Annotated in this window: 57 protein-coding genes (1 of these 57 only partly in view); 27 read left to right on the forward strand and 30 right to left on the reverse strand. The window is 64.9% G+C overall.

The genetic code is table 11. The features are described 5' to 3' along the window. A partial coding sequence (locus DL237_RS17030) for an adenylyl-sulfate kinase (RefSeq protein WP_119400300.1) occupies window positions 1-209 on the forward strand: 209 nt, incomplete at its 5' end. Window positions 210-498: 289 nt separating this feature from the next. Here DL237_RS17030 and DL237_RS17035 read toward each other — a convergent pair. Further along, window positions 499-735: a DUF1150 family protein gene (locus DL237_RS17035; RefSeq protein WP_119400301.1), complete on the reverse strand. Its 237-nt coding sequence runs from the start codon at window positions 733-735 to the stop codon at window positions 499-501. Between the two features lie 4 nt (window positions 736-739). Further along, a complete protein-coding gene (locus DL237_RS17040; RefSeq protein ID WP_119400302.1) occupies window positions 740-1,153 on the reverse strand; it encodes an Hsp20 family protein in 414 nt (137 codons plus the stop codon). Window positions 1,154-1,335: 182 nt separating this feature from the next. Here DL237_RS17040 and DL237_RS17045 point away from each other — a divergent pair, with 182 nt between their 5' ends. The 3 genes from DL237_RS17045 to DL237_RS17055 all read left to right on the forward strand — a co-directional run bounded on the left by DL237_RS17045 (window position 1,336) and on the right by DL237_RS17055 (window position 3,301). Continuing rightward, the gene (locus tag DL237_RS17045) at window positions 1,336-1,560 is read left to right on the forward strand and encodes a YdcH family protein (RefSeq protein WP_119400390.1); all 225 of its coding nucleotides are present in this window, start codon (window positions 1,336-1,338) and stop codon (window positions 1,558-1,560) included. Between the two features lie 186 nt (window positions 1,561-1,746). Continuing rightward, window positions 1,747-2,235 carry a 5-(carboxyamino)imidazole ribonucleotide mutase gene (gene purE / locus DL237_RS17050; protein ID WP_119400303.1) on the forward strand — a complete coding sequence of 163 codons (489 nt, stop codon included), beginning with the start codon at window positions 1,747-1,749 and terminating at the stop codon, window positions 2,233-2,235. Continuing rightward, window positions 2,228-3,301: a 5-(carboxyamino)imidazole ribonucleotide synthase gene (locus DL237_RS17055; RefSeq protein WP_119400304.1), complete on the forward strand. Its 1,074-nt coding sequence runs from the start codon at window positions 2,228-2,230 to the stop codon at window positions 3,299-3,301. Before purE ends, DL237_RS17055 begins: the two co-directional genes overlap by 8 nt. A gap of 185 nt (window positions 3,302-3,486) precedes the next feature. On the opposite strand, the gene DL237_RS17060 is transcribed toward DL237_RS17055, so the two are convergent. The 4 genes from DL237_RS17060 to DL237_RS17075 all read right to left on the reverse strand — a co-directional run bounded on the left by DL237_RS17060 (window position 3,487) and on the right by DL237_RS17075 (window position 7,507). Next, the gene (locus DL237_RS17060) at window positions 3,487-4,617 is read right to left on the reverse strand and encodes an alpha-D-ribose 1-methylphosphonate 5-triphosphate diphosphatase (protein ID WP_119400391.1); all 1,131 of its coding nucleotides are present in this window, start codon (window positions 4,615-4,617) and stop codon (window positions 3,487-3,489) included. Between the two features lie 140 nt (window positions 4,618-4,757). Continuing rightward, window positions 4,758-5,261 carry a GNAT family N-acetyltransferase gene (locus DL237_RS17065; protein WP_119400305.1) on the reverse strand — a complete coding sequence of 168 codons (504 nt, stop codon included), beginning with the start codon at window positions 5,259-5,261 and terminating at the stop codon, window positions 4,758-4,760. 253 nt (window positions 5,262-5,514) lie between these two features. Further along, complete coding sequence (gene groL, locus DL237_RS17070; protein WP_119400306.1) at window positions 5,515-7,164, reverse strand: chaperonin GroEL; 1,650 nt, start codon at window positions 7,162-7,164, stop codon at window positions 5,515-5,517. Window positions 7,165-7,219: 55 nt separating this feature from the next. After that, entirely contained in the window at window positions 7,220-7,507 is a 288-nt protein-coding gene (locus DL237_RS17075; protein ID WP_119400307.1) for a co-chaperone GroES, read from the reverse strand. Window positions 7,508-7,863: 356 nt separating this feature from the next. Between DL237_RS17075 and DL237_RS17080 the strand changes: the two genes are divergently transcribed. Then, window positions 7,864-8,316 carry a hypothetical protein gene (locus DL237_RS17080; protein WP_119400308.1) on the forward strand — a complete coding sequence of 151 codons (453 nt, stop codon included), beginning with the start codon at window positions 7,864-7,866 and terminating at the stop codon, window positions 8,314-8,316. Here DL237_RS17080 and DL237_RS17085 read toward each other — a convergent pair. Next, complete coding sequence (locus tag DL237_RS17085) at window positions 8,271-8,924, reverse strand: DUF2161 domain-containing phosphodiesterase (protein WP_119400309.1); 654 nt, start codon at window positions 8,922-8,924, stop codon at window positions 8,271-8,273. The two genes, DL237_RS17080 and DL237_RS17085, sit on opposite strands and share 46 nt — an antisense overlap. A 148-nt stretch (window positions 8,925-9,072) precedes the next feature. Between DL237_RS17085 and DL237_RS17090 the strand changes: the two genes are divergently transcribed. The 4 genes from DL237_RS17090 to DL237_RS17110 all read left to right on the forward strand — a co-directional run bounded on the left by DL237_RS17090 (window position 9,073) and on the right by DL237_RS17110 (window position 12,784). After that, window positions 9,073-9,993 carry a manganese-dependent inorganic pyrophosphatase gene (locus tag DL237_RS17090; protein WP_119400392.1) on the forward strand — a complete coding sequence of 307 codons (921 nt, stop codon included), beginning with the start codon at window positions 9,073-9,075 and terminating at the stop codon, window positions 9,991-9,993. Window positions 9,994-10,356: 363 nt separating this feature from the next. Then, window positions 10,357-11,229 carry a TIGR01459 family HAD-type hydrolase gene (locus DL237_RS17100; protein WP_119400311.1) on the forward strand — a complete coding sequence of 291 codons (873 nt, stop codon included), beginning with the start codon at window positions 10,357-10,359 and terminating at the stop codon, window positions 11,227-11,229. A gap of 99 nt (window positions 11,230-11,328) precedes the next feature. Next, window positions 11,329-11,772: a MaoC family dehydratase gene (locus DL237_RS17105; protein WP_119400312.1), complete on the forward strand. Its 444-nt coding sequence runs from the start codon at window positions 11,329-11,331 to the stop codon at window positions 11,770-11,772. Window positions 11,773-11,833: 61 nt separating this feature from the next. Next, a complete protein-coding gene (locus DL237_RS17110; protein WP_321186072.1) occupies window positions 11,834-12,784 on the forward strand; it encodes a DUF817 domain-containing protein in 951 nt (316 codons plus the stop codon). Here the strand turns inward: DL237_RS17110 and DL237_RS17115 are convergent. Next, window positions 12,723-13,097 (reverse strand): hypothetical protein, encoded by a 375-nt coding sequence (locus tag DL237_RS17115; RefSeq protein WP_147405373.1) that lies wholly within the window; start codon window positions 13,095-13,097, stop codon window positions 12,723-12,725. The two genes, DL237_RS17110 and DL237_RS17115, sit on opposite strands and share 62 nt — an antisense overlap. 128 nt (window positions 13,098-13,225) lie before the next feature. Between DL237_RS17115 and DL237_RS17120 the strand changes: the two genes are divergently transcribed. Then, window positions 13,226-13,987: an alpha/beta fold hydrolase gene (locus DL237_RS17120; RefSeq protein WP_119400394.1), complete on the forward strand. Its 762-nt coding sequence runs from the start codon at window positions 13,226-13,228 to the stop codon at window positions 13,985-13,987. Window positions 13,988-14,082: 95 nt separating this feature from the next. Here the strand turns inward: DL237_RS17120 and DL237_RS17125 are convergent, their stop codons facing one another. Beyond that, the gene (locus DL237_RS17125) at window positions 14,083-14,580 is read right to left on the reverse strand and encodes a cytochrome b (protein ID WP_119400314.1); all 498 of its coding nucleotides are present in this window, start codon (window positions 14,578-14,580) and stop codon (window positions 14,083-14,085) included. Between the two features lie 168 nt (window positions 14,581-14,748). Here DL237_RS17125 and DL237_RS17130 point away from each other — a divergent pair, with 168 nt between their 5' ends. Continuing rightward, complete coding sequence (locus tag DL237_RS17130) at window positions 14,749-14,886, forward strand: entericidin A/B family lipoprotein (protein WP_119400315.1); 138 nt, start codon at window positions 14,749-14,751, stop codon at window positions 14,884-14,886. 348 nt (window positions 14,887-15,234) lie between these two features. Here DL237_RS17130 and DL237_RS17135 read toward each other — a convergent pair whose 3' ends face one another. Then, on the reverse strand, window positions 15,235-15,915 hold the full coding sequence (locus tag DL237_RS17135; protein WP_119400316.1) for a hypothetical protein: 681 nt from the start codon (window positions 15,913-15,915) through the stop codon (window positions 15,235-15,237). A gap of 141 nt (window positions 15,916-16,056) precedes the next feature. Beyond that, window positions 16,057-17,856, reverse strand: coding sequence for a translation elongation factor 4 (gene lepA / locus DL237_RS17140; RefSeq protein WP_119400317.1), 1,800 nt, complete (start codon window positions 17,854-17,856; stop codon window positions 16,057-16,059). A 356-nt stretch (window positions 17,857-18,212) separates the two neighbouring features. Here lepA and DL237_RS17145 point away from each other — a divergent pair, with 356 nt between their 5' ends. Beyond that, window positions 18,213-18,995, forward strand: coding sequence for an MBL fold metallo-hydrolase (locus DL237_RS17145; RefSeq protein WP_119400318.1), 783 nt, complete (start codon window positions 18,213-18,215; stop codon window positions 18,993-18,995). A gap of 336 nt (window positions 18,996-19,331) precedes the next feature. Further along, window positions 19,332-19,637, forward strand: coding sequence for a hypothetical protein (locus DL237_RS17150; RefSeq protein WP_233545038.1), 306 nt, complete (start codon window positions 19,332-19,334; stop codon window positions 19,635-19,637). A 93-nt stretch (window positions 19,638-19,730) separates the two neighbouring features. Here DL237_RS17150 and DL237_RS17155 read toward each other — a convergent pair whose 3' ends face one another. Continuing rightward, entirely contained in the window at window positions 19,731-20,198 is a 468-nt protein-coding gene (locus DL237_RS17155) for a low molecular weight protein-tyrosine-phosphatase (RefSeq protein ID WP_119400396.1), read from the reverse strand. A 183-nt stretch (window positions 20,199-20,381) separates the two neighbouring features. Between DL237_RS17155 and DL237_RS17160 the strand changes: the two genes are divergently transcribed. After that, a complete protein-coding gene (locus DL237_RS17160) occupies window positions 20,382-21,083 on the forward strand; it encodes an NAD-dependent deacylase (RefSeq protein WP_119400319.1) in 702 nt (233 codons plus the stop codon). A gap of 55 nt (window positions 21,084-21,138) precedes the next feature. Here the strand turns inward: DL237_RS17160 and DL237_RS17165 are convergent, their stop codons facing one another. The 3 genes from DL237_RS17165 to hrpB all read right to left on the reverse strand — a co-directional run bounded on the left by DL237_RS17165 (window position 21,139) and on the right by hrpB (window position 25,171). Continuing rightward, on the reverse strand, window positions 21,139-21,780 hold the full coding sequence (locus DL237_RS17165; protein WP_119400320.1) for a copper chaperone PCu(A)C: 642 nt from the start codon (window positions 21,778-21,780) through the stop codon (window positions 21,139-21,141). Between the two features lie 397 nt (window positions 21,781-22,177). Next, the gene (gene rpmB, locus DL237_RS17170; protein ID WP_119400321.1) at window positions 22,178-22,468 is read right to left on the reverse strand and encodes a 50S ribosomal protein L28; all 291 of its coding nucleotides are present in this window, start codon (window positions 22,466-22,468) and stop codon (window positions 22,178-22,180) included. A 264-nt stretch (window positions 22,469-22,732) separates the two neighbouring features. After that, entirely contained in the window at window positions 22,733-25,171 is a 2,439-nt protein-coding gene (gene hrpB, locus DL237_RS17175; protein ID WP_119400397.1) for an ATP-dependent helicase HrpB, read from the reverse strand. A gap of 186 nt (window positions 25,172-25,357) precedes the next feature. On the opposite strand from hrpB, the gene meaB reads away from it, so the two are divergent. From meaB to DL237_RS17195, 4 genes are all read left to right on the forward strand, one after another. After that, on the forward strand, window positions 25,358-26,335 hold the full coding sequence (meaB, locus tag DL237_RS17180) for a methylmalonyl Co-A mutase-associated GTPase MeaB (protein WP_119400322.1): 978 nt from the start codon (window positions 25,358-25,360) through the stop codon (window positions 26,333-26,335). 376 nt (window positions 26,336-26,711) lie between these two features. Further along, the gene (locus DL237_RS17185; RefSeq protein ID WP_119400323.1) at window positions 26,712-27,896 is read left to right on the forward strand and encodes an aspartate aminotransferase family protein; all 1,185 of its coding nucleotides are present in this window, start codon (window positions 26,712-26,714) and stop codon (window positions 27,894-27,896) included. 78 nt (window positions 27,897-27,974) lie between these two features. After that, on the forward strand, window positions 27,975-28,901 hold the full coding sequence (gene argF / locus DL237_RS17190) for an ornithine carbamoyltransferase (RefSeq protein ID WP_119400324.1): 927 nt from the start codon (window positions 27,975-27,977) through the stop codon (window positions 28,899-28,901). A 244-nt stretch (window positions 28,902-29,145) separates the two neighbouring features. Next, window positions 29,146-29,745 carry a GcrA family cell cycle regulator gene (locus tag DL237_RS17195; protein WP_119400325.1) on the forward strand — a complete coding sequence of 200 codons (600 nt, stop codon included), beginning with the start codon at window positions 29,146-29,148 and terminating at the stop codon, window positions 29,743-29,745. Between the two features lie 205 nt (window positions 29,746-29,950). Here the strand turns inward: DL237_RS17195 and DL237_RS17200 are convergent, their stop codons facing one another. After that, entirely contained in the window at window positions 29,951-31,942 is a 1,992-nt protein-coding gene (locus tag DL237_RS17200) for an AsmA family protein (RefSeq protein WP_158585673.1), read from the reverse strand. Between the two features lie 160 nt (window positions 31,943-32,102). Here DL237_RS17200 and rimO point away from each other — a divergent pair, with 160 nt between their 5' ends. Further along, window positions 32,103-33,485 carry a 30S ribosomal protein S12 methylthiotransferase RimO gene (gene rimO / locus DL237_RS17205; protein WP_119400327.1) on the forward strand — a complete coding sequence of 461 codons (1,383 nt, stop codon included), beginning with the start codon at window positions 32,103-32,105 and terminating at the stop codon, window positions 33,483-33,485. Between the two features lie 98 nt (window positions 33,486-33,583). On the opposite strand, the gene DL237_RS17210 is transcribed toward rimO, so the two are convergent. Both DL237_RS17210 and DL237_RS17215 read right to left on the reverse strand, forming a co-directional pair. Beyond that, complete coding sequence (locus tag DL237_RS17210) at window positions 33,584-33,838, reverse strand: DUF6455 family protein (protein WP_147405374.1); 255 nt, start codon at window positions 33,836-33,838, stop codon at window positions 33,584-33,586. Window positions 33,839-33,930: 92 nt separating this feature from the next. Continuing rightward, on the reverse strand, window positions 33,931-35,703 hold the full coding sequence (locus tag DL237_RS17215) for an SLC13 family permease (protein WP_119400329.1): 1,773 nt from the start codon (window positions 35,701-35,703) through the stop codon (window positions 33,931-33,933). Between the two features lie 246 nt (window positions 35,704-35,949). Here DL237_RS17215 and DL237_RS17220 point away from each other — a divergent pair, with 246 nt between their 5' ends. Further along, window positions 35,950-36,690 carry a YebC/PmpR family DNA-binding transcriptional regulator gene (locus DL237_RS17220; RefSeq protein WP_119400330.1) on the forward strand — a complete coding sequence of 247 codons (741 nt, stop codon included), beginning with the start codon at window positions 35,950-35,952 and terminating at the stop codon, window positions 36,688-36,690. A gap of 76 nt (window positions 36,691-36,766) precedes the next feature. On the opposite strand, the gene DL237_RS17225 is transcribed toward DL237_RS17220, so the two are convergent. Then, a complete protein-coding gene (locus DL237_RS17225) occupies window positions 36,767-37,486 on the reverse strand; it encodes a dienelactone hydrolase family protein (protein WP_119400331.1) in 720 nt (239 codons plus the stop codon). A gap of 121 nt (window positions 37,487-37,607) precedes the next feature. Next, window positions 37,608-39,167: an MORN repeat-containing protein gene (locus DL237_RS17230; protein WP_119400332.1), complete on the reverse strand. Its 1,560-nt coding sequence runs from the start codon at window positions 39,165-39,167 to the stop codon at window positions 37,608-37,610. Window positions 39,168-39,412: 245 nt separating this feature from the next. Here DL237_RS17230 and DL237_RS17235 point away from each other — a divergent pair, with 245 nt between their 5' ends. From DL237_RS17235 to wrbA, 3 genes are all read left to right on the forward strand, one after another. Beyond that, window positions 39,413-41,071 (forward strand): NAD+ synthase, encoded by a 1,659-nt coding sequence (locus DL237_RS17235; RefSeq protein ID WP_119400333.1) that lies wholly within the window; start codon window positions 39,413-39,415, stop codon window positions 41,069-41,071. Window positions 41,072-41,183: 112 nt separating this feature from the next. Continuing rightward, the gene (locus DL237_RS17240; protein WP_119400334.1) at window positions 41,184-41,735 is read left to right on the forward strand and encodes a 2OG-Fe(II) oxygenase; all 552 of its coding nucleotides are present in this window, start codon (window positions 41,184-41,186) and stop codon (window positions 41,733-41,735) included. Between the two features lie 104 nt (window positions 41,736-41,839). Then, entirely contained in the window at window positions 41,840-42,451 is a 612-nt protein-coding gene (wrbA, locus tag DL237_RS17245) for an NAD(P)H:quinone oxidoreductase type IV (RefSeq protein ID WP_119400335.1), read from the forward strand. A gap of 648 nt (window positions 42,452-43,099) precedes the next feature. Here the strand turns inward: wrbA and DL237_RS17250 are convergent. Continuing rightward, entirely contained in the window at window positions 43,100-43,807 is a 708-nt protein-coding gene (locus tag DL237_RS17250; protein WP_119400336.1) for a response regulator, read from the reverse strand. A 257-nt stretch (window positions 43,808-44,064) separates the two neighbouring features. Between DL237_RS17250 and mce the strand changes: the two genes are divergently transcribed. After that, a complete protein-coding gene (mce, locus tag DL237_RS17255) occupies window positions 44,065-44,469 on the forward strand; it encodes a methylmalonyl-CoA epimerase (RefSeq protein ID WP_119400337.1) in 405 nt (134 codons plus the stop codon). Then, a complete protein-coding gene (locus DL237_RS17260; RefSeq protein ID WP_119400338.1) occupies window positions 44,469-44,750 on the forward strand; it encodes a DUF1467 family protein in 282 nt (93 codons plus the stop codon). Before mce ends, DL237_RS17260 begins: the two co-directional genes overlap by 1 nt. Before the next feature lie 47 nt (window positions 44,751-44,797). Here the strand turns inward: DL237_RS17260 and DL237_RS17265 are convergent, their stop codons facing one another. The 3 genes from DL237_RS17265 to DL237_RS17275 all read right to left on the reverse strand — a co-directional run bounded on the left by DL237_RS17265 (window position 44,798) and on the right by DL237_RS17275 (window position 47,265). Beyond that, window positions 44,798-45,502, reverse strand: a complete 705-nt coding sequence (locus DL237_RS17265; protein WP_119400339.1) for an EI24 domain-containing protein — start codon at window positions 45,500-45,502, stop codon at window positions 44,798-44,800. Next, window positions 45,487-46,065: a nitroreductase family protein gene (locus DL237_RS17270; protein ID WP_119400340.1), complete on the reverse strand. Its 579-nt coding sequence runs from the start codon at window positions 46,063-46,065 to the stop codon at window positions 45,487-45,489. Before DL237_RS17270 ends, DL237_RS17265 begins: the two co-directional genes overlap by 16 nt. Before the next feature lie 75 nt (window positions 46,066-46,140). Then, window positions 46,141-47,265: a class II histone deacetylase gene (locus DL237_RS17275; protein ID WP_119400341.1), complete on the reverse strand. Its 1,125-nt coding sequence runs from the start codon at window positions 47,263-47,265 to the stop codon at window positions 46,141-46,143. A gap of 124 nt (window positions 47,266-47,389) precedes the next feature. On the opposite strand from DL237_RS17275, the gene DL237_RS17280 reads away from it, so the two are divergent. Next, the gene (locus DL237_RS17280) at window positions 47,390-47,695 is read left to right on the forward strand and encodes a DUF167 domain-containing protein (RefSeq protein ID WP_119400342.1); all 306 of its coding nucleotides are present in this window, start codon (window positions 47,390-47,392) and stop codon (window positions 47,693-47,695) included. Here the strand turns inward: DL237_RS17280 and DL237_RS17285 are convergent. Beyond that, entirely contained in the window at window positions 47,665-47,907 is a 243-nt protein-coding gene (locus DL237_RS17285) for a hypothetical protein (protein WP_119400343.1), read from the reverse strand. The genes DL237_RS17280 and DL237_RS17285 overlap by 31 nt on opposite strands. Before the next feature lie 135 nt (window positions 47,908-48,042). On the opposite strand from DL237_RS17285, the gene DL237_RS17290 reads away from it, so the two are divergent. Continuing rightward, a complete protein-coding gene (locus tag DL237_RS17290; RefSeq protein ID WP_119400344.1) occupies window positions 48,043-48,756 on the forward strand; it encodes a M48 family metallopeptidase in 714 nt (237 codons plus the stop codon). A 59-nt stretch (window positions 48,757-48,815) separates the two neighbouring features. Here DL237_RS17290 and DL237_RS17295 read toward each other — a convergent pair whose 3' ends face one another. The 5 genes from DL237_RS17295 to gatA all read right to left on the reverse strand — a co-directional run. Then, the gene (locus DL237_RS17295; protein WP_119400345.1) at window positions 48,816-50,594 is read right to left on the reverse strand and encodes an SLC13 family permease; all 1,779 of its coding nucleotides are present in this window, start codon (window positions 50,592-50,594) and stop codon (window positions 48,816-48,818) included. 450 nt (window positions 50,595-51,044) lie between these two features. Continuing rightward, window positions 51,045-51,866: a TIGR00282 family metallophosphoesterase gene (locus DL237_RS17300; RefSeq protein WP_119400346.1), complete on the reverse strand. Its 822-nt coding sequence runs from the start codon at window positions 51,864-51,866 to the stop codon at window positions 51,045-51,047. Between the two features lie 83 nt (window positions 51,867-51,949). Then, window positions 51,950-52,660, reverse strand: a complete 711-nt coding sequence (locus DL237_RS17305) for an N-acetylmuramoyl-L-alanine amidase (protein WP_233545039.1) — start codon at window positions 52,658-52,660, stop codon at window positions 51,950-51,952. Window positions 52,661-52,662: 2 nt separating this feature from the next. Next, on the reverse strand, window positions 52,663-53,454 hold the full coding sequence (locus tag DL237_RS17310) for a hypothetical protein (protein ID WP_233545040.1): 792 nt from the start codon (window positions 53,452-53,454) through the stop codon (window positions 52,663-52,665). A gap of 90 nt (window positions 53,455-53,544) precedes the next feature. Next, window positions 53,545-54,453, reverse strand: partial view of an Asp-tRNA(Asn)/Glu-tRNA(Gln) amidotransferase subunit GatA gene (gatA, locus tag DL237_RS17315; RefSeq protein WP_119400348.1) — the 3' portion only. Its footprint extends 579 nt past the window's final position; 909 of the gene's 1,488 nt are visible here — the last part of the coding sequence; its start codon lies off the right edge, out of view — the gene reads right to left on this strand; it ends in the stop codon at window positions 53,545-53,547.

Genomic DNA, 54,453 nt, shown 5'->3' on the forward strand with positions numbered 1-54,453 from the left:
CGATCGAGGAATGCGAACGCCGCGACCGCAAGGGCCTCTACAAGCTGGCGCGCGAAGGCAAGATCAAGGAGTTCACCGGGATCTCGGACCCCTACGACGTCCCCGAAACCCCCGAACTGCGCCTGGAAACCGAGAGCGTCGACGTCGACAACTGCGCCCACCAGGTCCTGCTCAAGCTCGAAAGCATGGGCCTCATCAACGGCAACTGACCCCCTCAACGGGACCAGGCCGGGGCACCAGGCCGGTCACCACACCGGCCGCACATGCGCAATCGCCAGAACCAGAACCGCCCCGGAGACATCCTCCGGGGCGGTTTGTTGTCCAGCCCAAGCCCGACTGCCAGTGCTGCGGACATGGAACATACCCCCCTTCCGCAAACACGACACGGCCCGCCATCCAGCGAGCCGTGCATCCTTCAAGGCGATTTCATCCGCGTCCCGAACGGCCCATTTGCCGCAGGATAAGTCCCGACGCGGCCCGGGGCGTTTCGCACGAAATTCAGTGTACGGTGACCGGGGCCAGATCGTTCTCGCGCGCCAGGATAAAGGCCGTGGCGCGGTCGCGAACCAGCGCCAGACGCTCTCCATCCGAATTGTGAACGGCAAACAGCCGCGTCAGACCGGGGGCCTGCTCGCTCAGCTCTTCCTGCACATCCTCGGGCAGATCAGCCGCTTCGACGGGCCGGATATAGACGACCTTTTCGCCGACATCTTCGATATTATCTTTCGGTTCCATTAGCTTAGCCTTTCTTGATCGAAATGCGCTGAACGACACGTTCGGGCTCGGCCCGGGTCAGGTCAACGTGCAACAAACCGTTTTCCATCACGGCCTCTCCTACCTCAACGCCTTCAGCCAGCACAAAGCTCCGTTGAAATTGTCGAGCGGCGATTCCGCGGTGCAGGAAAACCCGGCCTTCTCCATCGTCGGATTGCCGCCCCCGGATCACCAGCTGGCGATCCTCCAGCGTCACCGCGAGTTCGGATTCCCCGAACCCCGCGACCGCCAGGGTGATGCGATAGGAATTGTCCGAGGTTTGTTCGATATTGAAGGGTGGATACCCCTCATTGCCGGATTTGGCGCTGCGCTCCAGCAACCTTTCCAGCTGTTCGAAGCCAAGCAGATAGGGATGCGACCCCAGGCTCATCTTAGTCATTTCGCGCGTCCTTGCATAAAAAGCGACGTCTCGTGACGGGCTCCCTCAGGCGGCGAACCCGGCTGATGTCAATATGGGTGGCCGCCAGTGTCGGTGCAAGGCCTTTGAACGATTGCAGGGCTTTGCGCGAACCTGCCTTTGCGCCTATCCTGATGGTCCGCGAAACAAAGGTCGAATCACCCATGAATGCCCGGACAGACATCTCGATGAAAACCGATGACGTGCTGCGGGTCGAGCTTGAGGTGTTTCGCCGCGAACACCGCGACCTGGACGAAGCGATCTCGGCGCTACAAGATCGCGGCACGGCGGATCAACTGACGATGCAGCGGCTGAAAAAGAAAAAGCTGAACCTCAAGGACAAGATTGCGCAGATCGAAGACCGCCTGACCCCCGACATCATCGCCTGAGCACCATCGTCTGGTGCCATCGCCTCAGCGTCACCCTCTGGGCATTCGTGGCTCTCTCATCTGGCAAAAAATACCCTGCAGGGGGCCGGGGGATGCAAAATCCCCCGGCTGCGACAGCCGCCCGATTGCCCCCACGTCCAGATCCACTATAAACCGGTTTCCCGACCCTATCAGAGGCAAGTGGCGATGAGTGAGATCAAGGTAGGCATCATCATGGGCAGCCAGTCCGACTGGCCCACGATGCGAGAGGCGGCAACAGTCCTCGACGACCTCGGCGTGCCCTACGAAACGCGTATCGTCTCGGCCCACCGCACCCCCGACCGGCTCTGGGATTACGGCAAGACCGCTGTCGCGCGCGGTCTGCAGGTCATCATCGCCGGCGCAGGAGGCGCCGCGCACCTCCCCGGCATGATGGCCTCGAAGACGCGCGTGCCGGTGATCGGCGTGCCGGTCCAGACCCGCGCATTGTCGGGCGTCGACAGCCTCTATTCCATTGTCCAGATGCCAAAGGGCTATCCCGTTGCCACCATGGCCATAGGCAGCGCAGGTGCGGCCAATGCCGGGCTCATGGCCGCCGGCATCCTTGCCATCTCCGACGCGGCACTTGCCACCCGACTTGATGCCTGGCGCAGCGCCCTCTCGGCCTCCATCCCCGAGGTGCCCACGGATGACTGAGCCCCTGTCCACCGGCGCCACCATCGGCATTCTCGGCGGCGGCCAGCTGGGCCGTATGCTCTGCGTCGCGGCCTCGCGCCTTGGACTGCGCTGTCACGTGTTCGAGCCCGGCGCCAATCCCCCCGCCGCCGATGTCGCTCATACCGTCACCCGCGCCAGCTACGAGGATGCCGAGGCCCTGCGCGCCTTCGCCGCCGCAGTCGATGTCGTCACATACGAATTCGAGAACATCCCCACCTCCGCCCTCGACGTGATCGAGGAAATCGTGACGATCCGTCCGGGCCGCACCGCCCTCTCGACCAGCCAGGACCGGCTGACCGAAAAAGACTTCCTCACCGGCCTTGGCCTGAAAACCGCGCCCTACGCGGCCATCAGCGACCTCGCCTCCCTGCGATCGGCCCTGGCCGATCTCGCCTCTCCCGGCATCCTCAAGACGCGTCGCTTCGGCTATGACGGCAAGGGCCAGGCGCGCATCCTGACCCCGGATCAGGCCGATGCCGCCCATGCCGACATGGCCGGTGCTCCGGCACTGCTGGAAGGGTTCATCGAATTCAGCGCCGAAATCTCCGTCATCGCCGCGCGCGGTCCCGACGGGTCGGTCGCCTGCTTCGACCCCGGCGAAAACGTTCATGAAGACGGCATCCTGCGCCGCACCACGGTCCCCACCAGCCTGCCCGCCGCCCTGCGCACCGACGCCGTCCTGATCGCGGCCCGAATCCTCAACGCCCTTGACTATGTCGGCGTGCTCGGCGTCGAACTTTTCGTCACCACCGGCGGCTTGGTGGTCAACGAAATCGCCCCCCGGGTTCACAATTCCGGGCACTGGACACAGAACGGCTGCACCATCGATCAGTTCGAGCAACACATCCGCGCGGTCGCAGGTTGGCCTCTGGGCGATGGCCAACGCCACGCTGACGTCACCATGGAAAACCTCATTGGCGACGACATGGCACGCCTGCCCGCCCTCGCCGCCACGCCGGGCGCCGCCCTGCATCTCTACGGCAAGGCCGAAACCCGCCCCGGGCGCAAGATGGGCCACGTCAACCACGTGACCCCACTGTCCTGATCCACTCCTGCCCTGTGTCGCCTCCGGCCTGATTCCGGCCCACCTGATCCCTGCTCACCTGAGTCTGGCTCACCTGTGTCTGGCCCTCCTGTGTCTGACCGGTGCGCCCCAATGCGTTTCCCTGTGGAAAATATCCCGGGGGAGTCGCGCGAAACGCGCGGCGGGGGCAGCGCCCCCCGCCCAGGTCAGCGAATGAACCGCCCTGCCACCCCGGCACCCAGCCAGGCGACCTGACCACCTGCAATGGTCGCGCCGACACGACCGTTCGCAGGATCGAGCACCACCAGGTCCGCACGCAGCCCGGCCTCGATCCGCCCACGATCCGCCAACCCCAGCAGCCGCGCAGGCCTGTCCGAAACGAGGCTCCACGCCGCAGCGATACCCATGTCCGCCGCCAGCTTCAGCGCGGCCTGTCGCGGCGCGGGATAGTGGTAATCCGATGCCAGCGCATCGCACTGACCCTGTTTCACCAATACCTCGGCAGACACCTTGCCCGCGTGCGACGCCCCGCGCACGACGTTCGGCGCGCCCAGAACCACCCCACCCGACGCCACCTGCGCCGACTCTGCGGTCTCGGGGAATTCCGACACACCGACACCCCGCGCCTGCCACAGGCGCCGCGTCTCGGCGTCCGGGTCGTCATGACTGCCCAGGATCACGCCACGTACTGCCAGCCGGGCGATCAATGCCTCCAGCGCGGCGGGCACCTGGGGCGACCGGGCGTGCAGATCCTGCAACATCGCCAGATGTGCCTCTGGGCTGCGGCCGCTCTTCAGGGCCTGCCCGGTCAGACGCGGCGGGCGCTTGCCTGCCGCCAGCGCCGCATGGGGCACGTGATCGTTGAACACCGCATAGCCGATACCATAGCGTTCGATCAGTGCTGCGGCCTCATCGTGACGCTCTGTCAGGTGGGTCTCGATGCGCAGTTGCACACGCATGTCGATCGCCTCCCGCGGGGCGACCTCGGCGTGGGCTGCCAGCATTTGGGCGGCAAACTCGGGACTGCGCATACCGCCTTCCCAGCTGAAGAACTGCGCCAGCATCGCCGTCGTGATGCCATTGACCGCAAGCTCTGCCGCCGTCATCGCCAGACCGTCGCGCAGATCGCGCAGCGCGCCGCGCCGCGGTGCCAGATGTCGTTCAAAGCCGTCGCCATGGGCATCGACGATCCCCGGCAGAACCCACCAGCCCGACAGATCCACCGCCGGCCCGCAGGGCGCATCGCTCAGACGGCCATCCTCGATACCGACCACGGCGTCGCTCCAGCCGTCAGGGCGCAGAACCTGTGCGCCTGTCAGGTGCAGCGACCTCAGCATGCTGCGCCGCATCGGCATGACGCGTCCCCACTTCGGTGTCTTGAAATCTGGCTCATGGCGCCCGCCTAGCACGCCCGCCACGGCATCGGAAGACGGCAACTCACGCACGATACATCGGGCGTCCACCCAGGCGCCCCTGCTCAGTCGACGGTGGCAAACGCCTCGGGGTATACCAGCGTCGCGTCGGAAAACGCGCTGCCCGGCGCGATCGGGTACAGCAGCGTCCGCTCGATGCTGTAAGGCGTCGTCAGGTTCTGCGCCGCGCGATATGTAAACCCAAACCGCTGGTAATAGCGCCCATCACCCACCACGGTCACCGCATCCGCGCCCGCGCGTCGGACATAATCCAGACCATAGCGGATCAAATCCGCACCAACGCCGATATTGCGCCGATAGGGCAGAACGGCCAACGGCATCAGCGAGAACCAGTTGCGCGGTGCCTCATGACGGGAAAAGCCGATATATCCCACGGTCTTTTCGTCATCATAGGCCAGCAACTCCACCTCCATCGCGCCGCAGTCGCGCAACGACTGCACCAGCCGGGCCTCGGCCGGGGTGTCATAGGCCTGTGTCAGCACGTTACCCACGGCGATCTCGTCACCGGGCTGGAAAAGGCGTAGCGTGATTTCCGACTTGCGTGCCATCTGTGTCCCGTTTCATGTCCCGCGCGCGCCGCGCCGGAATACCTGGTCAGCTTACGACCAGTTGCCTCAATTGCATCCACTTCACGCCGCACGGCAGCAAAAAAGCGAACCTCTGGCGAGGATTCGATGAAATTCCGATCAAGTTCAAGGGCATGCGGGCAAAAAAGCCGCCCCTCTGTCCCGGCACGAAAAAGGGGGCCAAGAAGGCCCCCTTTCCCACCCCGGCGGATGCCGGGAAAGCAGTTCGGATGATTTACATCATGCCGCCCATGCCGCCCATGCCACCCATGTCGGGCATGCCGCCGCCGTTGCCGCCGTCTTTCGACGGTTTGTCGGCAACCATGGCTTCGGTGGTGATCAGCAGGCCTGCGATCGAGGCTGCGTCTTCCAGTGCGGTACGGGTCACTTTGGCGGGGTCGATGACGCCGAACTTGAACATGTCGCCATATTCTTCGGTCTGTGCGTTGAAGCCAAAGGTCAGGTCGTCCGATTCACGGATCTTGCCGGCCACGACAGCGCCGTCGACGCCAGCGTTTTCAGCGATCTGACGCAGCGGTGCTTCCAGCGCCTTGCGGACGATGGCGATACCGGCTTCCTGATCGGAGTTCGCGCCGGTCATGCCTTCGAGGGCCTTGCCGCCTTGAACCAGAGCAACGCCGCCACCGACAACGATGCCTTCTTGGACGGCAGCGCGGGTTGCGTTCAGGGCGTCGTCGACGCGATCTTTACGCTCTTTCACTTCGGTTTCGGTCATGCCGCCAACGCGGATGACAGCAACACCGCCGGCCAGTTTGGCAACGCGTTCCTGAAGCTTCTCACGGTCGTAGTCGGACGTGGTTTCTTCGATCTGGTTGCGGATCTGTGCGACGCGCGATTCGATCTCGGCCTTGTCACCGCCGCCATCAACGATGGTGGTTTCGTCCTTGGTGATCGAGACTTTCTTGGCCGAACCCAGCATGTCCATCGTGACGGACTCGAGCTTCATGCCCAGATCTTCGCTGATGACCTGACCGCCGGTGAGGATCGCGATGTCCTGAAGCATGGCCTTGCGGCGATCGCCGAAGCCGGGTGCCTTGACAGCTGCGATTTTCAGACCGCCGCGCAGTTTGTTGACAACCAGGGTCGCCAGCGCTTCGCCTTCGACGTCTTCGGCAATGATCAGCAGGGGTTTCTGCGACTGGATGACTTGCTCCAGCAGCGGGACCATCGGCTGCAGCGACGACAGCTTCTTCTCGTGCAGCAGGACGATCACGTCCTCCAGCTCGGTCGTCATCTTGTCGGCGTTGGTGACAAAGTAGGGCGACAGGTAGCCACGGTCGAACTGCATGCCTTCGACGACTTCGACTTCGGTTTCCATGCCCTTGTTTTCTTCAACGGTGATCACACCGTCGTTGCCAACGCGCTGCATGGCGTCCGCGATCTGCTTGCCGATCGACGCTTCGCCGTTGGCCGAGATCGTGCCGACCTGGGCAACTTCGCCCGAATCGTTGACGGGACGGGCTGCGTTCTTGATCGCTTCGACGACTTTCAGGGTCGCCAGATCGATACCGCGCTTCAGGTCCATCGGGTTCATGCCAGCTGCGACAGCTTTCATGCCCTCTTTCACGATGGCTTGCGCCAGCACGGTTGCGGTGGTGGTACCGTCGCCGGCTTCGTCGTTGGTACGCGAAGCGACTTCCTTGACCATCTGCGCGCCCATGTTCTCGAACTTGTCTTCCAGTTCGATCTCTTTGGCGACAGATACACCATCCTTCGTGATGCGCGGTGCGCCGAAGGATTTTTCCAGAACGACGTTGCGGCCTTTCGGGCCCAGCGTCACCTTGACGGCATCAGCAAGAATGTTGACGCCCTTGAGCATCTTGTTGCGTGCGTCGGTGTTGAACTTGACGTCCTTGGCAGACATAGCGTGTCTCCTGACTAGATCGTTGAATTTCTCGGAACGGAAATGCGAATGCGACTTAGGCGATAATGCCCATGATGTCGGATTCTTTCATGATCAGCATTTCTTTGCCGTCCAGCGTGATCTCGGTGCCCGACCATTTGCCGAACAGGATCTTGTCGCCCGCCTTGACGTCCATCGCGACGCGCGCGCCGTCTTCGGCCTTGGCGCCTGCGCCAACCGAAACAACGATACCTTCAGCGGGTTTTTCTTTTGCGCTGTCGGGGATGATCAGACCGCCCTTGGTCTTCTCTTCACTCTCGACGCGTTCCACAAGCACACGGTCATGCAGCGGTGTAAATGCCATCTCTGAGGCTCCTTCGCTCAAAGTTTCTCCCTTGCCCGCCGGGCGGCGGGCGTTAGCACTCACCTAGGTCGAGTGCTAACGCCACCGGAGATAGGCAAGCGGACGCGGCGAGTCAACAACGCTGTGTTGCAAAATTCGCATCCCCCGCCCTGCCCGGCGGCACGATGCGGGCCACCTAATCAACCTCCCCCGACATACAAGCCCCCGCCCCGGACTCCGGCGCACGATTGGCGGGCGACAGCCCACGCGCGACACTTTGCCGATGATCGCCAGATCCGATGGAACCGAACACCCCCCTCAGGCGTCTTGCCTTTCAGAGAGCCGCGGGCACCCCCGATGCTTCAGGAGGAGACCTCATGCACACCGCCACCGTCACCGAACTCTGGTCCGAGGAACTGCGCCTCTGGACCGAAGGCGTCGAAAATTGCCGCGACCGCCTCGCACCACATTGCCTGATGACCCTGCCCGGCACCGGCCCCCTGAAACCGGACGAGGCATTGGCGCACGGTAAATCCGCCGCATGGGGCGATGTCCGCATCTCTCGCAAGAACACCTCCGAACATCATGGCGCGGTCGTCCTGGCCTATCGTGCACGCGCCCGCCAAGACGGAACCGGGGCACCCTACATGGCGTGGTGCACGTCCTGCTGGGTGCCGCGCAAGGGCGGCTGGCAGATGGTACAGCATCAACAGCGCCCGGAAACCGACTCCGCGCCTGGCATCGCCCCTGCCTCGTCACGGGACCGCGCCGCGGACCTCGCCACCTATTCGGGCGCCAGCGCCTCGGCGCCCTTGGGGGTCAGTGCGTAAACCCCTTTTTCCACCCGCTCGAACCAGCCATAGTGATCGTCGCGCATGATGGTGGTGGCTCTCGGCACACTTGTTGCCCGGGCCACCACGGCGCCTTTGCTCGGCCCCGCCTCGGCAAGATAGGCGGCGCAACGCTGTGCATCCTGACGATAGGCCGTCATGATCGTGACCCGGTTCACCCCACCGACATTGGGGTCACCGACCCGCCGCTGAAACTCTCGCAACAAACGCCCCTTGCGACCGCGCGCCCCCCGTGGCGCGTAAGGCGCGGGGTCGCAATGAACCTCGACGAAACCGTCGCGCGCCCGCACGGTCATGAATCCCAGCCCCAGCCGCCGGCACAATCCCACATGCCCGGCCAGCGCCTTGCGCCCTCTCAGGGCAGGCACCGCGAGATAGACGAAATCGCTGATCCCCTGCCGTGCAATCCCCTGCTGCACCAGCGTCAGGTTCATTCCCAGCTTCAGCTCGACAATCACCGGGTCGGGATCATCGGCGCGCATCGCCACGACATCGGCTCCGGCGACCTCGCCCTTGACCTCGTAGCCCTGCGCCTCAAGGAACGCCTTGATCGGCGCGTACAGGTCCGCTTCACGCAACTTGGCCATGCCCGGCCTCCTTCCCGCATCGTTCTTTCGCATCGCCCGCCCGGAATTTGCCAATTTTGCCGCATCCCCGACGCAGGCGGGTGACACTGCGTTTCGCGCCTCTTATAAGGGCGCCGAATTGCAGTTTTTCCAAGGACGGACGCATAGAATGACGATCAAGGTTTTCGGCCATAAATCCCCCGACACTGACTCCACCGGCTCGCCGCTCATCTGGGCGTGGTACCTCTCCGAAATCAAAGGCACCCCCGCCGAAGCCAAGCTGCTGGGCGAACCCAACACCGAAGCCGCCTTCGTGATCGAGAAATGGGGCGTTGCCAAGCCCGAGATCATCTCGGACGTGACTGCGGACGACACGGTCGTCATCGTCGACACCAACAACCCGGCCGAACTGCCCAGCCAGATCAATGACGCCGACATCATCCAGATCATCGACCACCACAAGCTGGTCGGCGGCCTGGAAACCAAGGGCCCGATCGACATCACGATCAAGCCGCTGGCCTGCACCGCGACCATCATGTACAACCTGATGGGCCCGAATGCCGCCAAGATGACGGACCAGATCAAGGGCCTGATGCTCTCGTGCATCCTGTCCGACACGTTGGAATTCCGCTCTCCCACCACGACCGACCAGGACAAGGCCCTGGCCGAAAAGCTCGCGGCCGAGCTGAACCTCGACCTCAGCACCTACGCCAGCCAGATGTTCGAAGCCAAGTCCGACATTTCGGCCTTCACCGATGCCGAGCTGATCCGCATGGACTCCAAGGAATTTGCCGTCGACGGCACCAAGTTCCGCGTCTCGGTTCTGGAAACCACCGCACCCAAGATCGTGCTGGACCGCAAGGCATCGCTGATGGAGTCCTTCAAGACCGTCGCGCTGGAAGATGGCGTTGACGAAGTGTTGCTGTTCGTCGTCGACATCCTGAACGAAGAAGCCACGCTTTTCGTCCCCAACGATCTGGTCAAGACGCTGGCCGAAAAAAGCTTCGGCGCCACCGTCACCGGTGACAGCGTGGTCCTGCCCGGCATCATGAGCCGCAAGAAGCAGATCATCCCGAACCTCAAGCTCTGAACGGGGCAGCCGAGGCGCGCGGGCCGTCCCCTTGGGGCGCTCGCCCGACACGAAAGAGCCAGATCAGGGGCGCATCATGCGCCCCTTTTGCATGTCCACGCCTCGCCCTTTGACACCGTCGCATTCGGCACGCCGGCGCGGTAACTTCCTTGCCTCGGGATTGCCCTGCAACGTCTGTGGCCCGGCCGCGCCATTCGTCCTGGCGCCCTGAATGGCCCCCAACTTCCTCTGGCCCCGCGCCGGTGCATCCGTCATACCTCTGTCGAACGCCGCGCCAAATGCTGCGCTGCAAAACCGACATGTTACCGACGTGATACCACCAGCATACCGTGCTGCCTGATCGACCTATTCCGGAGTGCCCGCATGACCCAGATCGTTTCCTCACTCGCTGAAATATCCGCTGATTATGACGCGCTTTTCGTCGATCTCTGGGGGTGCGTTCATGATGGCGTCGCCGCCCTGCCGGATGCGGTCGCCGCGCTTCAGGCCGTGCGCAAGACAGGCGTCACAGTCGTGCTTCTGACCAATTCGCCGCGCCCCCGCGCGCAGGTGCGCACCCAGCTCGACGGCTTTGGCGTGCCCACGGACGCCTGGGACACGATCGCGACTTCGGGCGATTCCGCCCGCGCCGCGATGTTCCAGGGCATTGTCGGGCACCGGGTTTTCCACATCGGCGAACCGCATGACGATCCCTTTTTCGAGCCCCTTCAAGTGCTTGATAACCCGCAGGAAATCCACCGTGTCGCCTTGGAGGACGCCGAGGGTATCGTCTGCACCGGCCCGTTTGACCCCAACGCTGATCCTGCTGTTCTTCGTCCGCAATTGCTACTGGCCAAGACGATGGGCCTCAAACTGCTCTGCGCCAATCCCGATATCGTCGTCGACCGGGGCGACCATCGCGAATGGTGTGCAGGGGCCGTCGCCAAACTTTATACCGAGATGGGCGGAGAAAGCCTCTATTTCGGCAAACCCCACCCCCCGATCTACGACCTGGCACGGTTGCGCCTGACCAAGCTGGGCAAGGATATCCCGAATGGCAGGATCCTCGCCATCGGAGACGGCATCCACACTGACATCCAGGGTGCCTTGGGCGAAGGTATCGACTCCCTCTTCATCACCGGCGGCCTTGCCGCCGCAGAAACAAGAACTGCCGACCAACCCGACGCCGATGCCCTCAATACCTTCATCGAGAAAGAGAAAATGACGCCGACCTACGCAATTGGCAAGTTGCGCTAAGCTGAAAAGCCTCTTGCTTTCTGCGTCCGCAAAGTAATATTATTTCACAGGTGATACGTATATCGCCGCAATATTACGACGTGAAATGACGGGGGCCGAATGTTGGACAATTTCCCACGGGGCACGATCTGTATCGAAGACATCGAAATGGGAATGACCCGCCACCTGCGCAAACAGGTGACAGACGAAGATATCGAGATGTTTGCCCAGGTCTCCACCGATCGGAACCCCGTGCATCTGGACGACGCCTATGCGCAAGATACCATCTTTGAAGGGCGCATCGCGCATGGAATGCTGACGGCAGGCCTGATCTCTGCCGTGATTGGCGAACAGCTGCCCGGCCACGGCACGGTCTATATGGGTCAGACGCTGAAATTCCTTGCGCCCGTGCGGCCCGGCGATACGGTCACGGCCGAGGTTCAGGTCATCGCGATCGACCACGCCAAGCGACGCGTTCAGCTCGAATGCCGGTGTATTGTCGATGGCAAGAAGGTGCTGATCGGCGAAGCCACCGTATTGGCGCCCTCCCGCAAATTCGACTGAGATCAGCCCCCAAACCGCGCAAGATCAGCCCCGACGCCACCGCCCGGCTCTGGCAGGGATCATGTCGCTGGACAGCTCCCCCCTTTCACGCGACAACCCGGCCATGAACGCCATGGCCGATCACCCTCTGGAACTGCGCCTCGAAGGCTGGCTGACACGCCACCTGCCTGCCGGGCTTGGGGCCTGTACGATCTTCGTGATGCGCCAGCTATGGGCAGCCCTTTTCGCCCTGATCATCCTTGGTGCGATCCTGATCACCCGGGCAATCTGGAATCCGGACTGGCCCATGGCTCGCTATGATGCCTTGGTCATCATCGCCGTTGCCACCCAGATCCTGCTGCTGGTTTTCAAGCTCGAGACCTTCGAGGAAGCCAAGGTCATCTTGCTGTTTCACCTGACCGGAACAGTTATGGAATGGTTCAAGGTCAGCGCGGGCAGCTGGGGCTATCCCGAACCGGGCGTGCTGAAGCTGTTTGCCGTGCCCCTGTTCACCGGTTTCATGTACGCCTCACTCGGCAGTTACATCGCGCGGATGATCCGGCTGTTCGATGCGGTAATTGCCCCCTACCCGCCCTTCTGGGCCGGAACTCTGCTCGCGATCGCGATATATGTGAACTTCTTTGCCCACCACTATCTGCCCGATATCCGGCTGCTGCTGTTCGCAGCCTCTCTCGGCCTGTTCCTGCGCACGCGCCTGTGGTTCCGAATGGGCGATAGATGGCTTTGGATGCCGTTTCCTTGCGCCGCGCTTGGCATCGCCTTCGCGCTGTGGATTGCCGAGAATATCGGAACATTCACAGGCACCTGGGCCTATCGTGGTCAGGGCCATTTCGAACTCGTGTCGCTGTCAAAGATGGGATCGTGGTACCTGCTGTTCTTCGTCAGCTTTACGACCGTGACGCTGGTGATGCGCAGCGCCCTGCGCGCGAAACCGTTTCGGCCAGGCCCCGTCAGATCAGGCCACGCCAGCGGGCAAAGGCAATCAGCAGCGCCAGAAACACCAGCACGTTGAAGGCCATGCTGCTTAGAACACCAAGAACCAGCCCCTTGCGCCGATCCTTGCCGTCATAGGCCGCAACGGCTGTGTCGACACGGCGAAATGGGCGGCGCAGACGATGCTGATCCAACTGGCGCGACAGTTTCGGATGCTCCGACAGCAGCCTGGCCTGTTCGATCTCGGCCGCCGCGCGGTGCGCGCCACGTGGCAGGCGGCGCCCGGCATATCGCATCAGGCTGACGATATCGCCAGTCTCGCGGTTGAAGGCATCCTTAAGCGCGCGCTCGGTCTTGTCCAGATCGCGGCGAAACTTGTCTGCATCGAACATCGACATTCCCCCAAAACAAAGGATGCCCGGTTCTAACCTGAATGATACCCCTGTCCAAGGCCGGGCCGACGTCGCGCGGCAAAGGAATGCTCTGGCTTCCGGGCACGGGCTTGGCTATGGATTTCACCATGCTGAACGTGATCCGCCATGACGGCCCCGCCGACGCCACGCCCCTCGTCATCGCCCATGGGCTGTTCGGCTCCGGGCGCAACTGGGGCGTGATCGCGAAGCGTTTGGCCACCGCGCGCTGCGTCATCGCCGTGGACATGCGCAACCACGGCGCTTCATCCTGGGAACCTGCGCACGACTATCCCGCCATGGCCGCCGACCTGGCCGAGGTGATCACCGCCGAGGGGCGGACCTGCCATGTGCTGGGGCATTCCATGGGGGGCAAAGCCGCGATGACCCTTGCCCTGACCGACCCGGACAAGATCGAAAAGCTGATCGTCGCGGATATCGCGCCCGTCGCCTATCAGCATTCCCAGCAGGAATTTATCGATGCCATGCGGGCGGTTGACCTTGCTGCCGTGACCCGCCGGTCCGATGCCGAGGAGCAATTGGCACAGGCCGGGGTCGACAAGACGCTGCAAAGCTTTTTCACGCAATCATTGGATGTTCAAAACCGCCAGTGGCGCCTGAACCTCGACGTGCTCGAAACCGAGATGCCAAAGATCCTCGGGTTTCCGCAGGAGCTGACCGGCCCGTTCAACGGCCCGACCCTGTTCCTGACCGGCGCGGAAAGCCACTATGTCAAACCGGACTATCGCGACCGTATCAAGCAGCTGTTTCCGGCCGCGAAATTCGCCAAGATCCCCGGCGCGGGCCACTGGCTTCACGCCGAGAAACCGCGCGAGTTCGAAGCAGCCGTCGCGCAGTTCCTGTCGCTGTAGCCCAAGCCCATACGCCCAGCCCCGAGCACGCGGGTTGAGACGTTTGCCTTACGTTGCAAAGACTTGACCGCAAGATTCCGGGGTCTGGCCGCGTCTCAGGCGTGCGGGTTCATCCGGGCGATCAGGTTGGTGCGAAGCACGAACTGGTGAAACAGCGCCGCCGCGATGTGCAGCAGAACCAGGATCAGCAGCACCGTCTTGAGAACCTCGTGCGCGGAGGCCGCAGGACCTATTCGACCGAACCAGGCGGCCATGCCCGACAGCGGCACAAGCACCAGCAGCGCGTAGATCCCCCAATGCGTCAGCCGTGCGACCAGGCGCATCAGCGGCGTCTCGCCCTCGGGATGGGCCGGGGCACCACGGGTGGCCCGCAGAACGAGGCGCACCAGGGTCAGCGCCAGCACGCTGAGGCCAACGACGATATGGCTGGTCGCGGCAAGGCCGGCAGCGCCCGCAGAACCGTCCATCACCTGATGAAATGCGCGTGACATGCCGTCGCTGAACAGGAACTGAAAGGCGATCAGCAGCACGACCGCCCAGTGCAGATATATCTGCAACCGGCTGTAATTGCTGGGTTTACGAGAGTGTTGCATGGCTAGGCTCCTCTGGCTGTGCGTCGCAATCCTTATACGCCTGCGGATGTGAACTCCGTCGGACAAAATACTGCGCGCCCTGTAAAAGGCCCAAGGCTGACCCGCTGCGGGCGGAACCTTGCGCAGTCCCGGGCGTTGTACCCGGACACAGGCTAACCGGAGAGACCCATGAAACGTATTATGCTTTGTATGGTTGCACTTGGCGCCCTGGCGGCGTGCGAAACGGTCGAGGGCGCAGGCCAGGATATCCAGAAAGCTGGCAGCACCATTTCAACCGAAGCGAACAAGACGCAAGCCCAGATGTAACGACGCCTTTGCAGGCATCGGACCAGGTAAAACGAAAAGGGGTCGACCGAAGGGTCGGCCCCTTTTTGGGTCGTCGCGGCAAGGCACAAGGTTAACGCCCCGCGCGCATGTCGGTACCGATGTCGGTATCGACGAGGCGCGACTCAGCCCCGAAGCCTTGGTTAACAGGGATTTCGCGCCATTTGGAACGTCGGTATCTGAACGGTATCTATACGGTATCTGAACGGTGCAATTTGAAGGAAGACGAGGAGGTTAATGGGGCGGACGGTGGGGGTGTTCAGATAGACCTCTTTGCATACCCGTGAGATAGATCAAGCGCGTTCCAGAGCGCTACAATTCGGCTCGGCGTTACAAGGGGAAATGCGGCTCAAGTATTGGCGAATAACATCCACGTGCGGCCGTCATTTCCCGATCAACGTCATAAAGCGAAGCAGCGACGTAACTTCCCCCAAATCCAGACGGCACGCTTCTCATTGAATAACTTCCGGACAAGGTCAAAATGCGCGCAAGCAGATCGAGTGTTGTCCGTACTCCGTCAAAAACCTCACCCCAGTTTACAGAAAATTCCCCTCCTGCGCCCGCCATCAGCTTTCGCACGTGGCTTTTCTTACGATATCCAGCCTCGAGCGCATTATGCGCGAGCTTTTCATGACGATAGACAACGATATTCGCCAGCCACTCACTTTTCTCTACATCCCGGCGACAAAAATTCCATTCATCGTATTCATCCTTAACGGCATCGAAACGCTCAAATTGCGAGAACTTTTTATCGAAGCTTTTGAAACTCCATTCATCATCTCTCTCGCCAAATAGGCGAGCCACGCAAAGCAACGCGGTATCTTGAGACATGAAGAACATGCGGTGAAGGCCCAGCACAGCTGCTGGTGGCTGATCGCCGTGAAGCCAATACTCCCTGCTCAAAAACTCTTCGCAAAAGGATAGAGCATGTATGAGCCGGAAGTACTCCTCGCCAAGCCGTTGCAAAACGTCGCCATACTTCGCCTTCGTTTCGATGTAGTCATCGTCCATTGCACAATCCCGACGTGAATGAACGCCAGAGTTATCATGGAATGGGTTCATCTTCAGAGCCCATAATCCAAAACAATGCCAAAATTAAAAAAGCGCCCCGCAAAAGAGCGCTTTCAAATTCCTTAGAGCCTACAACAGCCCTCACCCGTCCATCTTCAGCGCATTGATAAATGCTTCCTGAGGAATATCCACTTTCCCGAACTGGCGCATCTTCTTCTTGCCCGCCTTCTGCTTGTCCAGCAGCTTGCGTTTCCGGGTGGCGTCGCCGCCGTAGCACTTCGCCGTCACGTCCTTGCGCATGGCCGAAAGGGTCTCGCGGGCGATGACCTTGCCGCCGATGGCCGCCTGGATCGGGATCTTGAACATGTGGCGCGGGATCAGCTCCTTCAGCTTTTCCACCATCGCGCGGCCGCGCATCTCGGCCCGGTCGCGGTGCACCATCATCGACAGGGCGTCGACGGGCTCGTCGTTGACCAGGATCGACATCTTGACCAGGGCATCCTCGCGGTAGCCCATCAGGTGATAGTCAAAGCTGGCATAGCCCTTGGTGACCGATTTCAGACGGTCGTAGAAATCAAAGACCACCTCGTTCAGCGGCAGGTCATAGACGACCATGGCGCGGCTGCCGGCATAGGTCAGGTCGAGCTGGATGCCGCGCCGGTCCTGGCAAAGCTTCAACACGTCGCCGAGGTATTCGTCGGGCACCAGGATGGTCGCCTTGATCCGCGGCTCCTCGATATGATCGATCAGCGTCATGTCAGGCATGTCGGCGGGATTGTGCAGTTCGACCAGCGTGCCGTCGCGCATGTAGATGTGATAGATCACCGAGGGCGCGGTGGTGATCAGGTCGATGTCATATTCACGCTCCAGCCGGTCGCGGATCACCTCGAGGTGCAGCAACCCGAGGAAGCCGCAGCGGAAACCGAAGCCGAGCGCCGCCGAGGTCTCCATCTCGTAACTGAAGGAGGCATCGTTGAGGGCAAGCTTCTCGATGGCATCGCGCAGGTCCTCGAACTCGGCGGCATCGACGGGGAAGAGACCGCAGAACACCACGGGCTGAGAGGGCTTGAACCCCGGCAGCGCCTTGTCCGCCCCCTTTTTCTCATGCGTGATGGTATCGCCGACGCGGGTATCGCGGACCTGCTTGATCTGCGCGGTGATAAAGCCGATCTCGCCCGGGCCCAGTTCCTTGACGTCCTGCATCGCGGGGCGGAACACGCCGATGCGATCGACCAGGTGGATCGAGCCGTTCTGCATCATCTTGACGCGGTCGCCCTTTTTCAGAACGCCATCCATCACCCGCACCAGCACGACCACGCCGAGATAGGCATCATACCAGCTGTCGACCAGCATCGCGGTCAGCGGCTTGCCGGCGTCGCCGGTGGGGGCGGGCAGACGATGCACGATCGCCTCCAGCGTCTCGTGAATCCCGATGCCCGACTTGGCCGAGACCTGCAGCGCTTCGGAGGCATCGATGCCGATGACATCCTCGATCTGCTCGGCGACGCGGGCACAGTCCGCGGCGGGCAGGTCGATCTTGTTCAGCACCGGCACGATCTCGTGGTTGGCATCGATCGCCTGATAGACGTTGGCCAGGGTCTGGGCCTCGACCCCTTGCGTCGAATCAACCACCAGCAGCGACCCCTCGACCGCACGCATGGAGCGGGAGACCTCGTAGGCAAAGTCGACATGCCCGGGCGTGTCGATCAGGTTGAGGATGTAGACCTCGCCATTGTCGGCCTTGTACTCGATGCGAACCGTGTTGGCCTTGATGGTGATGCCGCGTTCACGTTCGATATCCATCGCATCCAGCAACTGCGCCTTCATCTCGCGCGCAGAAACGGTGTTGGTGGATTGAATCAACCGGTCGGCCAGGGTGGATTTCCCGTGGTCGATATGGGCGACGATGGAGAAGTTGCGGATGTGCGAAAGCTCGGTCATGGTGCCAGCATATGCTAGGGAAACAGGGCTTTGGCAAGCTCTCTTGCACCAGCTTCTGTTGCCCGGGCATCGCCGCGTTCCGCAGGATCCGCGCCCCCCCCATCGCCGCGCACCCGCACTCCCCATCCTCCCCCGACACCTCGCCCGCCGCCTCTCGCGCAACCTCCCCCGTCATCTGGCCGGAAATACCCCGGGGGAATTGGGCCCGGCCACGGGCCCAAGGGGGCAGCGCCCCCGATGTGCCACACTCCCCGCTGCAAACCTGCCCCCACCCCTGCATTCCTGACGCCTTCGTGAAGTGACCCGCCGCGCCGTTGCGCTACCCTTGCGCCACGACATCCATGGGAGAGACGACAATGATCCGGAGAAGAACCTTTCTGACCACTGCCGCCGCCGCCGGGGCCGCCACCACGATCCTGCGCCCCTTTGCCGCCATGGCGCAAAACCTGACCGGCGATATCTACAAGACCGACGCGGGCGAAACCGTTTCGATCCACCCCGTGCAACACGCCAGCTTCGTCATGGTCACACCGGCGGGTGCGATCTATGTCGACCCCGTCGGCGGCGCCGAGGCCTATGCCGCCCTGCCCCCGGCCGATTTCATCCTGATCACCCATCATCACGGCGATCACTTCGACCCTGAAACCCTCTCTGGGCTGGTCGAGCGTGCGGGGGGATCGGTGCCGATGATCACCAACCCCACCGTCGGCGAACAACTGGGCGAAGCGATGCAGGCGGGCAATACCGTATTGGCCAACGGCGACACGGGCACGCTGCTCGACATGCCGATCGAGGCGATCCCGGCCTACAACATGACCGAGGGCCGGCTCGACTATCACCCCCAGGGTCGCGACAACGGCTATATCCTCGAGGTTGGCGGCCTGCGGGTCTATATCGCCGGCGATACCGAAAACACGCCCGAGATGAAGGCGCTGAGCGATATCGACATCGCCTTCGTCCCCTTCAACCTGCCCTACACGATGACCGAAGAGCAGGCCGCCGACGGCGTCGCCGCCTTTGCCCCGAAGGTGGTTTACCCCTACCACTACCGCGGCAGCGACCCGGACAAGTTTGCCAGCCTTCTCGCCGATGCGGGCACGGACACCGAGGTCGTGATGGGGCCCTGGTACGCCAGCTGACACGCTGCTTGCCGGACCCCGCCTGCGGGTCCGGCGCTTCGCCGGGACTGTCTTGACGGGACCGGTCATTCGAGACGCATCCGGTGTCGATTGCGGACCGGCCAAGTGACGTGCGTGCCTCTTTCGTCGGGGCCAAATTCTCTGCCCCTCGATATCGGCAATCTTTTGCTCATGCCGTCGCAAACATCGCAATATTCACCCAAAATTTGGCATATTTCTGCCATAAATCCCGCGTGGACGGGAATCGTCAGCCGAAACAGACAGGATCACCGCCGCACCGGCCAAAGGCCCATGCGGACAAGCCTGCAATGCGGCTCGGGACAGAAGGCAACGACAATGATCAGATCTCTATCGATTGCGGCGCTGGCCGCGTGCGCGATCTTCGCGGGCAGCACCGGCAACGCCGGCCCCATCAGCCAGGCCTGCCTCGGCGCTGGCAACGGCACCAGCCCGCGCCTCTGCGTCTGCATCCAGCAGGTTGCGGACATGACCCTGAACAAGCAGGATCAGCGCCTTGCCGCCAAGATCATCAAGGAACCGCAAAAGGCGCAGGATGTGAAAATGTCCAAGACCGCCAAGGACGATGCCTTCTGGAGCAAGTACAGCAGCTTTGGTCAGGCCGCGCAGGCGATGTGTTCCTGATCAGGTGACCGGCCCGGGCGACAGCCGCCGTTCGCTGCGGCGGTCGCGGCATGACCACAGCCGCCTTCAGACCCATCGGCAACGCGTCGGGCCTCAGCTGCGCGGCGTCTCTCCCAGTTCGGCCAGCAGGCCGCGCGTACAGGCCTCGATCAGGTCCAGCGCGCCGTCGAAATCGCGGGTGTACCACGGGTCCGGCACGGCATCGGCCCCCATGAACCGACTGTCCTGCGGCAGGTAGCAGGTGAACAGACGCACAGGGGTGGCATGGCCCGCCGGGCGTTGCGCCTCGATATCGCGCAGGTTCGCGGGGTCCATGGCCAGGATCAGGTCGAAATCATCGAAATCAGCGCGACGGAACTGCCGCGCCCTCAGGTCCGAAAGGTCGTAGCCCCGCGTGCGGGCCGCGGCCTGCATGGCCTCGTAGGGCGGTTCACCGGCGTGCCAGCCCCCGGTCCCCGCACTGTCGAGCCGCAGGCCGGGCGCCATTTGGCGCGCCACCGCCTCGGCCGAGGGCGAGCGGCAGATGTTTCCGAGGCAGACAAAGAGGATGGACGTGGTCATTTCGGCCCCGATCGTGCAGGTTCTGCAAAAGCCTAACCCGCGCACCGTCGGGGGAAAAGACCCGTTCCGACGAAGGCGGGACCGGAAAGATGACAGGCCCAGACCAGAGAAGGCCAGACCAGGAAAGGGGCGCGCGCGGCAGACGTTGCATCCGCGCCCGAACGCCATGCAGGGGGAAACGCCATGGAAAACATCGTGATCCTGACGGGGGCCGGCATTTCCGCCGAAAGCGGCCTTGGCACCTTTCGGGATGCCGGTGGCCTATGGGAACGCCACCGGGTCGAGGACGTCGCCTCGCCCGAGGGATTCGCGCGCGATCCGGCGTTGGTCCAGCGGTTCTACAACGCCCGGCGCGCGGCCGCGTCCGCGGCGCGCCCCAATGCCGCGCATACCGCCCTGGCGCGGCTGCAACGCGATTATCCCGGGCAGGTCACCCTGGTCACCCAGAACGTCGATGCCCTGCACGAGGCCGCGGGATCGAACGAGGTGCTGCACATGCACGGCGCGCTGGCGGGCGCGCTGTGCCCCGCCTGCGGCCATCGCTGGCCCGCCCCGGCGCAGATGGAAACGGCACATCCCTGCCCCGCCTGCCACCAGCCCGGTGCCCGCCCCGACATCGTCTGGTTCGGTGAAATGCCCTATCACATGGAGACGATCCTGACGCGTCTGGCCGCGTGCAGCTATTTCGTCGCGATCGGCACCTCGGGACAGGTCTATCCCGCCGCCGGTTTCGTGCAGGAGGCCGATGCGAACGGGGCCCATACGCTGGAACTGAACCTTGAGGCATCGGCACGACACAGCGCCTTTGCCGAGGTGCGCCAGGGCCGCGCCAGTGATCTGGTGCCGACGTGGGTGGCAGAGATGCTGGCCGAGGCCGACCGCTGAGGAGCAGCCCTTGATCGCGCCGCGACGCGACCGATTGTGAAGGCGCGGCGCCCCGTCACCGTGATGTCGGCGTATCACAGTCTGCGGCATCACCTGCCGAGGGGTTGCCGTACTGCGTCGCGCTGATGTCCATGTCGCCGTGATCGTGGTTCACATGGCCGGAAATGACCGGCCCGCCCGGCAGGCGGTTCATGTCGACAGGCACGTCGACGGTAAGGTCGCCGGCCTTTTCAAAGCTCAGCGTCAGGGGAAAGCGCGCGCCCTGCGTCATCCCCCCGGTCAGCCCCATCAGCATCAGATGGTCGGCACCGCGCCCCAGCAGGGCCGCGCACCCTGCCCCGACCATCAGCCCGTCATCCATCCGCGCCATGCTGACCACGCCGTCGGCCCCCTGCGTGGTGCTGTGCAGTTCGGCCCGCGCGGCGATGGGGGTGCTGGCACCGATCAGGCGGTCATCGCCCGGCCCGGTATTGCGCAACGTCATGAAGATGGCGCCCGATTTCGCGGTCGGGGTGGCCGCGCGGGCATAGGCATCTTCGACCAGGATCTCGGCCTGGGCGGCGCTGACGCTCAGGCAAAGACCGACGACAAGGCTTAGAAACGGGGAGCAGAGAAACGGGGAGCGGACAAACCGGGAGCTGGCAACCGCGGAGCCGATAAGCGGGGAAAGGATGGCATGTAGGGCATATCTGAACATCTGGATCTCCTGCAAAAGGGTCGCGGGGCGAGAATCAGTGATCGGGCAACGTCCCGGCGATTCCCCCTCAACCGCCGGGGCGCACAGATGTGGGCGCGCGTGACCGAAGCATCGCCTGTCGGCCGATTCGCTGCTGCGCACGCATTTTGCCACACCGCACTATGACGGGCGAGCGCGCCGCGCGGCCCCCAGACGCCGCAGGGTTTGGGCAACAGGGCCCTGTCCGATAACGGCCTGGTGGTGCCCCGGCGGCTGTGCCGTCGACGGGGGCATCGCACGGGTCAAACGGTGCGCAGGGGACGTTCGGCCACCCCGGACTGGGCCGGAAAGCCGTCGTCCCAAACGCAAGAGCCCCGCCAGTTTGGCAGGGCTCCAAAGCGTAGAACAAGGCGCAGGATCAGGCTTGAACGGCCTGAAGCTTTGCGATTTCTTTCTTAACTTTCAAGGCGTTGTCGGAAAGCTCGACGTCTTTCGCCTTTGCCAGGAACTTGTCCAGGCCACCGCGGTGATCGACCGAGCGCAGGGCGCTGGCAGAGATCCGCAGTTTGATGGTGCGGCCCAGTGCTTCCGAACGCAGCGAAACGTCGTTCAGGTTCGGCAGGAAACGGCGGCGGGTTTTGTTGTTGGCGTGGCTGACATTGTTGCCAGTCATGGGGCCTTTACCGGTCAGTTCGCAGCGGCGCGACATGGTATATCCTCGTCTGATCAGAAGGGCGGGTCGCGCCCCGTTCAATAGAAACAGGCACCGCGTGCGACGGCGCCCTGAAACTCGTTGCGCGTCTTTAGGCTCGGATGGGGGTGAGGTCAAGTGTTAAGCCGGTGCCGCGCGGCCCCACCGCCACGCGTGACGCCCGATTGCCCCGCCCGACCGCAGGGCGCGTCGCCAAAGTGCGCGGATCCCTAGGTTCCCTTGCGCTTGGCGCGCAGCGTCGGATCCGCCTGGCGCGGATCCCTAGGTTCCCTTGCGCTTGGCGCGCAGCGTCGGATCCGCCTGGCGCGGATCCTCGGGCCAAGGGTGGCGGGGATAGCGCCCGCGCATGTCCTTGCGCACATCCGCATAAGAGCTTTCCCAGAACCCCGGAATGTCCTGCGTCACCTGCACGGGGCGTCCGGCGGGCGACAAAAGCGTCACCACAAGGGGCCGCCCGGCCACCTGCGGATGGCGGGTCTGGCCGAACATCTCTTGCAGGCGCAGGGATATTGCCGGGGCCTCTCCGGCATAGTCGATGGCGATGCGCCGCCCAAGCGGTGTCAGAAAGTGGCCCGGGGCCTCGGTGTCCACCAGCTGCTGCTGGTTCCAGTCAAGGCGCGCGCGCAGCGCAGGCAGCAGTTCGAACGCCTTCCAATCGCCTGCCGAGCGGACGCCGGAGAGATGGGGCAGCAACCATTCCTCGATTCCCTCAAGCAACGCGGCATCGGAAAAATCCGGCAGCGGGTGCTGCGCGCCAACCAGGCGGACCCGCGACAGGAAAAGCCGCGCGGGGCCGTTCGGCTGCAACCCGAGGTCACGCACGCCATCCAGCATGGCGCGGGCAACCTCTTCGGCAGGGGCATCCTTCCACGCCGTGTCGGTCAGCGCGATGGCGCCCAGGCGTTCCTGCTGGCGTGCGATCACGCGGCGGTCGCGCCGGGACCATTCGCACAGGCGAACCGGGCGAATCTGGTCGGAAAACAGCGCGCGCACCTCAGCCTCGCTGATCTGCGCGGCCTGCCGGATGCGCGCCTCTCTCGGGTCGCCATCGAGATCGGTCGCCACAAGCAGGCGCGCACCCGCCAGCGGATCCTCGGCGGACAGGACGGCCCCCTTGCCCCCCGAAAGCAGATAGCGCGGGGCGTCGCCGGGGCGGCGCAACCCGATGCGGTCGGGATAGGCGAGCGCCGCCATTTCCGCCGCACCAAGAGGCTGGCCGATCTGGCCGAGGGGCGGGACATCGCGGGCAAGGCGTTTGGCCTCGGTGCGGATCCGGTTGATCGCGCCCATGTCCGCGCGCGGCTCATGCGCGCCGGCCAGCGCACGCAGGCGCAGGGACAGATCGACCGGCGCGCCGCGCGCCATCGGATCGCGATCTGCCAGCAACGCAGCAAGCGGCGCGGCCTCCTTCCCCGCCACCGCCAACATGTGCGCCAGGCGCGGGTGCAGCGGCAGGCCCGCCAGACGGCGGCCATGCGCGGTGATACTGCCGGTCGCATCCAGCGCGCCGAGCATGTTCAGCAGGGCCCGCGCCTCACCCAGTGCGCCCTCGGGGGGCGGCGTCAGAAAGGCCAGCGCATCCGGCGCGGCGCCCCAGAGCGCCAGCTCCAGCATCAACCCGGCGAGGTCGGCCGCCTCGATTTCCGCCGGGGGATAGGCCGCCATCGCGCCCTCCTCTCCCCTCGTCCAGGCGCGATAGCAGGTGCCGGGCGCGACACGCCCCGCCCGTCCGGCACGTTGCGCCGCCTCGGCCCGGCTGACCTTTTCCGTGACCAGCCGCGACATGCCCGAACCGGGGTCGAACCGTGCGCGGCGTGACAGGCCCGCGTCGACCACCGCGCGCACCGCCGGAATGGTCAGCGAGGTTTCCGCGATCGAGGTCGCCAGCACCACGTTGCGGCCCTTTTCCGGGGGGCGCAGGGCGGCCTGCTGGTCGGCAAATCTCATCGCGCCATAAAGCGGACGGACGGTGCAATCAGCGGGCAACTGACCGCCAAGCGCGCGTTCGACGCGCGAAATCTCGCCCGCGCCGGGTAGAAAGACCAGCACGCTGCCATCGGTTTCGCGCGCCGCCCGCGCAACCAGCTGCGCCACCGCACCCCAGAGCGCCGGCCCCTTCGGCAGCGCGGTGTCGGCATGCACCAGGTCGACCGGAAACGCCCGCCCCTGGGACGTGATCACCGGCACATCGCCCATCAGGTCGGCGACAGGCCCGGCATCCAGGGTCGCAGACATGGCCAGCAGCACGAGGTCTTCGCGCAGCGCACCCGCGATCTCGAGACACAGGGCCAGCCCGAGGTCGGCATTCAGTGACCGTTCATGGAATTCGTCAAAGATCACCGCGCCGATCCCCGTCAGTTCCGGGTCGGACTGGATCATCCGGGTCAGGATGCCTTCGGTGACGACTTCGATCCGGGTGGCGCGGCTGACCTTGCTTTCGCCGCGCACGCGGTACCCGACGGTCTGGCCGCTTGACTCGCCCAGGGTTTCGGCCATCCGTTCGGCGGCGGCGCGCGCGGCAAGACGGCGCGGTTCCAGCATCAGGATGCGACCGCCTGCGCCGATCCCGGCCTCCAGCATCGCCAGCGGTACGCGCGTGGTCTTGCCCGCACCGGGCGGGGCCTGCAAAACCGCCCGCCCGCGCGCCCCAAGGGCGGCGATCAGGTCTGGCAGGGCATCGTCAATCGGCAAACGTGTCATGACGCGCTTATCCCCGATCCGGCGCGGCGCGTCCATCGGGCGGGTGCGCACCACCGAAGGCCCCCGCCTGCGACCGGGCTCCGCCAACAAGAAGCCCGCGCGGCCTGCCCGCGCCCGCTCTGGACGTCGCCTGCAACCGCGCGCTACACCCAAGAGCATCGGACCAGCACGGGGGGAAGAGGCAGGATGGATCTCGACACGATCGCCGAAAAGGTTCTGGCAGGCGACCGACGCGCGCTCAGCCGGGCGATTACACTGGTCGAAAGCAGCCGCGCCGATCACCGCGAGGCCGCGGCCCGCCTGATCCAACGCCTGGCACGGGAAAGGCGGCAGGCCCTCCGGATTGGCCTGTCCGGCACACCGGGAGTCGGCAAATCGACCTTCATCGAAAGCTTCGGGATGATGCTGACCCGTGACGGACTGAAAGTCGCGGTACTGGCCGTCGACCCAAGCTCGGCCCGCTCCGGTGGCTCCATCCTGGGCGACAAGACCCGCATGGACCGGCTGGCACGTGCGCCCGGCGCCTACATCCGCCCCTCGCCCAGCCAGACACACCTCGGCGGCATCGCCCGCCGGTCGCGAGAAGCGGTCGCGGTCTGCGAGGCCGCTGGCTTCGACGTGGTGCTGATCGAGACCGTGGGCGTCGGCCAGTCGGAAACCGTCGTGGCTGAGATCAGCGACCTTTTCCTTCTTCTGCTGGCCCCTGCCGGTGGCGACGAACTGCAGGGCGTGAAGCGCGGCATCATGGAAATGGCGGACATGATCCTGATCAACAAGGCCGATGGAGAGCTGAAATCCGCCGCCAGCCGCACTTGTGCCGACTATGCCGGCGCATTGCGGCTGCTGCGCAAACGACCGCAGGACCCCGAGGGCTTTCCCAAGGCGCTCATGGTATCTGCCACCGAGCAGTCGGGTCTGGACGCAGCCTGGGGGCAAATGCAGACGCTCGCCGAATGGCGACGCGCCAACGGCCACCTCGAGGCCGCCCGAAGTGCACAGGCACGTTACTGGTTTCGTGAAGAGGTGAAACAAGGGCTGCTTGCCGAGCTGGAAACCGAAAAGGCGCGCAGCAGGATGGCGTCGCTTGCAGAGGCTGTCGCCCGGGGCGAAACGACACCGGCGATCGCGGCCGGAGAGATGCTGTCCGAATTGCACCGTCGCTAGGGAGGGGGCTCTGCCCCCGCCAGGCTACGCCTGCCTCCCCCGGGATATTTCCAACAGGGAAACATGGCAGGGCGGCTCCTTGTCATCTGGCCGGAAATACCCCCGCCGGAGGCGGTATGATGCACAACATGGCAAAGGGGATGAACACAGATTGGATCTTTGCAAAACGCACGGATCGGCGTATGAGATCAGCATGATCGCTCAAACGCCCCTCGCACTTCGACGCCGACGCGCGTAACAGGCGCCCCCTATGGGGCGCGCCCTGGCCGATCCTGCGCCCAATTTGTCGCGGCGCGCATACTCCACTTCCTGAAAACTTGACTTGGCCCGCGAGCACATGCTCTTTCAGGGCCTCCGTACTCCAGAGGAACGTCTGATGATCCCTGCTGTCCTGCCGACATATTCCCGCGCGCCGCTTCATTTCGTGAAGGGCGAAGGCACCTGGCTGATCGAGGAGGACGGGCGCCGATTTCTCGATCTGGGCGCGGGGATCGCGGTCAACGCCCTGGGACACGCCCATCCGGCGCTGGTGGCGGCGCTGACGGAACAGGCACAGAAGGTCTGGCATCTGTCGAACCTGTACGAGATCCCCCAGCAGGAGGAATTGGCACGCCGCCTGGTGGACGCCAGCTTTGCCGACACGTGTTTCTTTACCAATTCGGGCACCGAAGCCTGCGAACTGGCCGTCAAGATGGCCCGCAAGTACTGGTACGAGAAGGGGCAGCCGGAACGGGTCGAGATCCTGACCTTCGACGGTGCCTTCCATGGTCGATCGTCTGCTGCGATCGCCGCTGCGCCGACGGAGAAGATGGTCAAGGGGTTCGGCCCTCTGCTGCCGGGCTTCAAGGTGATGAAGTGGGGCGACTGGGAGGCGCTGGAAGCCGCGGTATCCGGGACCACTGCCGCAATCATGATCGAGCCGGTACAGGGCGAGGGCGGGATTCGCCCGATTCCCGATGCTGACCTCAAGGCCTTGCGCGCCCTCTGCGACAAGACCGGTACCCTGCTGATCCTGGATGAGGTGCAATGTGGTATCGCGCGCACCGGTCGCCTGTTCGCCCATGAATGGGCCGGGGTCACACCCGACATCATGATGGTCGCCAAGGGGATCGGCGGCGGCTTTCCCCTGGGCGCCGTGCTGGCGAGCGAGGAGGCGGCCTCGGGTATGGTCGCGGGCACCCACGGTTCGACCTACGGCGGCAATCCCCTGGGCTGCGCGGTTGGAATCGAAGTGATCAAACATGTCACGGATCCCGCCTTTCTGGCCGAAGTAAACCGCAAATCCGCGCTTCTGCGTCAGAAGCTGGAGGGGCTGGTCGCCGCGCATCCCGATGTCTTCGAGAGCGTGCGCGGTCTTGGCCTGATGATCGGGCTGAAGTGCAGGGCGTCCAACGCCGATATCGTCAAGGCGGGCTATGCGAACGAGGTGATCACGGTCCCCGCCGCCGACAACGTGCTGCGCCTGCTGCCGCCACTGACCATCACCGACGACGAGATTGCCGAGGCGATCACCCGGCTCGACGCCGCTGCGACAGACGTGGAGCAGGCGCTGGCCAAGTAAGGCCACCCCTGCGCCAATTTCAGAACCGTCCGGGGGTGCGGGCCGCGCCCTGCCCCCGGCGATAACAAGAGTTTCCCGATGAACCATTTCCTAGACCTGCACACCACCGACGCCGGAGAGCTGCGCCAGATCATCGACCATGCCCGCGCCATCAAGACCGCCCGCGAAGGGCGCCCGCGCGGCACGCCGGATGACGAACAGGCGCTGGCCGGGCGCATGGTGGCGCTGATCTTCGAAAAACCATCGACCCGGACGCGCGTCTCCTTCGACGTCGGCGTGCGCCAGATGGGGGGGCAGACGATGGTGCTGTCGGGTCAGGACATGCAGCTGGGCCATGGCGAGACGATTGCCGACACCGCCCGTGTCCTTAGCCGCTATGTCGACCTGATCATGATCCGCACCTTCGACGAGGCTGTTCTGCACGAGATGGCCGATGCCGCAAGTGTGCCCGTGATCAACGGGCTGACGGACAATTCCCACCCCTGCCAGATCATGGCCGACATCATGACGTTCGAGGAACACCGGGGCCCGATCAAGGGCAAGAAGGTGGTCTGGACGGGCGATGGCAACAACGTCTGCGCCAGTTTCCTGCATGCGGCGGGCCAGTTCGGCTTTGACCTGACCTTTGCCGGCCCGATGCAGCTGGACCCCGACCCCAAGGCCGTCGGCTTTGCCCGCGACCATGGCTCGAGCATCGTGATCGAGCGCGATCCGATGCGCGCGGTAGAGGGCGCCGACCTGATCGTCGCTGACACCTGGGTGTCGATGCACGACGCGCAATCGGCGCGCGAACGCCGCCACAACATGCTGCGGGCCTACCAGGTGAACGACGCGCTGATGGCGGCGGCGGGCGACAAGGCGCTGTTCATGCACTGCCTGCCCGCACACCGTGGCGAAGAGGTGACCTCTTCGGTGATGGACGGCCCGCAATCGGTGATCTTTGACGAAGCCGAGAACCGCCTGCACGCGCAGAAGGCCGTGATGCGCTGGTGCCTCGGCCTGTGAACAGACACATGGCCACTGTCCCGGCACCGAGTCCGCGCATCGAAGCGACACGGAAGAGACACCGAAGAGACACCGAAGAGACAGGGGAACACCGCCGAGGCTGCGAATCGTCGCGGCGCGACCTTGTATCTCGGGCGCTGGTGTTTAAAATAGGGGCCTGATCAACGGACCGGGGCGGCACATGGGTGCCGCCCTGTCACCTTCGACCGCAGGAAGCGGCCGCCGAGAACCCTGGAGGACCTGCATGTCCTGGACCGATGAACGCGTAGAGCTTCTGAAAAAGATGTGGAGCGAGGGCCAATCCGCCAGCCAGATCGCCAAGGAGCTGGGCGGCGTGACCCGGAACGCAGTGATCGGCAAGGTCCACCGGCTGGGCCTGTCGAACCGCTCGGGCGGGGGCACCGCACAACAGGCCGCGCCCGCAGCCGCCCCGGCCAAGCCCGAAACGGCCAAGGCCAAGCCCGCGGCGCCCGCCACCCCTGCCGCCGCCGCCCCCAAGCGCGAAGCACCGGCAGAGACGCGCAGCGCACCCGAGACCGCAGCGCCGGCCATGTCGGCGGCCCGCCGCGCGATCATTCCCGCCGGCCAACCGCTGCCGCCGCAGCCCTCGGCCAATGAAATCAGCCCCGAGGCCCTGGCAAAGGTCAGCGAGATCGAGAAGAAGGCCAAGCGCCTGACGCTGATGGAGCTGACCGAGCGCACCTGCAAGTGGCCCGTAGGCGACCCGGCGACCGAAGATTTCTGGTTCTGCGGTCTGCCCGTGCAACAGGGCAAGCCCTATTGCGAGGCGCACGTCGGCGTCGCCTTTCAGCCGATGTCGTCGCGCCGCGATCGCAAACGCTGAACGTCATCTGGAACACCGCTTGAAAGCGCTCCCCCGGGGGCGCTTTTTGCGTTCGGGGGGCAGGCAGTTTCGCTATGGCGCCTCGGGTGGGGCGGCCTGATCCGGCGGCCCCGATCCTTGCCGGCCCTCGCCGAGGTATCGGGTGGCATGCCGGGGCGGTCTGATCTAGATGCCCGCGACCAATGGCCCCTGCCCTCGGACGTGATCAGCGTTTGAACAGATCCTGCAAACCGCCGCGCAGCTTGTCCTCGATCCCGCGCCGGATCGCGTCTTCGCTGCTCTCGCCGGTTTGCTGCTGGACGCCCAGCTTGTCCTGAACCTCCTTGCGCAGCTTGTCCTTGGCCTCCTGCTCCAGCGCGCCCTTGTCGACGTCCAGGTTGCTTTGCAGCGCCTGCTCCAGGTCCGGCACGATATGCGGGCTGGCCCAGGGTCCGCTGATGCGCACGGGAACCGAGATCGTCTGCCCCTCCGTGCGCAGGATCGTCGGGGTGAACAGGTAATCCAGCGTTCGCGCCCCCAGATCAACGCGCCCCTTGCCAGTCGCCCGGATCGAGGCGAGCTGCATCGTCAGGTCGTCGTTCGACAGCACACCGTCCTGCACGGTGAAACTGGCCGCCGTCCGGTCAAAGATCGTGGTGCCGCCATTCGCCGCACCGGTCCGCAGCAGTTTGTCCAGGTCGATGCCCGCTATGGTGCCCTGCCCCGTTTCGATCCGCCCCGTGCCGGACAGGCTCGACATCCAGTCCGCCATCGAATTGCCGCTGGCCAACAGATCGACCTGCGCATCCGCCGCCCCGGTAAAGCGCGTGATACCGGCGGTCTCGCGCAGCAATTGCGCCAGGTCCGCGCCCGTGACACCCAGCTTTGCCGCAACGGACAGCCCGGCGCGATTGTTTGCCACGACCTGACCGGCCAGCGCCCCGCCAAAGGCCGTCATGCGCCGGATATCGGCCACGGCGCGCGCGCGGTCCACGGTCACCAGCGCCTCGACCCCGCTCAGCCGGGTTGCGCCCAGGTTCACCACGTCCGCCACCAGGGACACGTCGCCGTTGAACAGCCCCAGCACCGAGGCGTCGATCGGAGTGCGCGACCAGCCGCCCGACGACGCGACCGGGGCCCCGGCACCTGCGCCCTGCCCACCGCTGGCCGCAGGCGCCCCGGCCCCCAGCCCCGCCAGGTTCAGCGTGCCCGTGCTCAGCCGTGCGGACACCTGCGGCACTTCCCCCGGGTCGATCTCGGCCACGACATCCAGCACGTTGTCATCCAGCGTCACCCGTCCCGCACCCAGCGACAGGTGACCATCGGCAAAACGGACCTGGCCGGTCCCCTCAGCACTGCGCCCCAGACCCTGCGGCAGCGTGACACCGGGCGTGCCGAGCGCCGTCAGGAACTGCATCGTGTCGGGCAGACTCAGCGCCAAGGTGCCCTCCGCCTCAGGCGTCAGGCCGACGCTGCCCTCGAAATGCGCCGTCCCGCCGGGGGCGACCAGGTCCAGCCGTGCCGCCGACACCGCCCCGTTCACCAGATCGGCAAACCGCTCGACATGGCCGCTCACGCGCAGCGCCTCGCCCGCCGGACGCAGCACCATCTCCAGATCCGCAGGGCCATTGAAATCGGGCAGCCGCAGATCGATGTCGACGCCCTGGAACATCGCATCCGTTGCGCTCGCCGGATCGACATAGCGCAGGGCCGCATCGCTCAGGATCGCGCGCTCCAGACCAAAGGCGCGCGCACCCGCCTCCGCGCCCTCTGCCGGCGCCGCGCCCGCCACATCCGATGCGCCCGCGCTGGCGCTCAGCGTGCCGAACAGATCCCAGTTGGCGCGCCCATCGGCGGTCTTCTCCAGCAGGATGCGCGGCGCCGTCGCCTCCAGCGTGGTGATGCGGATATCGCCACCGATCAGCGCCCGCGCATCCACCCCGATCTTCAGCGCCTGCGCCTGGAACATCGGCCCGTTCCCGGACCAGTCGGCATTGGCCAGCTGCACGGGCCCCGTCTCGACCCCCAGCGTCGGATAAAAGCTGACCGAGGTATCGCCGGTGATCGTCAGCGCCCGCCCGGTGCGGGCCTCGATCTGGTCCGCCGCGATCTGCGCGATCCGCGCGCCCGGCAGCAGGAAGACCGCGCCAACGACAAACAGCGCCAGCACCACCACCAGAACCACCAAAAACCCAAAAATCCGCCGGATCACCCGCATTGCTCGCTCCTTGATCTGCCAAAGCCTCGCATCGGGCCCTTGGCACACAAGATAGCAGATGCCCCCCTTACGACAAGCGAACCACGGCAGGGCCGACGGCCGATCCGCCGCGCGTGCAAGGGCAATTCCCTTGTGCCTCGACTCGCGGTATAGGCGGGCCATGTCGCAGAACCCGCCAAACCTCCGCCCCGATCTCGCCCCCGCTCCGCGGCTGGGCGACACCTCCCGTCGCGCAGGCCAGCCATCCCTCGGAATGGTCAGCCTCGGTTGCCCCAAGGCGCTTGTCGACAGCGAACGCATCCTGACCCGCCTGCGCGCCGAAGGCTATGCCATCAGCCCCGATTACGCGGGCGCCGACGCCGTGATCGTCAACACCTGCGGCTTCCTCGATTCAGCCAAGGCCGAAAGCCTGTCCGCGATCGGCGAGGCGCTGGCCGAAAACGGCCGCGTCATCGTCACCGGCTGCCTCGGGGCCGAACCCGACTATATCACCGGCGCACACCCCAAGGTCCTCGCCGTCACCGGCCCGCATCAGTACGAACAGGTGCTGGACGCCGTGCACAGGGCCGTGCCCCCCAGCCCCGATCCCTTCGTCGATCTGCTGCCCGCCTCGGGCGTGTCGCTGACCCCGCGCCACTACAGCTACCTCAAGATCTCCGAGGGCTGTAACCACAAGTGCAAGTTCTGCATCATCCCCGACATGCGCGGCCGCCTGCAATCGCGCCCCGCCCATGCGGTCGTGCGCGAAGCGGAAAAACTGGTCCAGGCCGGTGTCAGGGAACTGCTGGTGATCAGCCAGGACACCTCGGCCTACGGCGTCGACATCAAGCACATGAGCGAACGCGACCATCGCGCCCATATCACCGATCTCGCCCGCGACCTCGGCAGCCTCGGCGCCTGGGTCCGGCTGCACTACGTCTACCCCTACCCGCACGTGCGCGACCTGATCCCGCTGATGGCGGACCCGGCCTCGGGCCTGCTGCCCTACCTCGACATCCCGTTCCAGCACGCCCACCCGGATGTGCTGAAGCGCATGGCACGCCCCGCCGCCTCTGCCCGCACGCTGGATGAAATCGCCGCCTGGCGCGCCACCTGCCCCGACATCACCCTGCGCTCCACCTTCATCGTCGGCTACCCCGGCGAGACGGAGGCCGAATTCCAGTACCTGCTCGACTGGATGGACGAAGCCCGGCTCGACCGCGTCGGCTGCTTCCAGTACGAAAACGTCGCCGGGGCCCGCTCCAACGACCTGCCCGATCACGTCCCCGACGAAATCAAGCAGGACCGCTGGGGTCGCTTCATGGAAAAGGCCCAGGCCATCTCCGAGGCCAAGCTGGCGGCAAAGGTCGGCAAGACCCTTCAGGTCATCGTGGACGAGGTCGACGAAGATGCCGCCACCTGCCGCACATGGGCAGACGCGCCGGAAATCGACGGCAACCTCTTCATCGACGAAAGCTTCGAACACCTCACCCCCGGTGACATTGTCACGGTCGAGGTCGACGAGGCCGGTGAATACGACCTCTGGGGCCGCCTGACGGCCTGACGCGAACTCGGCAAAAGACGCTGCCCGCTCCTGTGTCATCTGGCCTCAAATACCCCCGCCGGAGGCATCCGACCGTGCCACCGGCACCCCGCCCCCGATCAGGGGCGCAGCGCCTCCAGCCAGTCCGCATTGCGGCAATATGCGGGGGCGGCGTCGGCATGGTCATGATCCGCCTGCCACTGCACACAGGCCTCCTCGCTGCCACAGGCCGCGCAGGACAGCACCGCCGTGCGATAGGCGCGCCCGGCCGCCTCGGGGGCCTGCTCGATCCGGCCCGCCACATCGGCGCCCAGCCGCTCGGCCATGCCATCCATCAAGGCCGCATGTCTCTCAAGTCTGCGAAAAAGTCCCATGTGATCGGTCTCCTGCTGCCGGGGGCAACCCCTGTTCGGTGCCCTCTCGCCCGCAGGCTAGCGACACCCGCAGGGCCCTGCCTTGATCCGGATCAAAGCGGCCAGAAAATCAGGATCAGCGGGATCGAAACGGCGACGACAAGGATCTCCAGCGGCAGCCCCATCCGCCAGTAGTCGCCAAAGCGATAGCCGCCGGGCCCCAGGATCAGCGTGTTGTTCTTGTGCCCGATCGGCGTCAGGAACGCCGCCGAGGCCGCGATCGCCACCGCCATCAGGAACGGGTCCGGTGAAACATCGAGCGTCTGCGCCATGCGGATCCCGATGGGAGCCGCGACAATCGCTGTCGCGGTGTTGTTCAGCACATCCGACAGCGTCATCGTCACCACCATCAGCGCCGTCAGGATCGCCCAGGCGGGCCAGCCGCTGGTCAGCGATACCAGTCCCTGCGCAATCAGGTCGGTGCCGCCGGAACTCTCCAACGCCATGCCCAGCGGTATCATCGACCCCAGCAACACGATCACCGGCCATTCGATATGTTCATACAGCTCGCGCATCGGCACGATGCGCAGCAGCAGATAGGCAATCACGACAAAGCCCAGGGCAATCGGCAAATGCACCAGGCCAAAGCTGGCCGCCGCCACGGCCGCCGCGAACAGCCCGATCGCCGACCAGACCTTCTTGTTCTCGGTCACAGCAAGGCCCCTGTCGGCCAGCGGCAGACAGCCCAGCCATTCCGAAATCTCCTGCCCCTGGTCCTTTGGCACCAGCAACAGCAACAGGTCGCCGGGCCGCACCTCGGTCATGCGCACCTGGTTGGTAATCCGCCGCCCCTGCCGGGAAATCCCCATCAGCACCGCGCGATGACGCCAGGACAACCCAACCCCCTGCGCCGTCTTGCCCGCCAGACGCGATTCGGCCGTCACCACCAGCTCCAGGATATCCAGCCCCTCGCCATCGGCCTTCAGCTGGTCTTCGCGGATCTGATCGGAAAACCCCAGGTCCAGCGCACTGCGGAATTCGTCCAGCGCCTCGGGCACCGCTTCCAGCACCAGCGCATCGCCGGCCTGCAAGCGTGTGTTGCGGGCACGGCCATACAGGCGGCGATTGTCCCGGATCAACCCCAGGATCGCCACATCGGCCTTTTCCGCCTGCTCGCTGTAATCGATCACCCGGTTGCCGATCATCTTGCTGCCCTCGGGCACCGTCAGCTCGGCCACGTATTGCGCGATCTCGGTCGCCGACAGGCTGGCCGTCTTGGGCTGAGGGATCAGCCGCCAGCCGATCAGCGCGACAAAGGCCAGCCCGCCAAGCGCGGCCAGGCCGCCCACCGGCGCGAAATCGAACATGCCGAACGGTTCACCCAGCGTCTGTGCCCGGATGGACGAGATGATGATGTTCGGCGGCGTCCCGATCAGCGTCGCCATGCCGCCCAGGATGGTGGCGAACGACAGGGGCATCAACGACAGGCCCGGCGCGCGCCCGGCCTTCTTGGCCGTCTGCACGTCCACCGGCATCAGCAGCGCCAGCGCCGCGACGTTGTTCATGAAGGCCGACAGCACACCGCCGATCCCGCCCATCAGGATGATGTGCAGGCCAAGGTTGCGGGAACTGTCCACCAAGGTGCGCGTGATCAGGTAGACCGCCCCGGATCGCACCAGCCCGGCCGAAATCACCAGCACCAGCGCCACGATCAGCGTCGCCTCGTGACCGAACCCCGAAAAGGCGTCTTCGTAGGGCACGACCCCTGTCGCCACCCCCACCATCAGCGCCGCGAACGCCACCAGGTCATAGCGCCAGCGCCCCCAAATCAGCAGGGCGAAGACGGCGAAAAACAGGGTGAAAAGAATGATCTGATCTAGTGTCATTGTGCAGACATAACGCGGCCAAGTTACGACGCCACAAATATTTCTTCTGCCCGCTCGGTCTCGGCGGAAATAGCGGTCGTGGCACCATGTCTCGCGCAGCAGCGCGCGCCGCGCCACCCCCTGGTGGATCAAAAGCCCCCGGAAACCTGCACCCGGCGGCACAAGCCCGACGCGATGCCCTTGCGGCCATGGGCCACCCTGCAATATAGAGGCCCGATATTGGATTTCAGGAGCATGGAGGCACCTATGGCCGGCCACTCTAAATGGGCAAACATTCAGCACCGCAAGGGTCGTCAGGACGCCGCGCGGTCCAAGCTGTTTTCGAAACTCTCGAAAGAGATCACCGTCGCCGCCAAGATGGGCGACCCCGATCCCGACAAGAACCCCCGGCTGCGGCTGGCGGTCAAGGAAGCCAAGTCGGTTTCCGTCCCCAAAGACGTGATCGACCGCGCGATCAAGAAATCGCAGGCGGGCGAAGGCGACGACTACGAAGAAATCCGCTATGAGGGGTACGGCCCCGGCGGTGTCGCCGTCATCGTCGAGGCGATGACCGACAACCGCAACCGCACCGCCTCCAACGTGCGCTCGACCTTTACCAAGAACGGCGGCAACCTGGGGGAAACCGGGTCGGTCGGGTTCATGTTCGATCGCAAGGGCGAAGTGACCTATCCGCTGTCCGCCGGCGACAACGACACCGTGATGATGGCCGCCATCGAAGCCGGTGCCGAAGATGTCGAAAGCACCGAAGACGGTCACACGATCTATTGCGTCGACACCGACCTGAACGAGGTCGCGACGGCGCTTGAGGCCGAGCTGGGCGAAAGCAATTCCACCAAGCTGATCTGGAAGCCGACGACCACGACCGAACTGGATCTGGAAGGCATGCAGAAGCTGATGAAGCTGATCGACGCGCTGGAAGATGACGACGACGTACAGCGCGTCACCGTCAACTTCGAAGCCTCGGACGAGGTGATGGAGCAGCTGTAGCGCCGCCCCTCACGTCAGACGTTCACCACGTCATGAATCACGACCAGGCCGGGGCATGTCCCCGGCCTTTGTCGTCTCAGGCCAGCTTGTCCGCGAAAAGCGCCAGCATGTTGGCCCAGCCGCGTGTCGTCGCGGCCTCGGAATAGCCCATGCCGGCGCCCTTGGCCTTGAGGTTGGTAAAGCCGTGGCCGGTGTGACCGAACCCCAGCAGTTGCCAGTCGTCGCAATGGGCGGTCAGTTCCGCCGCCAGCGCCACGGTCTGTTCCGGCGTGGCCAGCGGGTCGTCCCAGCCGTGCAGGATCAGCATCGCGGGCTTCATCGTCTGACTGCCTGCGGGGGGCGCGTCATAGACCCCGTGAAAGGTGACGCCGGCGCGAAAATCCGCGCCCGAGCGCGCCAGATCCAGCACCGCCTTGCCGCCAAAGCAGAACCCCATCGCACCAAGTCGCGCCGCGTCGACCTGTGGTTGTTCCGCCAGCGCTGCCAGCGCGCCCTGCATCCGCGCGGCCAGCAGCGGGCGGTCGTTCTGCATACCCTGCATCAATGCGCTGGCGTCTTCTCGGTTCTCCGCGTAGGCGCCGCCGCTGTAGTAATCGACGCCCAAAGCGGCATAACCCACGCCCGCCAGCCGTTCCGCCACGGCGCGATCACTGTCGGACAATCCGCCAAAGGCAGGCGCGACCAGCACGCCCGGATGCGGCCCCGGCCCGGCGGGCAGCGCCAGGTAGCCGTGGCAATCGGCCCCGCCCGCGACATAGGTCAGCGGTTTGGCGGTGACGGAGGTGGCATCACTCATGGTACGATCCTTTCGATGCTGTGAAACCAAAAGGCCCCGCGAAATCCGCGAGGCCCGATGCTGTAGATGAAGCAGGGGTGTGCATGAACCAGGGCCCTGCGTGTAACAGACGTGACACGGATCAGTTCGCCGGTTCCTGTTCCGCTGCCGGCGCATCCGCCTCAGGGGCAGGCGCATCGGGGGCAGTCGCATCCGCCCCAGGCGCATCTGCTTCGGGGGCAGCCGAATCCGGTTCGACAGGCGCGGGGTCGGCGGGCAGCGGCGCAGCGGTGCTGCCCTCGGCCCCTTCCAACGCGCCGTTCGACCATTCGCCCGACAGAACCTCGCCCGTGGCATATGTCAGCGTGCCTTCGCCCTGGCGGCGGCCCTCTTCGAACGTGCCCGCATAGACATCGCCGTTGGTATAGGTGGCCACGCCCTTGCCCGTCATCTCGCCCGCTTTCCACGCGCCCTCATAGGAAAACCCGTCCGGCATGGTGATCTTGCCCATGCCGTCACGCTCTCCGGCGACGAAATCGCCGGTATAGACCATGCCACCTGGAAAGGTCGCCGTGCCCTTGCCCTGACGCTGGCCCGCAACCCAGTCGCCCTCATAGCGATAGCCGTCGGAATGGGTCATGACGCCATAGCCATCATTCTTGGCCTGCTTGAAACCGCCCTTGTAGACCACGCCGGTGGGAAAGCGCGCCTCGCCTTCCCCTTCGATCACGCCATCCACCCAGTCGCCTTCGTAGGTCGCGCCATCGGGATAGGTGATCTTGCCCTTGCCATTGGCCAGGTCGTTCTCGAATTGCCCTTCATAGACCGATCCGTCGGGAAAGGTGACCGATCCTTCACCGGCAATCTTGTCGGCAGCCCACTGCCCTTCGTAGCGATAGCCGTCGACCCCCGTAAAGGTGCCGGTGCCTTCGCGTTTGTCATCGACAAACCCGCCTTCGTAGATATCGCCATTGGCATAGGTCACGCGCCCCTGTCCCGCGCGCTTGCCGTCCTGCAACGTGCCTTCGTAGATGTCGCCGTTCGGCTGGGTCAGCTTGCCCTCGCCGCTGATCTGGCCGTTGTCCCAGGCGCCGGTATAGCTCAGCCCGTCGGACATGATCAGGCTGCCCTGCCCCTGGCGCACACCCGCGACGATCTCTCCGTCATAGGTTGCGCCATCGGGATAGGTGATGGTACCGGTGCCTTCCTTGACGCCGTTGACCCAATCGCCTTCATAGACATAGCCGTCGGGGTTCTGCATCCGGCCCTTGCCGTGGTGCATGGCGTTGCGAAAGCCGCCCTCGTAGCGCACGCCGTTGGCATATTCCGCGATGCCCTGGCCGGTGATCTTGCCGTCGACCCACTCGCCCTCATACGTGCCACCGTCGGAAAAGGTGATCTTGCCAAAGCCCTCGGGCTTGCCCTTGGCAAAGGCCCCTTCGTAGACCGATCCGTTGGGGAAACGCGCGCGTCCCTGGCCGCGGATTTCACCCTGCACCCAGTCGCCGGTATATTCATACCCGTTGGGCAACCTGTAGGTGCCCGTGCCGTCCTGCAACCCGTTCAGAAAGGTGCCTTCATAGACACCACCATCCTCGTATTGCTTGGTCTGCACATTTGCGTCCTGCGCCCAGGTCGCCGTGGATACCAGCGCCACGCAGGCAACGCCCGCAACCAAAAGCGTCTTCAGCCTCTGTGCCATGTTCTCTCCCTGAACCCGCAATTCCCGGCTGGGGGCCTGTCCTGGCGATCGACTTGGCCTGGCTCCCGGATTGGCGAAAACCTAAGCGAGGCAGCAGGACGATACAACGCCTTTCCGCGATTCGCGCCGGGGCGTGCCGCGAATCGCCCATGATCGGCAAATCGCCTTTCACTCGGCCCGCCATGCCGGTAATCAGGCCCAAAGCCCCGGAGCCGTTTTCCGCCGGGCAGCGCACAGAGGGTCCAATGTCCGACAGGTTCCGCATCACGCTGGCACAGCTCAACCCCACCGTCGGGGATATCGAAGGCAACGCACTCAAGGCCTTTACCGCCTGGCAGGCCGGACGCGCGGCGGGTGCCGATCTGGTCGCCCTGCCCGAAATGTTCATCACCGGCTACCAGGTACAGGACCTGATCGAAAAGCCCGTCTTTCACCAGACCGCCATCGCGGCGATAGAGGCCCTGGCCGTGCAATGTGCCGACGGACCGGCCCTTGCCATCGGCGGCCCCTGGATCGAGGGTGCATCGCTCTACAACGCCTACCACATCTGCCGCGGCGGCCGCGTCGTGAGCCGCGTTCTCAAGCACAACCTGCCCAATGAAACCGTCTTTGACGAGGTGCGCCTGTACGACAGCGGCCCCCTTGGCGGGCCCTATGCCGTGGGCAACACCCGCGTCGGCAGCCCGATCTGCGAAGACGCCTGGCACCCCGAAGTCTCCGAAACGCTGGCCGAGACCGGCGCCGAATTCCTGCTGGTTCCCAATGGCTCGCCCTATTACCGCGACAAGTTGGGCACGCGTTTCAACCACATGGTCGCGCGGGTGGTCGAAACCGGACTGCCCCTGATCTACCTCAACATGGTGGGCGGTCAGGACGACCAGGTGTTCGACGGGGCCAGCTTCGGCCTGAACCCCGGCGGCGCGCTGGCCTTTCAGATGCCCATGTTCGACGAGGACGTCGTGCATGTCGACCTGGCCCGCACCGCGGACGGCTGGCGCATCGAGGACGGCGAAAAGGCCCATGTGCCCGACGCATGGGAACAGGATTATCGCGCCATGGTCGAATCCTTGCGCGACTATTGCGGCAAGACCGGGTTCAAGAAGGTTCTGCTGGGCATGTCGGGCGGGATCGATTCCGCGCTGGTCGCGACCATCGCCGTTGACGCGCTCGGGCCGCAGAACGTGCGCTGTGTCATGCTGCCGTCCGAATACACCTCCGAACACTCGCTGGAAGATGCCAAGGCCGCCGCGCAGGCATTGGGATGCCGCTACGACTTCGTGCCCATCAGCGATGGCCGCGACGCCATCACCAGCACCCTTGCCCCGCTGTTTGAAGGCACCGAACCCGACATCACCGAAGAGAACATCCAGTCCCGCCTGCGGGGTCTGCTGCTGATGGCGCTGTCGAACAAGTTCGGGGAAATGCTGCTGACCACCGGAAACAAGTCCGAGGTCGCGGTCGGCTATGCCACGATCTATGGCGACATGGCGGGCGGCTACAACCCGATCAAGGATCTCTACAAGACCCGCGTGTTCGAACAATGCCACTGGCGCAATGCCAACCATCGACCCTGGATGGCCGGCCCCGAAGGCCTGGTCATCCCCGAACGCATCATCTCCAAACCGCCCTCGGCCGAGCTGCGCCCCGATCAGAAAGACAGCGATTCCCTGCCCGATTATCCCGTGCTCGACGGCATTCTCGACCTGCTGGTCGACCAGGATGCCTCGGTCAGCGATTGCGTGGCGGCCGGCTATGATCACGACGACGTGAAAAAGGTCGAACGCCTGATCTACCTCAGCGAATATAAACGCTTTCAGTCCGCGCCCGGCACCCGGCTGACCAAGCGGGCGTTCTGGCTGGACCGCCGCTATCCCATCGTCAACCGCTGGCGCGACGGCGGCTGACGCGTCGCGCAAATGCGCGAAATACGACAGGCCCGGCGTCGCAATTTCACGCGCGTCGCTGGGCGACAGGCCCTATTGCCAGCGCTTCGCCTTATCGGAGCCCTGCGTTGTCATGATCGCCTTTCACGTTGTTCCCCAAGCCTTTTCGCTGGCTGAATGTGCCCAGATCGCGGCCCTGGCCCTGGCCGCCCCGGCGCAGGAGGCCGGGCTGGTGCGCCGGGCGCGCGATCACAACCTGCGCCGCGCCGAACTGGTCTGGGTCGACGATGTCCCCGACACCGATTGGGTGATGGACCGGCTGATCGACGTGGTCCGCGTCGCCAACCGCGAGGTGTTCGATTTCGACCTTCAGGACTTTGCCGAAAGCCCGCAGATCGCGCGCTATGACGCCGCGCGCCAAGGCCACTTCGGCTGGCATTCCGACGTCGGCGACGGCACGCTGGCGGCGCGGCGCAAGCTGACGCTGGTCACGCAATTGTCCGATCCGGGCGACTACAGCGGCGGCACGCTCGAGGTCTGGTTCGATTCCAACCTGCGCACCGCCCCGCTGGAGCCGGGCACCGCCGTGCTTTTCCCCTCGTTCGCGCTGCACCGCGTGGTTCCGGTGACGCAGGGAGAGCGGCTTTCGCTTACGGTTTGGGCGCACGGCGCACCATTTCGCTAAACCGCCCGTGCATTGGCGCACAGATCCTTTGCGCTGGCGCCAGTCGTATGGGGCGGCAAACAGGCGTAGATCCCGTGGCAGAATTCATCCACGGAGAGATCGCCATGAGCGCCCCTAAAATCGCAGTCATCTATTATTCCACCTACGGCACCAACCACGCCGTTGCCGAGGAAGCCGCCCGCGCCGCGCGCGAAGCCGGTGCCGAAGTGCGCGTTCTGCGCGTTGCCGAAACCGCGCCGCAGGCCGTCATCGACACGCAAGACGCCTGGAAGGCCCAGGCCGACAAGGTCAAGGACGCCCCCGTCGCAACCCCCGACGACATGATCTGGGCCGATGGCTATTTCTTCTCCTTCCCGACCCGTTTCGGTTCGGCCCCCAGCCAGATGCGCGCCTTCATCGACACCCTCGGCGGTGTCTGGGCACAGGGCGGCCTGGCCAACAAGACCGTGTCCGCGACCACCAGCGCGGCCAACGATCACGGCGGCATGGAAAGCACCCTGTTGGGCTTTTACACCTCGGTCATGCACTGGGGCAGCATCATCGTGGCACCCGGTTTCACGCACGCCTCGATCGGCGAAGCGGGCGGCAACCCCTACGGCTTTGCCGTCAAGGCAGGTGAATTCAACGACGCCGGCAAGGCCGCCGTTGCCCACCAGGCCCAGCGTCTGGTCGAAATCACCGCCAAGATCGCAGCTCCGGTCACCGCCGAGGCCTGATCCCGCTTACCCGGATCTATGGGCTTCGGACCGATCCGGGGCAGACGGACACAGGTCGGGCTGATCCAGATCGGAGCCAGCCCGATCGAGCCAGCCCGATCGAGCCGGGCAAAGTCGCGCCAGGCACGGTCAAGCCGGGCACAGTGGCGCAAAGACCGGTCCCGCCAAGCCCAGTAGCGGCAGGCCCGGTCGCTCTAGGCCCGGTCGCTCTAGGCCAAGTCGCGGCGGGCCCGGTTGCGGCAGGCCTGGTTGCGGCAGACTTGGCCGACCTAAGCCCCGTCTCCCGTCCGCACCCTGTGCGCGCGGTGTCTGCGCGGCCTGCCCCGTCGCGTTATGACCGGGCAGGTGCAGCGCCAGCGGCGCCTTTCTGGCGCAGATGGGCCTGACCGTACTTCCCCCGGCGCGTGCCCATCCGGCCCGCGCCGGTTTTCGTTTTTGGCCCTTCTGGCCATATCGACGCGGTCAGTCCCTTAGCCGACGCCATCCAAGGGATGCCGATCTGGCGACACCGAACTGACAACACCAAGCTCAAGCCGCCAAGCGGGCGATCCCTTCGCGGCCAAAGACCAGCGCATCAAGGCTCCATCCCGCTCCGGGTCAGATCGGAACGCGCCGCGCCCTGCCCATTGCGCCCAGCCTTGGTGCGGGTCAGATCGCAAGCCTTTCTCCGATACGTTCCTGCAACAGCCCATCCAGCCGCGCCAGTTCCGGGCGCAACGGCATGCCCTGCACGCGCGCGCGGTCCAGCCGGTCTGCGGCGATGCCCAGCCCGGTGTCCCCCGCGCAATGCGCCACGCCGCGCAGGAACTGCCCCAGATAGGCCACTACCGCGTCATCCTCGGCCTCGCGCAGGATTTCAGCGGCATGGGCCATGTCGTCCTTGTAGGCGACGGGATCGGGTTCGACCCGTTCATCGGACACCGGCCGTGGCCCCGTCATGCGGTATTCCGGCGGCATATGCGTCAGCAGCGTGCGCTGAAACACGCCCAGGTTGGTCATCGGCTTGGACATGAAGCAATCGGCCCCCGCATTGCGCGCCGCTGCCTCTGATCCCGGGTCCCCCGACACCGCCGCCACCACCGCGACCCGCGGCGTGGCCTGGGACAATTGCTCGATCAGCTCGGCCCCCGATCCGTCCGGCAGGCCCATGTCAATGATCACGGCCGACGGCCTGTACACCTCCAGGTGCCGCCGCGCCGAGCGCAGGCAATCCGCCCGCCGGATCCGTGCACCAGATCGCAAGCACAGCAATCGCATCGCCTCCGACGCAAAAAGGCTATCCTCGACCACCAGGATGGTCATGCCCAGCATCGGGCGGGTCGCAGTCGGTGAAGACATCATTTCCAGCGGGTCCATCGCACTTCCCTCGCTCAATCATCAACAGATTCGCCATAGTGGCCTCTGGAAAGGCTAGGCGTGCTTGGCTAATGCAAAGTTAACCGGGGCGCGTCGCCTCACACGCCCCCCCGCGCACGACCGGCACCCGCCCCGCGCTTGCCCACGGCCCTATTCGACCCGCCCCGCGTTTGCCCGCGACCAGCCGCCCGCTTGCCTGCACGCCCCTGCCCGGCGATAAACACCGCCAGGAGTGAGGATTCGGAGGAACACCCACCATGATCGGTCGCCTGAACCATGTCGCCATTGCCGTGCCGGACCTCGACGCCGCCGCCGCCCAGTATCGCGGCGCTCTCGGGGCGCAGGTGGGCGCACCCCAGGACGAACCCGACCACGGCGTCACCGTGATCTTCATCGAGCTGCCCAATACCAAGATCGAACTGCTGCACCCCCTGGGCGACGACAGCCCGATCAACGGCTTTCTGCAAAAGAACCCCGCGGGCGGCATTCACCACATCTGTTACGAGGTCGAAGATATCCTTGCCGCGCGCGACCACCTGCAGGACACCGGCGCACGGGTGCTGGGCGACGGCACGCCAAAGATCGGCGCCCATGGCAAGCCGGTGCTGTTTCTGCACCCCAAGGATTTCAACGGCTGCCTGATCGAACTGGAGCAAACCTGATGGGTATCACCTCGGCCATCGTTCTTTACGCCGTCATCTGGTGGATGACCCTGCTGTGCGTCGTGCCGGTGCGGCTGCGCACCCAGCAGGACATGGGAAAGGTCACCCCCGGCACCCAGTCCGGCGCCCCCGAGGTGCACCACCTCAAGGGCAAGGTGATCATCACCACCGGCATCGCCACGGTGCTGTTCGCCATCGCCGCAGGGATCATCCTGTCCGGTTGGATCAGCATCGCGGATCTCGACTGGTTCGGGCGGATGGACACCCCCTACCCGACCTGAGTTCCTGACCTGAGTTTCCGACCTTGGTTTTCAGGGGCGGGCGCGGCTCACCCCCGCCGGGCCAGCCCGTGATAGATGTGGGTAAAGGTCGCGGCGCCAAGGATCGGCACCACCAGGTTCAGGATCGGGACCGACAGCGGGATCGCCATCAGCGTGCCCGCGAACCAGATCGTGCCGGCGTGACGGCGACGCAGCACCTGCGCGCCGTCGCGCCCGACCCGGCGCATGGCCGCCAGCGTGAAATATTCCCGCCCCAGCAGAAACCCGTTCATCCCCCAAAAGATGAACGGCGCCAGCGGCGCAAAGATCAGGTACAGGATCAGCGCCAGCAGGTTCGCCACGATGATCACCCCGGTAAAGCCCAGCGTGTCCATCAGCGTCTCAATGAAGGGCACGCCCTGCGCGGGCGGCAGCGCCGGATAGTGCTCCTCCTCCACGGCGTCCGCCACCTCTTCCAGGAAAAAGCCCATGATCCCCGAGGAAACCGGGATCATCAGGAACACCGACGCCAGCATCATCACCAGGAACCCCGAGGCGCTGGCCAGATCGTTCAGCCACGTCACCGGCCCGACAAAGGGCAAGGTCACGCTGTCGCCAACCGCCCAGCCCAGCACCCACATCAGCGCCGCCGTCACGGCCACCAGCAGGCCGATCGTCAAGCCAAGACCCAGGAACAGGACCCGCCGGAACCGTGGGTCGAACACCTGCCCGAGGGCGCGCGCAAAGGCGCCCGGGATTACGCCGACAGCCATGTCGTGAGGGCCTCCGTATCCGGGCGCGGGCGCTCGGGGGGCGCGGTCTTTTCGGTCGCGATATGCACGATTCCTGCCAGCCGTTCATGCGGCGCCAGCCCCAGCCCCTGCTGCACGAACGCCGCGTCGTGCGACGCCCAGCCGCTCAGCCAGTTGGCCCCCCATCCCGCCGCCAGCGCGGCATTCAGCAACGCCAGGCAGACGGCACCGGCGCTATAGGTCTGCTCCAGCGCGGGCACCTTGTCCGACGGCTTGGGGCTTTCCACCACCGCAACTGCCAGGATCCCCTGGTCGAACTGGCTGCGGTCCTTGGCAATCTGCGCCTCGTCCCGCCCGGCCTGCGCGCTCAGCGTGCCGGCAAGCGTGGCCAGACGCGCAAAGGCCGCCCCTTCGATCACGATGAACCGCCACGGCTCCAGTTTGCCATGGTCGGGCGTGCGCGCCGCGGCTGTCAGGATCGGGGCCAGCGCCTCGGCCGTCGGGCCGGGGGCAACCAATGTCTTGGCAGGCCGCGAACGGCGGGTCAGCAGGAATGAGAGCGCGGCCGGATTGGCGTCAGGCATGGGAAACTCCGTCTGGTTCAGGGCAAGATATCGCCCTTTGACGACAGAGTTTCAACGCCTTGGCGGACCCGCATGTCACGGGCCCGCGAATTCCTCGGCCAGTTCCGTGATCAACGTGCTGACAAAGGCGTCCATGCGCGCATTCGGCTGCCGGATGCGCACCGTCTCGGCCATCGGATCCGCGGCGGTTCGCGCGGACCCTGACAGCGCCTCGATCACGCGGTGACCACAAAACGGTACATAGACCTCGGAATAGCCGCCCTCATGCACCATCACCAACTTGCCCTCGCACAGTCGTTCGGCGGCGGCCTTCAACTGCCGCGTCATCTCGCCAAAGGTTTCGGCGGTGCACAGCATCCGGGCAATCGGGTCATAGATCCCCGCATCGAAACCGCAGGCGACGATGATCACATCGGGGCGGAACCGCTCCAGCGCGGGCACCACCACGCGCTCCATCACCTCGACATAGCCGGTGTGCCCCACGCCCGACGGCAGCGGCAGGTTGATGTTGTACCCCTCGCCCTTGCCGCGCCCCTTGTCCGCCGTCGCGCCGGTATCCAGCGGATAGTTGTTTTCCTGGTGCACCGAGATCGTCAGCACATCGTCGCGGTCGTAATAGATCGCCTCGGTGCCATTTCCGTGGTGCACGTCCCAGTCGACGACGGCGACACGCCCGGCCAGCCCCTCGGCCTGCGCGGCCTCGATGGCGATGGCAATGTTCGCCATCAGGCAAAACCCGTTCGGCCAGTCCGGCAAGCAGTGATGCCCCGGCGGGCGCGACAACGCATAGGCATTTGCCACGGTGCCGCGCATCACGTCCAGCAGCGCCTGTTTCGCCAGCCCGGCCGACAGCGCCGCGATCTCGTACCCGCCCTGCGCGAACGGCGTGCGCAGGCCCAGCTCTCCGCCCCCCGCATCCGACATCTCCTTGAACCGGTCGAGATAGCTCGCCGGGTGCACCCGCAACAGATCCGCGCGGCTCGCCTCGGGGGCCGAGGCTTCGTGCAACTCGTCGATGATGCCGGTCACGGACATCAGGTTGCGCAGGCGCCGCTTGGTCTCGGGGCTTTCAGGCAGCCCCCCGGCGGCCAGCGGTTGCACCAGCCCGCCGATCGGCAGCGTCAGCGCGTAATTTCCACCGGCGTGCCAAAAGCACCGCTCGTCCCAGTAGAACCCTGTCTTGTGACCCGTGGTTGACATCAAGGTACCTCCGCTGTCTGTCCTCGGGCACAGACTGGCCTGTCCGCAACGGGGCTGCAAGGCCGGCCGCCCCCTCGGTCCAGCCCCGCATCCCCTTGAAAGCCCCTTGAAAGGAGGCACCGCCATGGCCACCGATCTGCCCTCTCTCAAGCATCTCGCGCAGCCGGGCGCCGAGATTGCCGTCCGGGTCACGCCCCGGGCCGCCCGCAACCGCATCCTGATCGACGCTGACGGCGCGCTGCGCGTCTACGTCACCACGGTCCCCGAGGATGGCAAGGCGACGGAGGCGGTGCGTAAAATTCTGGCAAAGGCGCTCGGGGTGCCGAAAACCGCGCTGATCCTGCTGCGCGGCACCACCTCGCGCGACAAGGTGTTCCGGATTGACGCCCCGCGGGGCGGTCAGTCGATGCTGGACGGGGTCAGGCTATAGCTGCCCTCGGGCAGGTTCAGCGCCGCGCTCAGATCACGCAGCTGCGCCATCGACAGGGTCACCTTGCGCATTTCGTCCAGCCGCGCGTCATATTGTTCGACCGTGATGCACTCCTCGAAGGCATTGATGACAATATCCTCTTGTAACGGCGCGGGGCCATCATCAACTAGGGTCACAACGGTGCAGTCGAATTCATGCTCGATGGTAAACATGACCGCAGCTTAGCGGCATCCCCATGGGCGCGAAATCACCAATTTCGGCATAGGCGGCTTTTCCGGCTGTGCCCGTGGAACCGCTGCACTACCATGGTCCCCGTGACCAACAGGAAAGAAACCGAGGACGTGCTTATGAAGGGTTTGAGGGTCGCCTGTCTCCTGCTCGGGCTGGTGGCGGTGGCCGGGTGCACGACGCCCCCCCTGCAACAGGGCCGCGCCGGGGCGATCGACAGCGCCTTTCCCTCGCGGCTCGATGCCGATTCGGCGGCGCGTCAGTTCGCCCAGGTCGTCAGCACGGTCGAACCCGTGGCGGAACGCTATTGCCGCGCCGCCCGCGCCGACCGGAAATGTGATTTCCACATCATCGTCGACACCCGGCGGCGCAGCGCGCCAAACGCCTTTCAGACGCTGGATGACAACGGCGAACCTGTTCTGATCTTCACGCTGTCGCTGATCGCGGACATGCGCAACCCCGACGAACTGGCCTTCGTGATGAGCCACGAAGCCTCGCATCACATCCGCGATCACCTGTCGCGCCAGCGCGCCAATGCCGATACCTCGGCGCGCCAATACGGCCAGGCCGCGGCCAGCAAGGGGGCCTCGCGCGCCGCAATCCGGCGGGCCGTCGCGCTCGGGGCGGAACTCGGCGCGCGCAGCTACTCGAAACAGTTCGAGCTTGAGGCAGATTACCTCGGGGCGCAGATCGCGCGCTCGGCCGGCTACAATCCGCTGCGCGGCGCGCAGTATTTCCAACGCCTTCCCGACCCGGGCGAGGAATTCCAGAGCAGCCACCCCCCGAATGCCGAACGCATGGCCACCGTCCGCGCCGCCCTGCGCCAGAACTGATACCGCCCGCAACCGGCCCCCCGGCACGACACCGGCGCGACACCGGCGGGCCGCTGCGGCTACAGCGGCCACATCAGCTGAATGGCGAAACTGACGATCAGCCCCATCGACAGGTTCAGCGGGATGCCGATTTTCAGAAAGTCGGTAAACTTGTAGCCGCCGGGACCATAGACCAGCATGTTGGTCTGGTACCCGATGGGCGTCGCGAAACTGGCCGAGGCCGCGATCATCACGGCAATCACCAGCGGGCGCGGCTCGATCCCCATGGCCTGCGCCAGGCCCGCCGCAATCGGCGTCATCACCACCGCCACGGCGTTGTTCGACACCAGCTCCGTCAGGACCGAGGTCAGCAGATAGATCGCCCAGATCACCAGGAATCCCGGCAGCTTCGACACCAGCGGCGCCAGCGTGTTGACGATCAGCGCCACCGCCCCCGTGTGTTCCAGCGCGGCCCCGATGGCCAGCATGGAAAAGATCAGCGCCAGCAGACGACCGTCGACAAACTCGAACGCCTCGTCGGCGTCGATGCACCTGGTGATCAACACGATGGTTACGGCAAACAGCGACAGCAGGAAAATCGGCGCGATGCCCAGCCCCGCCAGCGCCACGATGGCCAGCAACGCAATGATGGCAATCGGGGAATGACTGCGCCGATAGGCGCGTTCGGTCGGCGCGCTGACGTCGACCATGTCCATCTCGCGCGCAAGGCGGCGGATGTCCTCGGGCGCCCCTTCCAGCAACAGCGTGTCGCCCACCCGCACCACCAGCTGATCCAGCTGCTGACCGATGTTCTGGTTGCGCCGGTGAACCGCCAGCGGATAGACCCCGTAGCGCCGCCGCAGCCGCAACGAGCCGAGCGCGCGCCCCACCATCTTGCAGCCCGGCGTGATCAGCACCTCGACCGTCGTCGTCTCGACCGTGCTGACCTGATCGACGCGCTTCAGTTCCTTGTTGCGTTGCAGCGAAAGCAGCTCGGTCATCTGGGTGCGCAACACCACCCGGTCCCCCACCTGCAATTCGACACCGGCCAGATTGCGCCGCAGCGACTGGTCGCCGCGCACCACGTCGATCAGCCGGACACCTTCGCGCTTGAACAGCTGCACACCGGTGACTTCGCGCCCGATCAGGTTGGAATCCGGCGGGATCACCGCTTCGGTAAAGAATTTCATCCGGGACCGCGTCGACAGCATGGACGCCATCGAATCCCGCTCGGGCAGCAGCCATTTCGACATGACCCGCATGTAGAACATGCCCCACACCACGACGATGATGCCGATGGGCGTGACCTCGAAGATCCCGAAGGGTTCCAGCCCCTGCGCCCGCGCCACGCCGTCCACCAACAGGTTGGTCGATGTGCCGATCAACGTCAGCGTGCCCCCCATGATCGCCGCATAGCTCAGCGGGATCAGCAGTTTGGAGGCCGAGATATTCAGCACCCGCGCCATCTGCACGAACACCGGGATCATCACCACGACAACCGGCGTATTCGACACGATGGCCGAACTCAGCAGCACAAAGGCGAACATCCCCGTGATTGCGAACTTGGGTCGCCTGCTCGCCTGAGACGAGGCCAATCGCGTGAAACTTTCCAACGCCCCCGTGCGCACCAGCGCCCCCATGACGATGAACATCGCCGCGATGGTCCAGGGGGCCGGGTTGGCCAGCACCGGCAGGGCAAGGTCGTAGGGCAACAGCCCCAGCAGCAGCATCAGCGACACACCGGCCAGCGCAACCACTTCAGTCGGATAATATTCTTTAACAAATAGAACGAACATCGCCCCGACGACGCAAAGCGTCAAAATCGCCTGGGCGGTCTCCGTCAATGGCAGTATCGGCATAATATGCGCCCTGTCAGAACTTCGGACCCATCTAGGCCATGCGGCCCCCGCCGTGCAAGCGCGGCGTTCGAATGCGCCCCCGGCAGGCCCCCGAACCCGGACCAGCGGCCAGCGCCTGTGCAAATGATCACCGTCCGCCCGAGTCCCGGTCCCGGTCCCGGATCGTATCGCGCTCCTGACCTGCTCCTGACCGGCGCGGGCCCTGCCCTCCCGCTCCCCGCCCCCGGATCGCCCGGCGCTCGCGCCTCTCGCCACGCCTCTCGCCACGACACGCAGTCGGATTGCGGACCGGGTTGCGCCAGATCGATCGCCGGACAGCCTTCGCCACGTCAACCGATCGCACGCTCTGCGCGGCACCTCGGCCATGGCAAGGGCTGAAAAAGATCGGTCAGCGCACCGTTCGGATACCGTCAAGATACCGACGCAGGCACCGACGTTCCGTTTTTGGGGTCAAACCGGGCCGGGACCCGATTGTTGCAGCCGCCCGCCCTGGCGCACCATTTCAACCCGCGTGGCCTTTCCGGTGCGGTCGTCGGTCTCGACATACAGTCCCGAAAGCGTCGCCTCGCCCTCTGCCGGGGTAAAGCGACCCTTGACCATTCCGGTGATGAATCGCCGCATCGGCTCGGATTTCTCCATGCCGATGACACTGTCGTAATCCCCGGTCATGCCAGCATCGCTCAGGTAGGCGGTGCCCTTGTTCAGGATCTGCGCGTCCCCCGTCGGCACGTGTGTATGCGTACCCACGACCACACTGGCACGCCCGTCGCACCAATGGCCAAGCGCCATCTTTTCCGATGTCGCCTCGCAGTGCACATCGACCAGCGACGCCTGCACCATCCCGCCCATTGGGTGTTTTTTCATAATGAAATCAACGTGGCTGAACGGATCGTCAAAGGGGCGCTTCATGAACACCTGGCCCAGAACCTGCGTCACCAACACCTTGCGACCGCCCCTTGCGTCGAACACGCGAAAGCCCCGGCCCGGGGCCTCCTTGGCAAAGTTCAGCGGCCGGATCACACGCGGCTCGGTCTCGATGAACTGCAACATGTCGCGCTGGTCAAAGGCATGATCGCCCAGGGTCACGCAATCGGCCCCGGCGTCCAGGATGCCCTTGGCATGGGCGCCGGTCAAACCCGCGCCATGACTGGCATTTTCGCCATTCACCACGACGAAATCCAGCTTCCAAGCCTCGCGCAGCTTGGGAAGCGTTTGCGCCACGGCGTCGCGCCCGGCGCGCCCCATGACATCTCCTAGGAACAGAATTTTCATACATACCGCCTAAGCACATGGGTCCACTCTGGCAAGCCCGGCCTTCGCACGTCGCAACGTCTCGCCGCGCCTTTCACGGCCTATCAGCCCGGTTTGACGGGATAGCGCCGGGCCAGATCGCGCGCGGCGATCCTGTCCTGCGCGCACTCCGGTCCCTCAGCCCAAGGACGAAACCGCAAACGAAAGGCATTTAGCATGGCATCCCGTGATCCCTCACCCTCCAGTAGTGGATAGCCAAAGCCTTGCAGACTCTCACAAAAATCAGCGTCCTCCGCTGCCGCCGGATCAGGCCAGACGCTCAGCCCCGACCGCGCAAGGCGACGCCAGTCGAACCGCGCACCGGGGTCGACCTTGCGCAGGGGCGCCATGTCGGAATGGGCGATCACCCGTTCCGGGCCAATGTCCCAGCGGCGAAGGATTTGCGGCAGCAGCCATTCCAGGCGGGCCATCTGCGCCTCGGAAAAGGGCGTGGTCCCGGTATTGGCCAGCTCAATTCCGATCGAGCGCGAATTCACATCCGTGACAGTGCCCCACTGGCCCGCCCCGGCGTGCCAGCCACGCTCCGCCTCGTCGACCAACTGCCAAAGCTGGCCGTCTTCACCAATCAGATAATGGCATGAGACGGGCGACAGCCCCTCGGGCGGACAAGGATCGCAGAGCCTCTGCAAGGCCGCCTCGGCCGTGATCATCGCAGTGTGATGCAGGACGACAATGTCGGGCAGCGCCCCGCCTCGGCGGGCATTCACATTCGCGGACGGCTGCCAGATTGCCCCGTCCTGCCGCCCCTGCGTCAAGTTCAGCCCCCGGACGCCTTGCGGAACGGGGCCGGATCCCAGGAGCAGGCATAGCCGTCGCCATCGGGGTCGACGCCCATCCGGTCGCGCTCAGGCCCACCCTTCTTCAGGAAATCGGACTGCGCCAGATCGGGAGAGGGGTATTTCGCGCAATTCCGGTTGAAGCGGGATTCGGAAGCAATCGAGATACGCGAATAAAGCCGCTGACCCATGGGGTTGGATGTCTGCAACGCATAGGTCACCAGGTTCGGCCCGGTGTCCACGCGCTGAGGCAGGGCGGTCGGGGCAATCTGTTCGTACTTGGCCCGGTTCTGCGCGATGAATTCCTTGTCCTGCTCGATCGAGCGCTGCTCACCCACGGCTTCGAAGTTGTTTTCCTGCGAGATGCCCATGGCATTCACGGCTTCGGGCGGCGGGTTGGACGGGCTGGCCTGCAAGGGCACCACGCCGGAATTCATCTGCGCCGACTGCAAGGCAGCCTGTGTTTCACGTGCAATATCAATCGCTTCGGGATCGCTGCCATAGGCAGGTGCGGCAGCCGTGGTCTGGGCCCCTGCGGGCAGCGTTTCCATGGCCGACAAAGGCTGGCTGGTCACCGCATCCGCAGCGGGAAGGCCACCGGTGGTGCCCTGGGAATTGCCCGCTTGCAGGATCATTTCGCGTTCGCGCGCATATTGGTTCAGGCTGCCATAGCTCGTCCCGGCGCCGCTGCTCGGCAAGGAGGGGCTACAGGCCGCAACGCCCAGAAGGGCCGTTCCCAGTATCAACACGCGCATCGAAAACTCTCTCGTCATGGCTCGGATGGTCCAGCTGAATGTGCAAGACAGGACACCGGAAATCACTCGCGGTATCCTGTCTGTTTCACGTCGGTATCTGGGCGGTACTTACCACCATTTAGATGGCTTGGAAACAAAGCCTGCGGCCTGCTCCAACGCATAGGCGGTGTTCAGCAAATCGCCCTCTTCCCAGGGACGGCCGATCAGTTGCAGCCCCAGCGGCAGCCCCTTGGCATCGACACCGGCCGGTACCGAGATGCCTGGCAGACCGGCCAGGTTGACCGTGACCGTGAAGACATCGTTGAGGTACATCTGCACCGGATCCGCATCCGTCATCTCGCCCAGACCGAAGGCCGAAGACGGGGTCGCCGGGGTCAGAATGGCATCGACACCCGCCGCGAAGGCATCGTCGAAGTCCTTCTTGATCAGCGCACGCACCTTGCGCGCCCGGTTATAATAGGCATCGTAAAAGCCCGCTGACAGCACGTAGGTGCCGACCATGACGCGGCGCTGCACCTCATGTCCGAACCCTTCGGCACGGGTCTTTTCGTACATCTCGGTGATACCGTCGCCGTGGCTCAGCCTGGCGCGGTGGCCATAGCGCACCCCGTCGTAGCGCGCCAGGTTCGACGATGCCTCGGCAGGCGCGATCACGTAATAGGCCGGCAGCGCGTACTTGGTGTGGGGCAGCGAGATGTCGACGACCTTGGCACCGGCATCGGCCAGCATTTCCTTGCCCGCGGTCCAGAGCGCGTCGATTTCGTCGGGAATACCGTCGAGGCGGTATTCACGGGGGATGCCGATGGTCTTGCCCTTGATGTCGCCGGTCAGCATCGCCTCGAAATTCGGCACGGGAATATCCATGCTGGTCGAATCCCTGGCGTCATAGCTGCACATCGTCTCAAGCATGATGGCGGCGTCGCGCACGTCCTTGGTCATCGGGCCCGCCTGATCGAGCGAGCTGGCGAAGGCAACGACGCCCCAACGGGAACACCGCCCATAGGTCGGCTTGATGCC

Source organism: Pseudooceanicola sediminis, from assembly GCF_003575965.1.
Classification (GTDB): Bacteria; Pseudomonadota; Alphaproteobacteria; order Rhodobacterales; family Rhodobacteraceae; genus Pseudooceanicola; species Pseudooceanicola sediminis.

What these genes read in the sequence shown, in the direction of transcription:
- DL237_RS17035 (WP_119400301.1), bottom strand. Translation starts at nt 735, where the DNA reads ATGGAACCGAAAGATAATATCGAAGATGTCGGCGAAAAGGTCGTCTAT.
- DL237_RS17040 (WP_119400302.1), bottom strand. Translation starts at nt 1,153, where the DNA reads ATGACTAAGATGAGCCTGGGGTCGCATCCCTATCTGCTTGGCTTCGAA.
- DL237_RS17045 (WP_119400390.1), top strand. Translation starts at nt 1,336, where the DNA reads ATGAATGCCCGGACAGACATCTCGATGAAAACCGATGACGTGCTGCGG.
- purE (WP_119400303.1), top strand. Translation starts at nt 1,747, where the DNA reads ATGAGTGAGATCAAGGTAGGCATCATCATGGGCAGCCAGTCCGACTGG.
- DL237_RS17055 (WP_119400304.1), top strand. Translation starts at nt 2,228, where the DNA reads ATGACTGAGCCCCTGTCCACCGGCGCCACCATCGGCATTCTCGGCGGC.
- DL237_RS17060 (WP_119400391.1), bottom strand. Translation starts at nt 4,617, where the DNA reads ATGCTGAGGTCGCTGCACCTGACAGGCGCACAGGTTCTGCGCCCTGAC.
- DL237_RS17065 (WP_119400305.1), bottom strand. Translation starts at nt 5,261, where the DNA reads ATGGCACGCAAGTCGGAAATCACGCTACGCCTTTTCCAGCCCGGTGAC.
- groL (WP_119400306.1), bottom strand. Translation starts at nt 7,164, where the DNA reads ATGTCTGCCAAGGACGTCAAGTTCAACACCGACGCACGCAACAAGATG.
- DL237_RS17075 (WP_119400307.1), bottom strand. Translation starts at nt 7,507, where the DNA reads ATGGCATTTACACCGCTGCATGACCGTGTGCTTGTGGAACGCGTCGAG.
- DL237_RS17080 (WP_119400308.1), top strand. Translation starts at nt 7,864, where the DNA reads ATGCACACCGCCACCGTCACCGAACTCTGGTCCGAGGAACTGCGCCTC.
- DL237_RS17085 (WP_119400309.1), bottom strand. Translation starts at nt 8,924, where the DNA reads ATGGCCAAGTTGCGTGAAGCGGACCTGTACGCGCCGATCAAGGCGTTC.
- DL237_RS17090 (WP_119400392.1), top strand. Translation starts at nt 9,073, where the DNA reads ATGACGATCAAGGTTTTCGGCCATAAATCCCCCGACACTGACTCCACC.
- DL237_RS17100 (WP_119400311.1), top strand. Translation starts at nt 10,357, where the DNA reads ATGACCCAGATCGTTTCCTCACTCGCTGAAATATCCGCTGATTATGAC.
- DL237_RS17105 (WP_119400312.1), top strand. Translation starts at nt 11,329, where the DNA reads ATGTTGGACAATTTCCCACGGGGCACGATCTGTATCGAAGACATCGAA.
- DL237_RS17110 (WP_321186072.1), top strand. Translation starts at nt 11,834, where the DNA reads ATGTCGCTGGACAGCTCCCCCCTTTCACGCGACAACCCGGCCATGAAC.
- DL237_RS17115 (WP_147405373.1), bottom strand. Translation starts at nt 13,097, where the DNA reads ATGTTCGATGCAGACAAGTTTCGCCGCGATCTGGACAAGACCGAGCGC.
- DL237_RS17120 (WP_119400394.1), top strand. Translation starts at nt 13,226, where the DNA reads ATGCTGAACGTGATCCGCCATGACGGCCCCGCCGACGCCACGCCCCTC.
- DL237_RS17125 (WP_119400314.1), bottom strand. Translation starts at nt 14,580, where the DNA reads ATGCAACACTCTCGTAAACCCAGCAATTACAGCCGGTTGCAGATATAT.
- DL237_RS17130 (WP_119400315.1), top strand. Translation starts at nt 14,749, where the DNA reads ATGAAACGTATTATGCTTTGTATGGTTGCACTTGGCGCCCTGGCGGCG.
- DL237_RS17135 (WP_119400316.1), bottom strand. Translation starts at nt 15,915, where the DNA reads ATGGACGATGACTACATCGAAACGAAGGCGAAGTATGGCGACGTTTTG.
- lepA (WP_119400317.1), bottom strand. Translation starts at nt 17,856, where the DNA reads ATGACCGAGCTTTCGCACATCCGCAACTTCTCCATCGTCGCCCATATC.
- DL237_RS17145 (WP_119400318.1), top strand. Translation starts at nt 18,213, where the DNA reads ATGATCCGGAGAAGAACCTTTCTGACCACTGCCGCCGCCGCCGGGGCC.
- DL237_RS17150 (WP_233545038.1), top strand. Translation starts at nt 19,332, where the DNA reads ATGATCAGATCTCTATCGATTGCGGCGCTGGCCGCGTGCGCGATCTTC.
- DL237_RS17155 (WP_119400396.1), bottom strand. Translation starts at nt 20,198, where the DNA reads ATGACCACGTCCATCCTCTTTGTCTGCCTCGGAAACATCTGCCGCTCG.
- DL237_RS17160 (WP_119400319.1), top strand. Translation starts at nt 20,382, where the DNA reads ATGGAAAACATCGTGATCCTGACGGGGGCCGGCATTTCCGCCGAAAGC.
- DL237_RS17165 (WP_119400320.1), bottom strand. Translation starts at nt 21,780, where the DNA reads ATGTTCAGATATGCCCTACATGCCATCCTTTCCCCGCTTATCGGCTCC.
- rpmB (WP_119400321.1), bottom strand. Translation starts at nt 22,468, where the DNA reads ATGTCGCGCCGCTGCGAACTGACCGGTAAAGGCCCCATGACTGGCAAC.
- hrpB (WP_119400397.1), bottom strand. Translation starts at nt 25,171, where the DNA reads ATGACACGTTTGCCGATTGACGATGCCCTGCCAGACCTGATCGCCGCC.
- meaB (WP_119400322.1), top strand. Translation starts at nt 25,358, where the DNA reads ATGGATCTCGACACGATCGCCGAAAAGGTTCTGGCAGGCGACCGACGC.
- DL237_RS17185 (WP_119400323.1), top strand. Translation starts at nt 26,712, where the DNA reads ATGATCCCTGCTGTCCTGCCGACATATTCCCGCGCGCCGCTTCATTTC.
- argF (WP_119400324.1), top strand. Translation starts at nt 27,975, where the DNA reads ATGAACCATTTCCTAGACCTGCACACCACCGACGCCGGAGAGCTGCGC.
- DL237_RS17195 (WP_119400325.1), top strand. Translation starts at nt 29,146, where the DNA reads ATGTCCTGGACCGATGAACGCGTAGAGCTTCTGAAAAAGATGTGGAGC.
- DL237_RS17200 (WP_158585673.1), bottom strand. Translation starts at nt 31,942, where the DNA reads ATGCGGGTGATCCGGCGGATTTTTGGGTTTTTGGTGGTTCTGGTGGTG.
- rimO (WP_119400327.1), top strand. Translation starts at nt 32,103, where the DNA reads ATGTCGCAGAACCCGCCAAACCTCCGCCCCGATCTCGCCCCCGCTCCG.
- DL237_RS17210 (WP_147405374.1), bottom strand. Translation starts at nt 33,838, where the DNA reads ATGGGACTTTTTCGCAGACTTGAGAGACATGCGGCCTTGATGGATGGC.
- DL237_RS17215 (WP_119400329.1), bottom strand. Translation starts at nt 35,703, where the DNA reads ATGACACTAGATCAGATCATTCTTTTCACCCTGTTTTTCGCCGTCTTC.
- DL237_RS17220 (WP_119400330.1), top strand. Translation starts at nt 35,950, where the DNA reads ATGGCCGGCCACTCTAAATGGGCAAACATTCAGCACCGCAAGGGTCGT.
- DL237_RS17225 (WP_119400331.1), bottom strand. Translation starts at nt 37,486, where the DNA reads ATGAGTGATGCCACCTCCGTCACCGCCAAACCGCTGACCTATGTCGCG.
- DL237_RS17230 (WP_119400332.1), bottom strand. Translation starts at nt 39,167, where the DNA reads ATGGCACAGAGGCTGAAGACGCTTTTGGTTGCGGGCGTTGCCTGCGTG.
- DL237_RS17235 (WP_119400333.1), top strand. Translation starts at nt 39,413, where the DNA reads ATGTCCGACAGGTTCCGCATCACGCTGGCACAGCTCAACCCCACCGTC.
- DL237_RS17240 (WP_119400334.1), top strand. Translation starts at nt 41,184, where the DNA reads ATGATCGCCTTTCACGTTGTTCCCCAAGCCTTTTCGCTGGCTGAATGT.
- wrbA (WP_119400335.1), top strand. Translation starts at nt 41,840, where the DNA reads ATGAGCGCCCCTAAAATCGCAGTCATCTATTATTCCACCTACGGCACC.
- DL237_RS17250 (WP_119400336.1), bottom strand. Translation starts at nt 43,807, where the DNA reads ATGGACCCGCTGGAAATGATGTCTTCACCGACTGCGACCCGCCCGATG.
- mce (WP_119400337.1), top strand. Translation starts at nt 44,065, where the DNA reads ATGATCGGTCGCCTGAACCATGTCGCCATTGCCGTGCCGGACCTCGAC.
- DL237_RS17260 (WP_119400338.1), top strand. Translation starts at nt 44,469, where the DNA reads ATGGGTATCACCTCGGCCATCGTTCTTTACGCCGTCATCTGGTGGATG.
- DL237_RS17265 (WP_119400339.1), bottom strand. Translation starts at nt 45,502, where the DNA reads ATGGCTGTCGGCGTAATCCCGGGCGCCTTTGCGCGCGCCCTCGGGCAG.
- DL237_RS17270 (WP_119400340.1), bottom strand. Translation starts at nt 46,065, where the DNA reads ATGCCTGACGCCAATCCGGCCGCGCTCTCATTCCTGCTGACCCGCCGT.
- DL237_RS17275 (WP_119400341.1), bottom strand. Translation starts at nt 47,265, where the DNA reads ATGTCAACCACGGGTCACAAGACAGGGTTCTACTGGGACGAGCGGTGC.
- DL237_RS17280 (WP_119400342.1), top strand. Translation starts at nt 47,390, where the DNA reads ATGGCCACCGATCTGCCCTCTCTCAAGCATCTCGCGCAGCCGGGCGCC.
- DL237_RS17285 (WP_119400343.1), bottom strand. Translation starts at nt 47,907, where the DNA reads ATGTTTACCATCGAGCATGAATTCGACTGCACCGTTGTGACCCTAGTT.
- DL237_RS17290 (WP_119400344.1), top strand. Translation starts at nt 48,043, where the DNA reads ATGAAGGGTTTGAGGGTCGCCTGTCTCCTGCTCGGGCTGGTGGCGGTG.
- DL237_RS17295 (WP_119400345.1), bottom strand. Translation starts at nt 50,594, where the DNA reads ATGCCGATACTGCCATTGACGGAGACCGCCCAGGCGATTTTGACGCTT.
- DL237_RS17300 (WP_119400346.1), bottom strand. Translation starts at nt 51,866, where the DNA reads ATGAAAATTCTGTTCCTAGGAGATGTCATGGGGCGCGCCGGGCGCGAC.
- DL237_RS17310 (WP_233545040.1), bottom strand. Translation starts at nt 53,454, where the DNA reads ATGACGAGAGAGTTTTCGATGCGCGTGTTGATACTGGGAACGGCCCTT.